Source organism: Catenulispora rubra (assembly GCF_015356825.1).
Classification (GTDB): domain Bacteria; phylum Actinomycetota; class Actinomycetes; order Streptomycetales; family Catenulisporaceae; genus Catenulispora; species Catenulispora rubra.
This window is the reverse complement of record NZ_JAACYW010000041.1, coordinates 1-57,671: the sequence shown is the minus strand read 5'-3', so window position 1 is coordinate 57,671 and position 57,671 is coordinate 1. Positions and strand designations below refer to the sequence as shown.

Below are 57,671 nucleotides of genomic sequence, written 5' to 3'. Positions count from 1 at the left end.
TCAGGCCCGCCACCGGCCAGCACCACCGCCAGCGTCGCCTTGGTGATCGCCACGTGCTCCAACGCCAGCTCGGCCTCGCCGAGCTCCGCCCCCACCCGCGCCGCCTGCTCCCGCAGTTCCTCGACCCGAGCCCGCACCGCGACCTCGTGAGCATCCAGCAAGCTGTCCGTCGAAGCCACCGGCGACCTCCTGGGAATCGAGCAATCCGACACCGGAAGCTATGCCACCATCACCGACCCCTTACACACTCAAGCTGACGCTGATTTCCCAGCTCAACGGCCCTGTTCGATTGAGCAACAGCCTCTGAGGCGAAGCTCGCGCACGTCCTCCGGTCGTGTCAGGTCGTATCCGACGGCGTCCCAGACAGTGGATGCGGCGGACGGCACGGGCAGCACGGTGAGTCTCACGACCTCGAACCAGGCGGCGCGAAGCGCGTCGGTCTGGGATCGCAGCCAGGCGTCCTGGAACCGCCGCTGGCGCCGTTCGGCCACGCTGAGGACGACCGCTCTGGCGGCCAACACCGCCAGCGCCATGACGGCCGCGGCGAGCAGCCACGGCCGCAGGCCCTCGACAAAGGCGAATCGACCGACGACCACCGCCGACACGGCGATCGCGGCCGCGCGGACCGTGACGCCGCGCGCCTCGGCGAAGGCGGGGACGACCAGCCACGTCAAAGCCGCACGCAGTGCGGCGGCGGCGCCGCGTGCCGGTGCGAGCGGTATGCGGAGTTCCGGGCGCAGCTGATCGGGCCCGAGTCTGGGAACTTCCATATCGGCGCTCATTGGCGACCGTCTCCCCCCTCTGGCATGAGAATCCGTCCCATAGCTGCATACCCGGCCTGAGGCCGGGAGAACGGGGGCACGTGTGCGACCGCAGCGACGCGATGCAGTGCACTGCCTTCCCTCGCCACTCGGGCTGGCCGCACTGCTCCGGTACGCGGCCCGAGACATCCCCCAGCTGGTCCGCGCGTTCGAGCGGACAGTCGATCCGCTCCTGGACCAGGGAATCGGCGATCCCGTGTTCCGTCAAGAGGCGCGCCAACGCCTGCTGGGCACGGGGTTCAAGGTGGGTCTGGCGATGTGGAGCTACGCCGGCGCGGCGCATGTCCGGTTCGATCCGGAGATGGCGGTGCTGGGCGGAGCCTTCACGCGCCTGTACGACGACTTGATGGAGGACCGGGAGCACATCCGTTTCGACGTCTTGTTCCACGGTCGCGGGTTCAACCCGGGGTCGGAACTGGAGGCGCTGCTGGCATCGCTGTACCGAACGATCGACGAGAAGCTGGGCCGGAGTCGGGATGACCCGCTGTTCGAGATCGCCCGGCGTGTCCACGCCTGGCAGATTGCATCCACACGACAGCGAAGTCCGGAGATCAGCAACGCGGACGTCCGCGAGATCACGCTTGGAAAGGGCGGCTGGGGAGTCGCCGCCCTGTGCGCGCTCCTTCGGCCCGCAATGAGCTCGGCCGACCAAGACGCCGCCGTCCGCCTCGGGGGTCTCCTGCAGGTCTTCGACGACCACTACGACCGCGAGCTCGATGCTGCCGACGGCATCGCGACGACCGCCACGCGGCGGTTGTACACCATCCGCGATCTTACCTCGGAGGCCGGCGCGGTACGACGGGAGCTGCGCGCACACTTCGGTCCAGGAAGGGAGCGGCGGTCTTCGGCGATGATCTTCGCGATGTTGGTGATCGTACCGATTCTCCGAATGCGGGAAGCCGTCGGAGGCGGATCACGGCGCCATCAGATGCTAAACAGCAGCAACTCGCGGCGGCATTTTCTCCGTCGCACATCGCCGCTCGACGTACGTGATCGCTGAGCGACAAGACGTCTGCACGGCGAGTACATTGCGAAACCGTACGCGAGGACGGGCGCCTCAAGCTGCGACACGCCCGAACGCACACACAATTTGCCGCAACTCGCGGGTGCCCTCGACCGCCCAGCGAGTCTGTCGCAGCACGACTAGTTCAGGAAAGACGTGAAGCTCTCCGGGCTGGTTGGCGACTACCTGGGGTTCCTGGGGTGGAGCGCACTGCTACGCGGTATGACGATCGCGTTCGTCTCTGCCGCCGCCTACGTCCTGGTCCGCCGGCTCGTTCGTACACCAGACTGGCAGAACGCGAACCGAGCCCTTCTCGGGGCCGGCTATCAGCGTTGTTGGGCCAGAAGGGAGCGCAGATCGGCCTCCGCAGAAGCGACGCACTCCATCATCTGACTCGCTTGTTCTTGCGGCATCACCCCCCGCCCGAACCCAGAGGCGTCAACGATAGAAGTCAATGCTTTGATGTCTTGAGCTGTCATTGAATCGCGGCTCGCTTTGTGGTCAAGAACCTCTCGTGCTGCATAGGCGTCGGTGCAGGCGGCGACGATGACAGCGGCTTGGAGGCGCGACGCCAGCGACGTTCGGCCCTGTGCGATGTCGAGTGCGGTAAGCCCGACGCGTATGCGGAACACCACCGTCGTGGGCTCGGCGATCTCTACGAGTGTCAGTGCCTCGCCCACAGCGACCTCGACGTGCCGATCGCCTTCAGGCATCCAGGTAGCGCAGTAGGCCCGCAGGACCGCCGCGGCCGTCTTCTCCCAGGACTCGGTGATGGCGCTGGCGTCGACCATCGCCGCAGCCTGATCGGCGAGACCTCTTTCCAACAGCGATATGACGGCGATCTGGCGGCCGTCCAGCAGCCTGTTGCCGACCAACTTGTGAGCGGCCAGGGCGGACGCCGCCTCGCCCCAGCGCCCGGCCTGTGCCAGAGCCCGGCTTCCATCTGCCCCGAGCGCAGCCCACAGCTGCGTGCAGACCGCGTGGTGGCCCGCCTGGTAGCGGGTGACGTCGGCCATGTCGATCCGGTACCCGGCGACGTCGGCCTGCCGACGCTCCTGTGCGGCGCGAAGCAGTTCTTGGAGGACGTCGTACGCGCCGACTCCGTTGCCGTCGCGGATCATCTGCCGGGGGATGTTCAGCACCGGCTGAAGCGCGAGCTTGGCCAGTTGCGGGCTCAGCGGCCGGGCGGCGTTGAACACTGCGTACTGACGCCAGCACAGGTCGCGGGCCTGATGGGGCATGCCGCAGTCCGAGGCGATGAGAGCGGCGACGTTGAACACCTCTGAGGCGAGCGCGACCTGCTGGTAGTGGTCGTCCGGCGCCGATTCCCGCCGGGTGCGCCCCAGGGCCGCGACGCGGGCGGCCAGAGGCCGGCCCGGCGGCTTGACCCGGCTCACCAGCGGGAATCGGTGTGCTATCGCGTCGACCGGCATGTCAGGCCCAGTCCAGGGCGATCCGGCTTCCGGGCTTGTCGACCGTGAACCGGCCGCGGAGCGTTTCCCGGCTGGGGCCGGTGGCGACGCGGAATGTGGGAACGGTGTCGCGATGTCCCTCGCTCCAGGCCCGGATCTGCTCGCCCGTGGCCTCGGCCAGCGCGGCGGCGTTCGCGCCGTGGCCGATGACCGCAGCCTCCCAGAAGCGCCCGGACTCGTCCTGGCCTTCACGCATAGACAGGTAGGCGATGGTGTCGGCCTCGACGGCGGCCATCGAGCCCCACGGGAACTGCGGACGGATCTTCCCGGACTCGACCAGCGGTCCGGATGTCGGCATGCGGGAGATGCCGCTGGGGAGGGCACACGTCAGCCACAGGTTCAGCCACTCCCACGTCGTCCCCTTGCGGAACTTCACGCCAGTGAACACCTCGTACCCCAAGTAGTCCAGCGCCTTGGTGATCGCGGTGGTGTCCACGTTCTGCTCGGCGTAGGTGTGCAGGGTCACGCCACCGTCTTCGCTCAAGGCCGTGATGACGCGTTCGTCGTCGGCGATGCCCTTGCGCAGCGGCATGAATGTGGCCATCTCCGAGGACACCGACACCCACTGGTCGCCGTCGCGCTGAAGCGCGATCGCGCGGGACACCCCGCCCCGGATACGCACGGGGATGACCAGGCGTCCGCCGGGCGCGAGCTGGTCCAGGATCGCGGCCGGTACGTTGCCCGCGCCGACCGTGAAAATGATCCGGTCGTACGGACCGTACGCGGGGAGTCCCGCGCCACCGTCACCCAGGACCGCGGTCACGTTGCCGACCCCGGCTGCGGCCAGATGGGCATTCGCACCGTCGATGAGGTCCTGATCGACGTCGATCGTCCATACGTGCCCATTGGGGCCGACCAGGTTTCCGATCAACGCGGCGTTGTAGCCGGTGGCCGCGCCTGCCTCCAGGATGCGCTCTCCGGGCTGCGCGTCGAGCTGCTGGAGCATCGTCGCCACGATGGTGGGCTGGGAGATCGCGGAGATGGCGATGCCGGTATCAGCGGTCTTGACGGTGACAGCGTCGTCGGCGTACGCGGTGGCGAGATCGACGCCGGGGAGGAACTTGTGGCGCTCAACGGCCAGGAACGCCTCGGCGGTGCGCGGGTCGTACAGAACGTCCGCGTCCTTGAGATTCTGGACCAGGGTGGCGCGCAGTTCGGAGGCTTGGTCGGCGGCGGTGGGGGTGATGGTGGACTCCATCTGGACGAGGCTAGCCGTGGGGGCGTCGGCGTCAGGGGCCGACACGTTAGACGCCGGTGAGAACACGACTGTCTTGGCCAGGAGCGCCAGCGCGGCCTGATGTACGCCGCTCAAGCCAGCCCGGTTGAGAGCGAAGATCGCGTGGTGGGCCAGGACCGCGCGCAACCCGACCTGTCGCGTTTGGCCTCGGCTTAGGTCTCCGTCATCGGCCAGAGCGCGTACGCGGGCTCCGGCCTTGGCGAATGCCTGTACCCGCGCGTCCCAACCGGGACCGGCTTTCACCTGTGTTGCGTCGGCGTGCATCAAGGACTGCACTGCGGCGCAGGACCGCGCCAGTCGCGCGCCTTCCGGCGCGGTGACAGGCGGTCGCTCGGCGGCGATTCTGGACCACACGTCGCCGATCTCGTACCAGTCCAAGCGTGCACCGCGCAGCAGCGTGGACAGCAGTAGCACGGCGGCCTCCCGTGCTCGGGGCCCGCTGGCGTGCTCGGCTGCGAGACCGATCAGGATGGTGCGGCTGTCGGCGCAGAATAGGTCGTGAGCGGCGTCCATGCCTGCGGAGCCGCCGAACGCCTCGACCTCCGGCTCGTAGACCCCGGGCCTCCACGCCGCGATCAGATCCTGGTTCGCCAGGGTGTCCAGGATGGACGGCAGGCGGTCGGCTGCCTTGGGGCCGGCTGCGCGCAGCCGCATACCGCTGTCTTTGCGCAGGAAGTGGAAGCGGGTGAGGTCGCCGTCCTCGATTGCCGATTCCAGTGCCGCGGACACCGCGTTGGCGCTGGTCGGGGTCAGGCCGTGCGGGCCAAGCGTCAGGGTCGTGTGTATCCAGGTGGTTGTTTCCATCGGTTCTCCCTAAGCGGTAAGTCAGTCGATCATCAGCGTGTGTCTAGCCGTTGGCCGAGGAGTTATTCACGGGATGCGGGGCCGGAGCCGATCCGACTCCGCTTCCATGAATCCCCGTCGGGGCGTCGTCGGCCAGGGGATTCCTGCCGCCCCTTAATAGGAATCGATGATCAGAGGGATGAAGCTCGCGGACGTTGCGCAACTTCAGGAAGCCACCACCGCCTACGCGAAACAGTTCAACGACCGGAGCGTCGCCGTGCGCACCAGCTCCTTGGGCCGCAGAGCAATCGAGCACTCTAACTTTTGAGCCCAAACGATCTGTGTAATCGATGATGGAGGTGTAAGAGTTAGCTCCCAAAGTGAAATTGCGGATCCGCTAACACCAACGATGCGACCAAAAGGCTTCTGATTCAGCTCCAACATCTGGCGACGACGTTTCAACGGCCCCGCGAGCTGCCACAGCGCGACGGAATCTCGGGTTTTTCCTGGCGGCGACGGCGGCCGTTCAGGCAGCAGTATCTCGCCATCCGGGCCGATAAGTACTAGGCATCTATCGAGCGCATGGGACCACCGTGTCAGCCATACCAGCGTGGGATCAGATCGCCTTCTCTCCCAGCTGCAAATCCTGTTGCAACTGACTGATAGGCGGAGCGCCAGAGTCAGCTGAGTAATCCCGATATCGCGACGGGTGGTCCGTAGCTCGCCAACGATCTGCGCTAAAACTTGCTTCGCCATCGCTGCGTCAACTTTAAGCATCGCAAAAAGTCTCATCGTTGATGCCGGATTCCATCTGGGCCCTCCACGCGCAGCACACTGAGTCCACCTGTGGAGAACATGATAGAGCACGTAGAAGGCCTATCCGGTCTTAGTTCGCATTAAGAGCCCTCACGTGGGATATCACCTCCGCTGCGGAACGCGAAGGTCGCGACGAATGACAGTGCGCCTCGGTGATCTCGGCGAAGCGGAACCCCGTGCGCCGAAGGCGCGGAATCTCATCGTCGATAGGCCGAATTTCCACAGAATAGCCGAGCTGCTGTGCCCACACGATGTGTGCGATCGGCTGCGGCGCTTCACGCACCAGCTCCCAGCGTCGGATCGAGTGCTTGCTGACCCCGACGAGTTCACCGAGTTCGCCCTGCGCCATGCCCAGCAACAGGCGGCGGTTCCGTAACGGGAGGGCTAGGCGCCGCCGCTGGAAGATTTCCCATGACTCGCCGGGGTTCCACCAGCTCACCGGGCCGCTGCGCAGCTCGCTGTCGTGACCCGTGATGACCAACCATTGGTTGAGTTCACGCGACCATTGGATCAGGTGCTCCAGCGTCGGCTCTGCCATGTGAGTCTCCCACTCTGAGACCGCTCTGCCGCGCACCGGCAGACCGGTGGCCAGTGAGTTCTGGGACAGTCCGGCGTCCAGGCGGGCGGCCTTCAGGCCGCGGACGATCCGCATCAGGGCCCGCTTCGCGGCGTAGTCAACATGTATTGCCATCAACGCGCCCAGTCGCCAGTGGTCGTCCCGACCGTTTTTTCACCCTCGCTTGCGGGGGCAGGCTCATGGCCGGACCGTTGGACCCGGGTATCGCCTGAGCCTGTTCGAATCCTTCCGCTTCCAAGGCGGCTTCGGCCCAGACCCAGCGTGTGCTCGTCGCCATCCACGCCCCACGTGGAGGACAGGGTGTCCGCGATGGTTAGGCCGCGCCCGGCGTCGTCAAGGTCTTCGGCGGGGTACACCGCGGGCGCCGTGGGCGCTCCCTGGTCATCGACCCGCACCTGGCACCGGTTCCCGAACCGCGCCAGCCATAGGACAAGCTCCCCACCGGTCTCGCCGCTAACCGTGTGTTTTATAGCGTTGCCAGCCGCCTTGTCGGCGACCAGCGCCACGGTGCGCGCCCCGTCGCCGTCGCCGTCGCCGAGCACCGCGACGGCGAACCGCCATGCCTCCACCAGGCATTCGAGTCGCCCTGCGAACTGCTTCGACCAGACATCCATGGCTCACCCACCCCCTCTGGAGGGCCGCTCGGTGATCCGTCGGCATCGGATCAGCGTCTCGGTGTGCTCGGCGACCTGCATCGCGGCCTGCCGCGGGTTGCTGCCGGTCTCGTGCATGATCAGACAGGCCAGCGCGGTCTGAAGACCCCGGTGATAGCCGTGCCACTCACTCTGGTCACGGCGCGCCTCCGTCTCTGCACCGCCGGCGAAGTAATCCCCGGCGTCGAAAGTCAGCATCGCGGCCAGCCCCAGCAGTGCCACGTAGCCGCTCGAATGGCCAGAGGACAGAAGCCGTCGTTGGAACTCCTCCTCAACTGCGGTCGCGGTGATGCTGAATATCGCCGGCACCCGACCGATCACCGGCCCGTCGCTGTGCTGGGCCAGAAAGGCTCGCAGGTCCTCCGGGCGACTCATACCGCACCCGGCGACAACATCGGCTCCGTCGCGGTCGCGCGTCTGCAAAAGCTTGTTTCCATAGGTTTTCTCCTGGTGCGGTAGTCAGTCGATCAGCAGTGCGCGACCCCAGCCGGTGGCTGGGGCGTTGTTCACGCGATGAAGGGCCAGTGCTGTGCCGGCGCTGCCCTCCAGGAATCCCTTCGCCGGCGCGTTGGCTGCGGACAGTTCGTCGGTGAGTGCAGCGATGGGCTCTGCCAGGAACGTAGGCTCGGGGCAGTCCTCAGCGATCGCCGCGGCGGTGGCGATCAGTCCAGCCCATCCGTGACACAGCGAGTCGTCGACGGTCAGGCCGCGAACGTGCGGGTCCATCAGGGCCGCGTAGGCTGCGTTCTCGGCCGCCGCAGCGGCGGTGCGGTCGCCCAAGGCCAGAGCCGCGAGCTGTTCAGCACGTGCCAGGCCCAGCGCGCCATAGCACCAGGAGGGCCGTGCCGACGCGGTGCTGACTTGCCGGGTACGGATCTTCTCGCGGGTGACCCAGTACGGGCGCTGCCAGACGGCCAGCCAGGCGGTGACCCGCTCGATGGCCTCGCGGTGCCCGGCAACTTCAACCCCGGCGCGCATCGCGAGCGCGAGCAGCGCCAGCGGCCCGGCCACCCCGTGGGCCATCCCGTTGTTGCCGTGCCCTCCGGGGAACTCCTTTGTGGGCTTGCCGTTCGGGCCGGTCGGGACCCACCAGCCCGGCAACTCCTCGCCGCCGTCGCGGATCGGACGGGTGAGGTCGACCAGGTAAGAAAGGACGTCCGCAAGCTGCGGGGTCTCCGGTCCGCGGGCCAGAAGGAGCCCTCCGAGCCCGGCTAGGCCTCTGATGAGGTCGAACTCTGAGAGGTTCGGCAGCTCCCCACGTGACCGACGATCCGCCGCCGCCTCCAGACGCGCGGTGACGATGCGGTCGGTGGCTGCTTGGACCGTGCTCAAGGCGGGGACGGCCAAGCCCTGCGCGGCGGCTGCCGACAGGACGAACTCCAGGGCTGGCGCGCCGTAGAACAGGCTGGCGTTGGCGGCGACGCTGACGCCGCCGGATACCGCGCGGTCGATGAGGGCCCTGGCGCGGTCGAAGTCGCCACGTTCCAGGTGCAGCAGTGCGATTCCGGCCGCGCCTTCGGCCAGCGACTGTCCCGGCCACTGCCGGGCCTCGCCGCCGCTCATGGTCTGTCCTCCGTCGCAATCATGGGAACCAGCAGGGCGTTGGCCAGGCCGCCGATCCATCCGTTGCCGTTTGATGGCGGAGAGTCGAGGAGCGTGGCGCGGCCAGCACGATGGACGGCTTGGCGAAGCAGCGCCGCGTGGACACCGGTTTCCAGATCGAGCAGGAGGTGCTGGTCGGCTTCGGCGAGGGTCAGGCGCAGCGGTGCGCGGCGGCGGTGAAGCAGGGCGTGCAGCACCCGCGTCCACTCCGTCAGGCTTGCCTGGCGTCCGGGAAGCTCGGCGGCCTCGACCCGCCACCGAGCCGGGATCAGGGTCGTGCGTCCAGCGTGAAGCTCGGGAGTGAACGGCAACGCGAGTGCCGCTCCCCAGTCGAACCCCGTGACCTGAGCGCACCCGGACCGTGTGATCTCGGCGAGGAACCTGGCCAGCGGCGTGGTATGGACGGGCATACGGAGATTCACCGCCGTTGTCGCCAGCGGCTCTACGGTTTGTCCAGTCGCGTGGCAAGCCAGAAACAGCCTGCCGTCGCGTAGTCCTACCGCGAGGTCTTCGGGCCGCAATACCCCGCGGGTGGGGCGGTGTTCGCCGACACTGATGACCGTCGGAAGGATCGGCATGGTGCGGGTCATCAGGTCGGCGGCGATGCGGGCAGGAGGGAATGACAGCTGCGCGACAGCCGCACCTTCCTGCACCGTCGGCAGACCCGCGTACAGTCGCGTGAACCGCAGGCGGTCGTCGGGGTCAAGCAGGGGAAGGAATCGGCCGGCCATGGCCCCGGCCGCGCGGGATGCGGTCAGAACCCGGATGCGGAACTGGCCGCGGTCGATCGCCTTAGCCGATGCGGCGAGGACCTGGACACACATCTCCAGGTGCGGACCGATCTGGCCCGCCGGTCCGCCCGCCGCGGCTTCCAAGAAGGTGACGAGGTCTGGGGTGAGTCTGATCCGACGGGTCCCCTCCAGCGCGGCCGTCCCGGCCAAGGTGAGTAGAGCGCGGTCGCGGTCGGAGGTCGCTGGGGCCGTCTCGACCGGGAATCCCAGGCCGGTGTCAGGTTCGGTCAGATTCAGGACACTGATCAGGACGTTCTCGCCGTACCGGTCGGCGAACGCCGCCGTGTACTTCGCCCACGCCGGTGTCCCGGCGGGGTAGGTAGCCAGGCGAGTCAGCAGGGTCGCGGCGGCCTCGATCTCGGAGGCGACCTCCGCGGGAAGCGTCACGTCGATGTCCATGCGCAGGTCGACGTCCAGGTGCCCTCCGGCCTCGGGAATCGCGCGGTTCATGGCGTACAGCGCGGCCTGGCGGCGCTGGCTGCGTTCGTCAGCGCCTTGGGCGTCGGCGATCCCAGCGATGGCCTGGCGAACGTCTTCCAGCTCGTGCAGCAGTGCGGCGGCGGACGCCGAACGATCAGCCTCGGCTGCGGTGAGGACCGTCAGCAGGTGACCGAGCGGGTCCGGGTCGGTGGCCGGTGCGTGGAACCCGGAGACCAGGACTCGGTGACGCAGAAGGTCTTCCAGGAGCTCAGCGGTATGCCCGGCGGTGGCTGTTGGGAATTGTGCGGCCAACTTGTCCGCAAGCTCCCCGCAGGTGATTGGGGCGACCGCAGCTTTCAGGACAAGTTTGAGGGCCTCGGTGAGCCGCATAGAGAACTCTGAGGTCCCTGACGCCGGGGCGATCAGGCGGTCGTCGTGGATGCGGCACAACGTGTTGGCGCAGACCTTTACCTCGGCCATCAGGACATGGTCCGACTCCAGTCTCGTGATGGCGGCCTGGAGGAAGACCGGGTCCATTCGGCCTTCGGCACGGTGTTGTAGGCCGACTCGAACGCCGCTGGCGGGGCCGAACGCCGCGGTAGTCACGCCGGCGAACGTGCCGAACGGGGTTGCGCGCGAGCTGGCGCGCACGGCGTACCCGGCCAGTGAGAGAGCCACCCTACGCGCACGCTTGGCGGACAGCGCGGCTCCGTCGGCTGCGGCCTGAACGCGCTCGGCCAGCACAGGGCTGGCGTACTGCACGGCTTCGGCCGTCGCCGGGTCGGACCACACCTCGGCCAGCCAGGCGCGCCACTGCTCGACGGTGACCTCGCGCTGCCCGTCCCACGCGACCGGCCACGGTGGGATTGGTACGGCAGCACGCGCGGCGGCCCGGAGCATCACAGCGTCGGCACTGCGGTACAAGCGGGGTGACATCGTCAGTGGTCTCCTTCCATCGCGCGGCGGTGGGGCGGGCCGCACCGGTCGGTGCGGCCCGCGACGGTTGTCAGCTGGACGAGGTGGTGCAGGCGTTCGGGCACGAGCTGCCGCAGTTGTCGTCGGTCGAGGCGACCAGCATGGCCGCGGATGGCCCGGTCTCCAGGAACGTGATGTCCAGGTCGGCGAACGGGCTCTCGGTGTCGGTGGCGGAGGCGGCGATGGCGGGCCGCTCGATGGTTTCGGTGCTGGTGGTCATGCGGTTTGCTCCTGTTCTGGTTGTTGGTTGTGCGCCCGTGGCCTGCGGTTTGCGAACCACGTGGTCTTGATGCACCGCGCCTGCCCGACCACAGATGACTGCGGGAGATCGGGTCACGAGCAGGCACGGTGGTCTGGTCGGCCGCGCTATCGCGCGTCCCTAACGAGGTCCGAAGAGGTGGACGGCCTCCACTTGCCCATGTCGTAGTCCGCGGTGAAGACGCGTTCGCGTCTCAGCCAGTCCTTGTCGCCGGGGCGTGAGCCGAGTCCGATCTCCTGGATCTGTTCTGATGCCGGAGCCGGTAGCAGCCGTCTGGGTCCGAGGATGATCACGCCTGGTCGTTGGCGGGCGTGCCGTCCTCGACTCGAGACCACGACTAGTGTCTTCATCGCTAGAACCTGCCGTGCTGCGGCCCGACGAGCTGCACGCTTGCGATCCGGCTTACGATGTCGTGCCCGGCGCGGATGGCGGTGCGGACCTCGACGGCGGCGGCCACGGCGGTCGCGATCGTCTGGTCCGTGGTCTCCTCGGCTGCGTGTGCCCGGCCCGCAGCGAAGGCATCGAATTGAGCGACGGCGCCCTTCCACGGTTCTCGGTCCTGCTCTTTAGGCAGCTCGGGGATTGCGGCGATACCCGCGACCATGCGGTGCCCGAATGCGGAGACGTTGGCGTTGAGGATGCCGGCCGGATTGTGGATGGGCGCTCTGGAGCGTCCGCCGTGCTCCTCCCGCTCGGCAGTGATGTCCTGGGTGGCGTCCGAAGCCTCGGCGCGGCTGGCAAGTGGCTTGGCCTCGGGCGGCACGTTCTCCTCCTTAGAATCGCGGTCTGGTGCGGGCGGCCCACGCCCCTTCACCTCGGCGCTCCGGCGTCGGGGGATCGTCGGTGCACCGCGCGGGCCGCCCGGTGGATCGGTGTGCTCGTCCGTCTCAGGGACTAGCGAGCACACCGGCTTGTGCGGTGCTGTTGCCTCCCAGCACACGGATTCCTTCGAGCTCATCGGGAAGCGGATCGGTGGTGGACCGGTCTCGCTTGGTCGCCGCGAGCATGGCGATCGTGGACGGCGACAGCTGCGAGCAGGTCTTGGCCATCTCGTCCACGCGGTAGAGCGTGGTGCGGTCCGGGCTGTAGATGTAGGCGGCTCTCGCCCCGCGACCGGTTTCCTCGGTGCCCCACAGGCAGCAGACCGCGAGGTAGGTCTCATACGGGTCGTTGAAGAACCCGGTGAAAGTCCGGACCTGGCGGTAGCCGTCCTCACCCGGGTCCCACCACAGCTCCATGACCACCGGCATTGAGAAAGGAGTCGCCGGCCAGGTCGGCGCAGCCAGAGGGAGTATCGACTCCGCCCGGCGTGGGACAGCACCAGCAACCTGCCAGCCGTATCCGTGCTGCAGATCGCCGCGCACCGGCAGCGCGAGCGCTGTCATCTGCTTCAGCAGCGCCTCGGCACGGTCGAATCGCAGCAGCTCGGCGCCGGAGCCGTTGACGATCCGCAGGAAGACCGCGGGCCGCTGTGACCGGCATGCGCGCGCGGACATTGGCTTGGCTGCCAGATTCGTGTCCATCGCAGGCTCCTGTCGTAAACGGTGAGTAGCGCTCCATGAAGGTGCCGCTGATCGCATGTCCGTCTCGACTCCCACCGGTGTACCTTCTTGCGCCTCGCAAGAGGTCGCGGAGTGCCTTCTGTATGCCGTCTTGGCTCACCACCAGTAAACGAAGAGGTGCTGGCCGCAACTACAGTGGAGAGCAAGCCAGAGCGTTTACACGGTTTAACCCCCCGGACGGACCCCCACCGCCATGGTCACGAAGTCACGCCAGCCCAATGAGCGCCTGCGCGAGGTCATCGCCGAGACCGGCATCGGATACGAGGCCGTAGCGCGTGCGGTGCGCCGGATCGCTGCAGAGAACGGTGAAGTCCTGTCCACGAACAAGTCCGCGGTCGCACACTGGGTCGCCGGCACCGAGCCCGCCGACCGCACCGCCGCCTATCTGGCCGAGGCGTTGTCCAGACGATGCGGCCGGCAGATGACTCGCACGCAGCTCGGCCTACGCGAGGCGGACAGTCCGACGCTGGCAGGCGCAGAGCCCATCGGCACCGCCATCGTTCTTGGCCGTGCAGACCTCGAACACCGCCACCACCTCGCAGCCGCGACTTACACCTCCGTCGACATCGCCCTTCCAATCGGGTATGACCACGAACCGGTGGCTCGGATGCTTGCCGCCAGAACCGGCAGCAACCGCGTCGGTGACGCGGAGATCTCGATCGTCCACTCCATCACGTCCGTGTTCTGCGCGGCGGACGAACAGCTGGGCGGCGGACACGGCCTGTCGACAGTCGCGGCATACCTCGCCGAGACCGCAGCCCCGATGCTCACCGGCCGATTCGCCAACGAGGGTAGCCGCCAGCGCGCCTTCGGATCTGTGTCAGAACTCGCCTGGCTGCTGGGGTGGAAGCACCACGACCTCGGACACGAAGGAGCCGCCCAGAAGTACTACGTGCTCGGCTTCCAACTCGCTGTCGAAGCAGATCCGCACGCACACACGGCCTGGATGATGCGCGCCATCGCACAGCAGGCGCTCAGCATGAAGCAGCCGAAGCACTGCGCGGATTTGATCGACGCGGCGCTACGACGAGGACGGATGTACCTCGACGGCGCGACCGAAGCACTGCTCCACATCACGCAGGCCAGAGCCCACGCCGCAACCGGGAACGGCCCGCACGTGGCCAGAGCGCTCCTCGACGCCGAGGACGCACTCGCTCGCGACGGAGGCGAGGCCCAGCCATCCTTCTCAGCCCTGGCCGGCCCCGCGGGCGGGACCGTCGATTCCCACACCGCCCGCACCTTGACCGCGATCGGGGACCACGCAGGAACCGAGGCCCGCCACCGCGCCGCCTTCAGCTCCTGGGACCCGGTTCAGTTCCCGCGCGTACACATGCTCACCCACGCCGACCTCGGCGACTGCCTGGCAGCCCAGGCAAGGGCCGACGAGGCCGTGGCTTCGTGGAACACCGCGCTCGACCTCGCCGAGGGGATGTCGTCGGGCCGCGGAGCAGCCGCCATGACCTCGATCCTGCCTACCCTGGCCTACTACCGGCGACGCGGCGTCCCCGGCGCGTCCGCGCTGGATCGCCGCATCCGCGAGGCCGATGTCTGAAAGGATCCCCGCGTGAGCCAGCCACCTCTGCCACCGGCTACCGAATCCATGACCTTGCTCGTCGCGGCAGTAATCGTCCACGACGTTACCAACGGGCGCATCGTCCTGATCCAGCGCGGCCCGAAGGCCAAGTTCGCCCGCGGCTGCTGGGACCTGCCAATCGGCAAGAACGCGCCGGGAGAGCCGGTGACGATGACGGCGGTCCGGGAGCTGAAGGAAGAGACCGGGCTGATCGTCACCCCTGACGATCTCGAAGTCGCGCACGTCATCCACGGATCACAGGGGGTTGAGTCCCCGTCGGGGTTCCTGACCGTCGTATTCGCGGCCAAGCGGTGGTCGGGCGAGCCAATGAACATGGAGCCTGACAAGCACTCCGCCGTCGAGTGGGTCGACGTCGCCGAGGTTCCTTCCAGGACGTTCGTACCCGACCGTCTCGACGCGATCACCGCCTACCTCACCGGCGCCGCGAGTATCACTTGCTCCGGCTGGTAATCACGCAATTCGCTAGCGGGACTGTGCCGTCTAGGTGCCGTCGAGCACTGTGAAGTGCCGTCTGTGTGCCCTCTTCGATTTTTGCGGTACAGCCTCCGCCATCTACGGGTAGGACTGGAACTGTCATCAGCACGCAGGACCGATAGCTCTTGCCCTGGAGAAGCCTCATGCCCGAAGCCGAACCGACTGCACTTCGCGTGCTCGTCGTTGAGCGTCGTTGGCGAACATACGAGACGTTCCGCCGCCACTTCGAGGAGGCCGCACGCACGCTTGCGGCTGAGACGAACGATCCCCGCTTGGCGGCACTCTCGGTGTCGCGGACGCAGTTTGAGCGGTGGCTCCGCGGCGGGTTGACGACACGTCCATACCCGAACGCGTCGGCCGTTCTGCAGCGGATGTTCTCCGTGGAGGTCGATGTGCTGCTGGGTCCGGCCAGCGAAGCCAATCTCCAGGAGCAAGCACAAGCGTTCAACCTGAAAAGCGAGATCACCATGGCAGCACACGAATCGTCCGAGCACGCCGCCTACGCCGCCGCCCGAGCCATCGACAACATGACGATCGAGCAGCTCCAGGAGGATGTCACCAAGGTCGCCAGGGAGTATCCGGAGAAGGCACCGATCGAGTCGTTCGCTGAGGCGAAACGGATCCGCGACCTGGCACTGTCTCTGCTGGACCGCACGGGCAGGCCCGCGCAGGAATCCGACCTGTACGTCGCCGCCGGGCAGGCCTGCGGCATCCTGGCCACCGTCTCCTTCGACCTCGGATACACCGACGCCGCATCCGAACAGGCCAGGACCGTGTTCATCTACGGCCGGATGGTCGGGCACGAAGGTCTGTGCGCGTGGGCGATGGGCATGCGGGCCCTGATCGCGAACTGGTCGGAGTTCCCGCTGGCGGCCTTGGAACTGGTCGCCAAAGGCCTGGCGACAGCGCCGGCAGGCACGCCGACCGCTCGCCTTCACGCGATCGGCGCACGGGCCTACTCGCAGCTCGGCAACGCCATCTCCGCTACCGAGTCCGCGGGGCTCGCGCTGTCTGCGGCCGACAGCGACGCACCGGCGGATGAGCTGCATGACGACATCGGCGGGGAGTTCAGCTTCGACGGCGCTCGTCTGCGCCGCTGCCTGGGCTCGGCGTATGTCAATCTGAAGCTGGCGGAACCGGCCGCGCGGCACGCACGGCAGGTCATCGAGCTGTACGACACGGGCGCGCCGATCGTGCGCATGCCGAAAGTCGCCATCGAGGCCCGGATCGAGCTGGCCCACGCCTTGATTCTCAGCGGAGACCTCGACGGCGCCGCGGACACGTTGGGCACTGTATTCGACCTCCCTCAACCCCAGCGCGTCCACGGGGTGACAGAGCGATTGGTGAAGGCGCGGCAGGCCCTGGCGCTGCCCAGCTATCAGGGCTCGTCCGAAGCACTCGACCTCGGAGCGCGTATCGAGGTCTTTGCAGCCGAGTCCGCCGGGGCTATAGCCCCGGCGCTGCCACCGCGCAGGTCCTAGCCTCTGGCCCCGGCCAGGATTTCGGCCTCCCTCTCGGGATCGATGCCCAGCTCTGACACCCGTTCGCTGGCGACGGCCTGTCCGCCGGCAGTGAGCCACTGCCAGGTGTCTGCCGCCGTGGTCCTAATGGGGCGGGCGGTGAGGCCGGCCGTCGCCGCCTTTGCTGAGGACACCTTCCACGTCCCGGGGAACGCGTCGGCCGATCGCCACAGCGGAATCTCCGTCCACTGCCGGATCCCGGCGGCGGCCAGCTGGTCGTCGCCTATCCACACGAACTCCGCGTCCGATCCCGTTGCCTGGCGGCAGGCTTCGAGGAACCCGGCGAACGTGGTGTGGTTCGCGGGAGCGGTGACGTTGAACGCGCCGCCGAGACCGTGCTTAGCGGCGCGGATCGCGAAGTCCGCTACGTCGCGGACATCGACGGGCTGGATCAGCTGGTCCGGATCGCCGGGGGCCAGGACACGGCCTCCCTCGGCGATGCGGCGGAGCCACCAGGGCAGGCGGCCAACGTACTCCCACGGGCCGAGGATGACGCCTGGCCGCAGGATGGTGGCACGGTCCGGGCCGAACACGTCCAGGACGGCCTGCTCGCACCCGGCCTTGGCGAATCCGTACTGGGTGGGGTAGCCCCGGGGGTCGGTGTATCCGAACTCGGGACCGGCGTCCGCGCGCGACTCCAGCAGTGCCGAGGTCTCGGTCAAGGGATCGATGGGCCAGCCGGTATATGCCGATACCGACGACACGAAGATGTACCGGCCGCTGCCGGCCAGAGCACGCGCCGAGGCGAGAACCACGCGCGGAACCTGTCCCGAGGGGTCCACCACCACATCCCACGACCCGGCATTGGTCAGGCGCTTCAGGTCGTCATCGGACTCCCGATCGCCGCGGATCGCCGCGGCCCCGTCAGGGTCAACACCGGAGCGGCCCCGATTGAACACAGTCACCTGATGGCCGTGCTCGATCGCCGATGCGGCGAGCGCCCTGCCAAGAAACCACGTTCCGCCGAGAATCAGGATCCGCATGGCGACCATCCTGCCAGGGCGACTTGCCGCGCCGTACGGGCCGGGGCTTGTCGTTGTGGAGGCCGACGTGGCCGACCGTCACGATGACGGTCGATTTGCGACAGGTGAGAGGGTTGCGGCGGCACCAACGACACTCCTGATCAGCGCAGACGGCAAGGAGTTGAAGCGATGGAGCGCTCTGGCTGAAAGCCAGGACGTGGCGTTCGCCCTCCAAGGCATCGGCCTCGTCCCGAAGACTTCCTCAGCCCTGTCCGCGCAGCTGGCCCCGTCCACGACGGCCCGCCGCCGCTCACGCCAGACCCCTGACCTCGAACGACGCCATTCTCTGAAACTCACTCCGACGACGGCAGCGGCCAGCACTCTCAACGAAGGCTGCTCCCGGTCTGCGCCTGCTGATCCCATACCGCGTCGCGGACCGTGTCCCAGAGCAGGACAGTGGCGGGGCGGACGTGTTGATTGCGGCGGATCGTAGCCTGCTGGCGCGGTAGCAGTCCAGAACTGGGTTGCCCGGTGTTTCGGCTGATTCGGCGGACATCTGCGCCAGGAAGCACTCGAGGACGCGAGGAAAGAGCTTCGACTCACCACGGTCTGCCCGGCGCCACGGATCTTCGGTGGGTGCGCGCTGATGGGCTCGGGTGCGACAGTCTGGCGGACGAATTCCTCGAGCCTCGGCACGACATGGTGGATGGTGTCTGCGGTGAAGGTGATGATGGCAAGGCTCGACCGCGCAACGCACGTCTGCTCTGACTCTGGTCCGGCGTGTTCACGCGGTCAGGATTGCGATACGCGCGATCTGACGATCTTCCTCCGAACACCCTGCCATCAGGGCCATGAGCGTGTCGGCCGCGGTCGAAGGGCCTGACAGTGCTTCCTGGGCTCTGAGGATGCGTCGTGCGACGTTCGGGAGCGGGTCGGGGAAGGAGATCGGTGCTTGCCGGAGTGCTCCGCGTGCCGCAGCGATGGCGCCCGGGACGTGACCGAGTGGTCCCAGGTGGTTGATGGTGCTGCTCAAGATGGCAGCAGCCTGGTCGGCTGCCGCCTCCGGATGCTGGTTGATCCCCAGGGCGCCCAGCGTGGCGCAGCTGACGAGCGTGGGTACCCATTCCGCTTGTGTGCGCTGGAATTCATCGAGAAGGCGGAGGTAGATCTTGCTGGCCGGTTCGAAGTTCATCCAGAAGGAGGGCTTGGAAACGGCTGCGGCGACGGCGGTCCGGCCGGGGTCGCCCTCGCGGCTGATGTCTCGCAGTCGTTCCCATTTCGGCGTGAAGTCTCCGATGTGGCCCCGGATGAGGTTCTGTACAGCTTGCTCGCATTGTTCCTCGGTCATCGCGCCGAGTCGGCGGAACGCGTGGAGAAGAGCCGCCGTCGAGAAGCAGCGGACGCCGGCCGTGCGTGCCACCGCCCGTACTGCGACGTCGTCGGCCCACAGGAACGCTCCCCGAGCCGCGGCCAGGCGGACGCTCCCCAGCCAAGGCACCTGCTGGTCTGGGGCAATCTGATCCAGGGCTGACGTGGACGCCGCCGGTGCGGGCTCTCGGCGCGCTGCGGCGGCCAGACGGTAAATGGCGTCGAGGCGTTCGCGTTGTTGCTGACGGGTCTCGGCAGACACCACCCGCAGGATGCCCTGTCCGGTGTCGGGATCGGTGGAGAAATACAGGCCTTGATCCTTGCTTGCGGCGTCTCGCGAGATGACGATGTCCATGAAGGCGTCGTCGGCGACAAGCACGTCCCGGAGCCTGCTGGCGAGCTGCGCATCGAGTTCGGGCAGCAAGGTGCGGGCATACAAGGCGGTGGTGTCGATGACGACCACCGCAGTTGGCGTTCCGCGCGCGATCAGAAGACCCCTGCGTGCGTCAGCCGCGCCCGGGTTCGGCTGGACGCCGAGCGCACCGAGGGCCTCCGCGATGCTCGCCTCGTCCTCGACCTCCTCGAATCCGGCGGTGATAGTCGCGAAGGCAAGACTCGTGATGATCTGCGCGTATCGGCGTCCATAAAATGAGCCGAGGGCTCCGAGCGGGAGAGCACCCCGAGCGACTGTCCATTCTGCGACTTTCCGGTTCTGTCCCCGCTCGGCAGTGGTGCTGTCGGCGGAGGCCATGGCTGCGAGGATCTCCTCCCCGGACATTTCTGGAGTGACGGGGACCGCACGGAACGCGGGGTGGCCGGGATGGTCCGTCAAGAACGTGGTCACTGCTGCCTGCAGACGCTCCAACAGGTCCGGATCCAGCGCCCCAGCCTGAGCCGGAGCGTCCGGGTCGCTCATGGTCACATCGAACATGATCAGAAGCGCTGCGGCGTGAAAGTCGGGCTCGTCGAACACATTCATCAGAGCGAGCCCGCGCTCGACGACGGCTGCAGGCTCCTGGTTCCGCGCCGTCAGCAAGAGGAGAACCTGCGCGAATGAAGCGTGGGGTGGGTGCGGCGGCTCGCGCCGACGGCCGGGGCTTATCGGGTCGGCGGTGAGGATTGTCCAGGCCAGATCGACGTCACCCCGGTGGGCATGGCACTGGGCCAAGGACCACAGGACTTCCGTGTTGAAGGGATCCTGCTCCAGAGCGGCCTCCCAGAACGACATCGCCCCAGGCCAGTCACCCCTGCTGGCCCGTAGATGTCCGAGCAGGCCCAGTGCCGCCGGGCGGCCGTGCCAGGCGGACGAAGCCGTGCCTAGGACGTGCTGGAGGAGCGATTCGGCACGCTCGCGCTGTCCGGCGACGGCCGCCACCCGTGCTGCCTGGATGACGAAGTCGTCGTAGTCGAACCGTCGGGCAGCCTGCACGAGCTCATCGACCGCGGCGTCGATTTCGCTCAAGGCGGCGTAGGCTTCCCCGAGCATGAGGGCCGCTGAGGGCACCTCCTCTCTGAAAGGGCGCAGCTCGGTGATTGCGGCAGCTGGGTCTCCGATGACTAGGGCAGCTCTTGCGCGGCTCTCCGCAGCGATCCAGCTATGAGGATCCGTTGTCAGGCTTCGATCGGCGGGCACCAGAATGCCGGCCTCCGCCAGCCCACGCTCGGCGAGGAAGCGCTCCTCGTCGGTGACGGCTGAAGCCAGGACGGTCTGCCAGAGCGCAGCCTGCTCTTCGTTCGTCAATTGCTCTGGACGATTGGACCGGGTGAGCAGCTGCGCGCGGCACCAGTCCTGGACGAATCCTTCCGGGAGGTTCGGGAGTTGCCTCTCCAGTGCCTCAGCGATGCCGGCATCGCACTCGGTGGCGGCCGTCGCGACATAGCGGATCATCGCCGGTTGACGAGCCTCGTTATTGGTTGCTGTGCCGAACTCGGAGCTGCCGATCTCGATGACACGTCGATGGTGCCGGGCCAGCCCCGCGGCCCGGGCCGCCATCGCTGCCGCGGGGGCGGAGTTGGCATTCATCCCTCGTCGCGCGTCGCGAACCTTCGACGCAAGTTCGCACGCTGCGTCAAGGTCACGCGCTCGGTCCAAGCTGCCGCCGGCGTAAGCCCGCTCGCACAGCAGGTCCGCCAAGGCCATTGCGGTCTGATCCATCCACCCGCGATTCAGCGCCGCCTGCAGGCGGTGGATCGCGGCGTCGTACCTTCGCGCCTGCGACAGCGACAGGTCTACGAGATCGGTGTTGGCGCCGATCCGCGCGTGCAGATCACGCTCCATCTCGTCCGTCGGGTCCCACCCGGCGAGCTCGACCTGTACCAACCGAACAGTGTCCGCGAACGGATCGTCCGTCCCGTCTGACGGACTCGCCTGCGTTGCACTCTCCAACGGACTCGAGCCGTTCGGGTTCGGAAGAGGTGTTGTAGCCATGCGAAGCCACGCAGCCACGAGCCGAAGGATGGGAATCGAGTCCGGGCTCACCTCAGAGGCCTCAATCAAAGACTCGGCACGGGCATTATCCTCGGCGTTGATCGCCGCCCATGCTGCCCACGCCATCAGATGATCACGAGCTGCCCCGCCGGCGGCAGCGGACCGCTCGAAGGCCATGCTCGCGGACGCACACTCGCGATACGCGAACGCGACGTAACCCAGGACCCGCCACGCAGTCGGCCGCACCGGGGTTTGCGCCGTGCCCAGGATTGCCGGAGGCGACTGAACCCACTGGGCGGCTATCGCTGCGGCGGACGCTTCTGGCGTCGACACCGCGCTGAGGACCTCGCGGACGCCTTCAGGCTCCTCCTCGAGCGCGCTCTCGATGAGTCGATGCAACTCCTGTGGCATCTTGGCAAGCGACTGGCGCAGCCGCGCCCGGGCCTCACCGCCACGATCGGCGCGAAACTCGTCCAACAACTGCTGCTGCACCACACCGTGCCGGTCGATTTTGGATTCGATCTGATCACTGCGGAACCTTGCGGCGTCATGCGCCACCGCAGTCGCCTTCGCTGGGTCCTGCGACGCGATGAAGTTCTGCATGAGCATCGAGGACACAACGGCAGTGCGGCTTGACTGCTCATCTACGGGCAGCCTCCGCCATCTGCGGGAGCGGCGCAGGCAGCGATCCACCGCTTCAGCAAGCTCCGTCGTGGGGGCCGGATTGCCGTCCACGACCACCGCCATCAACGGCGCGAGGATTTCGCCCTTCTTACCGTTCAGCTCACGTACCAACGCGATCCGCGGGCGGGGGCGCGGCAAGCCCTTCAAGGCGGTGTTGCTGAGCTGCACCGCCCAGTTCTTGGGCGCGACCATCTTGTACGCCTTGGCCGCGGCGTGCGGGCCGTCCTTCTTCAACAAAGCAACAAGCTTCGCCATGGAAAACGGATCGACCACTGCGGCTCCCTCAACACTTCCGGACTTCCGGTCAGTAGCATGCCATGTGGCACCGACAGATTGAGGCCATGCGTGCTTGGGCTTAAGCGTCTCCGAAAATCCGCTGGTCACGGCGTCGCAGGTGGCTAATGGTGCGCCCTTCGAAGACTTAACCGAGAGCTCGGCGATCCGCTATTAGTCAACTCTTGGACAGAGTCTCGACAGTTCCTGGGCTGATTCTGTCATATGGCTCAGTCAGGTCTTCGGGTCCGGGGTGAATGTGGGGGTAGAGAGCAGGTGATCGTGATGGTGAGGACGGATTCGGCGGAGGTCCGGCGGCCCGCGCCGGTGCTCGTGAGCCTGGCGTCCCCGCAGGGCGGTGGGCTGCCTGCGGTGTTGGACATACCGTCGGCGGGGCGGTTGTTGGGGATCGGGCGGTTCAGGGCGTATCGGTTGGCTGCGGCAGGGGAGTTCCCGTGCCGGGTGCTGCGGGTGGGGTGTGGGTGGAAGGTGCCGACGGCCGATTTGCTGGCCGTGCTGGGGCTAGCCGTCGCGTCGCCACTGGCCGCCGGCGGCGGGCGTGCGGGGCGTGGGAGCACGGACCAGGTCGTCACGTGGTGATCGCTCACTGATACAGCGGCGGTAGGGAGTCGGCCGAGGATAGGAGTGATCGTCGTGACTCCGGGTTCGGTGTTCAAGAAGTGCGGCTGCCGGGTGCCGGTGCTGGCGGCGGACGGCTCGCCAGTGCTGGACGCGGCGGGCAAGTCGAAGCTGTCCCGGATCGGTTCGACGTGTCCGAAACTGCGGCGCGGATCGGAGTGGAATCCCTCGCACCGGTCGTGGCACTTCCAGACCGGGTTCCAGGCCCCAGGCGTCGGCTGGCAGGTCATAGCCCGGGGCGGGATCGACAACCGGCCCGAAGCTGAGGCGCAGCTGACGGCGGTGCGGAACTTGCTGGGGATCGCCGACCGGGTGGCGGTCAACGTCGAGGCGGCGGGGAGGTTGAAGCTGGACATTGCCGCGCGGATCCGGCGGGACATAGCCGACACGCGGCGTCTGCCGGACTACGACACGGTGCGCCGGGCGATTGCCGCCCGGCAGCCGCTGGCGGACCGCACCACGGTCGAGCAGTGGCTGACGTCCTGGCTGGCGGACAAGGCCGATCTGGCGCCGGGGACCCGCCGGGTGTACGCCTGCCACCTGCGGCAATACCTGATCCCGCATTTGGGGTCGATCCCGTTGGAGGGGCTGCGGGTCGAGCACCTGCAGCGCATGTTCGCGGCCATCGCCGCCGAGGCGAAGCAGGCACGGGCCGACTACACCGCCCGGCACCGTACCGAGAAGAGGACGAAGGAGGAGTGGCGTGCCAACGACAAGGCCACTTGGCGGGAGGCGAAGGCGGAGCTGGCGGCAATGCCGCCGTACCGTCGCCCGTGTGGGGACGCGACCCGGGCGCGGATCCGGGCCACGTTGCGCTCGGCGTTGTCGGCGGCGTGTGCGCAGCAGCTGATTGTGGTGAACGTCGCTGCGTTGGTGCACCTGCCGTCGGGGCGTCCGCCGCGGGCCCGGGTGTGGACGGCGGAGCGGGTGGCCTGTTGGCGCGCGACCGGGGAGCTGCCTTCGTTGGTGATAGTCCGGACCCCGGCGCAGACCGCGGTGTTCCTGGAGCGGGCCGCGAAGCACCCGCAGTTCGCGCTGTTTCATCTGCTGGCGTTTACCGGGATGCGCTGGGGTGAGGCTGTTGGGCTGCGGTGGGTGGATGTGAACCTGCCCTGCCGGCTGGTTACCGTGGCGCAGCAGGTGATCCAGCTGGGCTGGGAGACCATGGTCACCGCGCCGAAGTCCGAGTCCTCGCAGCGGACCGTCCGGCTCAGCGACCCGGTGGCGGCCGAGCTGACTGCACGCCGTCGGCAGCAGAAGGCCGACAAGCTCGCCGCCGGGGCCGGCTGGACTGACACCGGGCTGGTGTTCACCGGCTCCGAGGGGACCGGGCTGCACCCGGCCTGGGTGACCGACCAGTTCCACCTGCTAGCCCGGGAGGCGGGCTTGCCGCCGATCCGCCTTCACGACCTGTGGCATGGGGCGGCGTCGATCGCGCTGGCCGCCGGGGTGGACGTCAAGGTGGTCTCCGAGATGCTCGGGCATTCCGGTACCGCGATCACTCAGGACATCTACACCTCGGTCTACCCCGAGCTCAAGCGCTCGGCCACAGCAGCTATCGCAGCAGCCATCATGCAGGCCCGAGCGAAGCTCCCTGGTCCACATGGCGCCCAGGAGACTGCGGCATGACGCAGAGCCCGTAGACGAAGGGCCGTCGACGTTGCGGCAACCTCGTGGCGTTGACCTGCGACGAATCGACCAGCGGACCGGAATCCGCTGGAAGCGAGCCAGGGCTTCCGCGAAACCGCAGGTCCACGCGGATCGAAATCCGCTGGAACCCGGACCAGCGGACGCCTACGACACGTTCCCACGCTCGCGCACGCGATCGTCCAGAGTATCGGGGTTCTGCGGAGACGACTTCGGGACCGCCCTGGTCCAATCCTGGTCCACGGCCCTGACGGGCCGTCAACAAGTTCAGCTGCCACGTATTCGAAAACGCAAAGCCCCAGCTCAAATGTCTGAGCTGGGGCTCCGCTACGGGTGCGCCGACAGGGACTTGAACCCCGAACCCGTGATTGAGAGTTTCCGGTAGATATTTGTCTGGTCAGAGTGCCGCGGCGGGCACCTGAGTAGGATGAGAACCCTGTGGTCGTGGGGTAGCTGTTTTGCGTGCAGGAAGGGTTCATGTATTATTCGGCGATTCTGCAGCAGGGTGCTCAGTCGTTGATGACGTCGATGGCCAGCGATGCTTGGTCGGCAGTGCGGGATTTCCTGGCCCGGCGGTTCGGTCACGGCGACCACGCTGAGACTGAGCGCATGAGTCGGCAGCTCGAGGTCTCCCGCGGCAAGGCACTGACGTTGGCTGGGGACGGCGCGGATGGCCAGATCCTGCTGATGGCGTACTGGGCTGGCTACCTCGACGGGATGCTTACTTTGCGGCCCGATATGGCTGACGCGTGGGGGAACTTTCGGACAGTACGGGCGCGAACGCGTTTAGCAATGTCAGCGGTATCGCCGAAAAGGTAGTTCAGGCCCGAGACGTCGAAGGTGGGATCACGATGAATTTGAGCCTGCCCGCCCTAGACACGCCGGCGGGCCGCCGAAACCGGTATGTCACGCGGTTTCGGCGGCCCGTGGGAGAGGTGTAAACGAGCGGGTGTGTTTACGCGGGCATCGAGAATTCGCCGTTGAAGACGCCGAGTTCGAATGCGTCCCATTCGCCCCGGTTGAACACGAGCACCGGGCTGTCTGCCATGGTGCTGTTGCGGACGTGTGCGAAGTCGTTGATGAACCGGACCTCGACGCAGTTCGAGTCGTTGCCGCCGCTGAAGCTGCTCTTGAACCATTGCTGATTGAGTCGCGCCATGTGTGTCCCCCTGTTTGCTACCGCGCGCCGCGAGAAGCATGCCCGGCGGCGCCTGTGCGAGGCGAGGTATCCGTCGCTTCGCTACGGTGTCCCCCGTGGCCTCGTATTGGGGGTATTCCGCAGGTGGTTGCAGCAGGCTTGCAGCGGTCTTAGCGCACGGCTTGTGTGGCTGGGGGAGGGGGCGAGTGCCACGTCGTTCGTGGTGACTGCGCGCTGTGTCGCTTAGAAGGGTGACCGTCATGTCTGCCTATGCGGGCGTGATGCGTGTCGGAGCCCTCGATCTGACCGTTCGTGAGGTGGCACCAGGAATCGTTTGTAGATCCGCGGCACGCCGATGGCGTTGGCGGTTGTGGAGTGAGGGCCGGCTGACGTGCTTATGGAGCAGTTTCGGAGTCGGGGATGGCTGCGGGATGGTGGAGGTGCTGATAGATGGTGTTGGCCCGTTGAGCGAAGGCATTTGCTTCCGGGTCCTTGCGTAGGCGGAGCACGTCTGCGATGGCGCGAAGTGCGTGGGCCTGGTCCAGAGGGGCTTTTGCGGCGCCAGCCTCGTCGAGGGCTGAGTGGTAGAAATCTAGGGCATCGGTGAGTCGTTGTTGGCTTCGGTGGGCGTGTCCTGTGGCCAGTTGGATTCGGGCCTGACGGAGCGGGTCGTGGGTCGATGCCGCCAGTTGTGAGGCCTGTTGGAGGTGCTGGAACGCGGTGTGGTGGTTGCCGTGATGGGTGTGGGCGTCGGCGAGGCTGATGAGGGTGTCGATTTCGTTTCGGCGGTCGCCGAGGGCCTGGAACAGCTCCAGAGCAGTGTGGAATGAGGACTGGGCGGCCTCGTGCTCGCCTCGTTCGCTGTGGACGGCGCCGATGTTGCTGGCCAGAACGGCGACGTTCTGGGGGTCGCCGAGGTTGTCCACGATGGCCTTGGCTTGGCGGAAGTGGTCGAGTGCCTGGTTGATGTGGCCGGCTTCCCGATACATCTCACCGAGGTTGGTGAGGATGTCGCATTGCAGGGCCGGGTCCGTGGATTGGCGCGCGGTGTCCAGTGCCTGCTGGCTCAGGGCGAAAGCCTCGTCGTGCCGGCCGAGCTCGAACATCTGGATGCTGAGATGATCCTCGGCGACCGCACGTCTGCCGATTTCGCCGAGCTCGTCGTAGAGGGCTGCGGCGTGTTCGAAGGCGGGAATCGCCTTGGAGGACTGACGGGCGTGCCAATGTGCTCGGCCGACCTGTACCCAGGCGTCGGCCTGGCCGTATCTGTCGTCGCACTCGATCCAGATGTCCAAGGCGCGGCGTGCGTAAGACAAGGCCAAGTCGAGTTCTCCGGTGCGAATTCGTGCGGCCGCGAGATCGGTGAGGAGCCGTGCCGCAGTGGCGTCGTCGGGGTGGGCCGTCGGGTCGGCGCGAGCTCCCATGGCCAGCTCAAGGACGTCGATAGCCTTGGCCGAGTCCCCGCGGCGGTCGAGGTACTCGGCCAGGACCAGCGGGAGCAAGGGGGCCCGGGCGTGCCAGCCGCGCGCGTGCGCCAAGACGTTGATCGCGTGGAGGTTCGGCCATTCGGAGGCTAGCCAGCTGCGGGCCTGGCCTGGGTTCTCGAAAGTTGGGGCTGCCCTGGCGTGGGCGGACGCTTCGGTGCCGCGGCGGCGTTGGGGATGCACGGCTTGGTCTGCAAGCAGTGCGGTCGTCAGATAGAAATCGAGCATGCGGGCCAGGGCACTTTCGGTTTCTTGGGGAGTGTGTCGCTGAGCAAGCTCGGTGAGAGCGTATTCGCGCATCAGGTCGTGCATTCGAAAACGGTGCGGACCTGTCTCCTCGATCAAGTGTTGTTCCAGCAGGGCTTCCAGGGCGGAGTCGGCCGTTGCCGGATCGGTGTCGATCAACGCGGCGACAGAGTTTGTTGTGGTGTCAGGGCCGGGATGGGCCGCCAGCAGGCACAGCGCGGTGCGCAGGTGATCGGTCAGAGCGTGGAAGGAGAGGGCGAACGCGGCGTATATGCGGGAGTTGATTTGGTCGGAGGCGGATCGGGCATGTGCGGCGATCAAGCGGTCGTTCAGGTCTGCTAGCGTCCAGGTTGGGCGGGTGCGGAGATACGCGGCAGCCACGGCCATGGCCAACGGTAGCCCACCGCAGCGGCGTGCGAACTGCTCCTGGTTTTCGCGCAGGTCTGGTAGATCCCGGCCGACGATGACGGATAGCAGCTCGCCGGCGGCGTCGTCGGATAGCGGCTGCAACGTGTGCTGTCGTAGCCCTGGCAGGCCGGAGAGGCGTCGACGGGAGGTGAGCAGGACGACGCTGCCGGGCGCGGCTGGCAGCAGGGCCTCGATCTGCTCGCTGTCGGCGACGTCGTCCAGGAGCAGTAGGAGCCGTCTGTCGCTGGTGCGTCGCCGCCACAGCGCGGCCAGTGCGTTCGTACTATTTGCGCGCTCCATCTGCCGGGAGGGAGTTGCTATGTCGTCGAGGAGTTGGACCAGTGCGTCGCGAGCGGTGATGGGTGGCTGGGAGGGGTGATGGGTCCGCAGGTTGATTTGCAGGAATCCATCGGGGCAGCGGGAACGCAGCATATGAGCGGCGCGAACGGCAAAAGCAGTTTTGCCGATGCCCGGCATGCCATCCAAGGCATATAGCGCCGGGCCCGATCTGGTGCGCAGGTCGTCGCTGATAAGGGCCTGCAGTTTTGCCAATTCTGCGTTACGCCCGGCCAGGTGGGGAGGATCAGGGTCTAGCGTGTTGGGTATCCAGGCGGTGCCTGCAGGTCCGGATGGCTTCGAGTGTGGGTTGCCGCGCAGAATCTGCTGGTGCGTTGCGCGAAGTTCTTGACGGGGCTCTATGCCTAGTTTTTGCAGTTGTATTCGGGTGGTGTGGAATGCCGCCAGCGCTTCTTCCGTTCTGCCGGCCGTGTCCAGCGCGGACATCAGCAGCGCTACAGCCTTTTGGTCGGTGTGGGCATCGCTGGTCAGCTCAGTAAGCTCGCCGATGAGGTCTTCGCTCGGATTGTCCGCCTGTAGTTCGAGCTCGATGCGGGTCAAGGCGGCGTTGCGTCGGTGTGCAAGCAGTACGCGACGTGTCTTCTCGGCCCACTGACCTTCGATTCCTGCTAGCGGTTCGCCGCGCCACAGCTCCTCGGCACGTCTCAGGAGTGACCGCGCCAGGAGCGGGTCGGTCGAGCGGATACTGGAGCTGCGGTGGAAGAGCTTTAGAAAATGCTTGGCGTCGATGGCTTCGGCTGGCAGGTCTAGCAGGTATCCGCCTGCCGGGGTGCTGACGATCAGGTCGTCACCGCAGGCTTCGCGAAGACGCCGCCGCAGACGGGAGACGTAGACGTGGAGTCCCTGCCGGGCGGTCCGTGGAAGTTCGTGATCCCACAGCCGCTCGGCCAGGCTCTGCGCCGAGACAGCGTTTCCGGCGTCCATGGCGAGGATCGCAAGCAGATTCTTCTCTTTGATGCTTCCGGTTGGCCACGGTCTTTCCTCGTGCCACACCTGGACAGTACCGAGCAACGTGAGCCGCACCTGGGTTCCCCCTCACCGGCTGCGTGTACGCTCTCTGCCTTCCATGTGTACACCGGAGATCGATCCGATTCCAGGGCCTATTGGCGATATATCAGCGAATCGCACAAGACTGGCCAAATTTGGGAGGAAGATCCGTGAAGGTAGGGAACCTGCCGATCTGTAGGCCAAAAAGTTTGCCTGACGTCGGCCGTATCCGAGTCAGCAGTCACTGATTGACAAGCCCCCACCACTATCCAGCGCGGGACTTGCACATTGTCGCCGCGCGGCGGCGAGCGGGATGGCCTCCGAGAAGGTCTACCCTTCCACTGTGGCGAGAATCCGGCGTCGGGGTCGCATGGGTGCGAGGCGAACTCTGCAGTCTAGGGCCATTGCCCAGCGTATGAGGCCGAGTGTTCGGGGCGGTGTTCGCAGGCTCTCCCAGTGCACCAAGGAGACTCGGCTGAATCCGCCCCGGTTGGCGACCTCAAGTTGGGGCAGCATGGGGTACGCGTTGCGGACATCGCGCAGTACCATCGTCAGCCTTCTGAGCTCATAGGTTTCCCAAGTTTCGCCGTGTTCCCGGGGCACCGAACAAGGAACCTGCACGCCGATCCTGTCGACGATGACGAGTCTCAGCATTAGTATGCGGGCCCAACCGATGAGGTTTCGCACAGTCGGGGAATCTTGCCCAGTCTCCCAGTCGACTACCGAGGTTTTTGCGACGCCCAGCATCGAGGCCAGTTTGCGTTGTGGGAGATCCCCGAGGTCCTTGCGGGCCACTGTCAACGTGCGCGTGAGAAGTTCGAGTTCCTGTTGCACGGCCTCGTTGGTGAGCGGCGTCATGACCACCTCTGGGCTTGCGCCGCGGACGTCTGTTGACGGCCGGCGACGTTTCAGTCGGCGGTACAGGGTTGTATGCATGCATTCGGGCACACATAGTCAGGCGTCCTGCCGCCGCCTTGCGGCTCTGTTCCCACTATCTCCACCTGTAAAACCGAATTGACGGCTCCGGGCCTGCAAGGTCGGCCCGCGGCCGTGACCTGTCCGGCCCAGGCCAGCCCGTGTCGGGGCTCAGGCTCATCGGCTAGGCAGCGAACCTGCTAGCACGATTTTCGATCATGGGGACCAAGTCTCATCACAGCATCGGCGGCATGCCCGATTTTGGAAAAACGTGGTCGCTCTTAGTGAACAGTCGCTACCCTGATGCAGGTAGTACTGGCCCGGTTACCGATCAGTCATGAGTATGGTCATGCGGTCGGACTTGCGTTGTAGAGGAGGATTCGCGTCAATGGCGATAGCGCGTCTGCTACTGGTCGCACCCGTCGCGGTGATAGTGGGGATGGCCCTGCCCGGTCCCGCGCGTGCCACCAGCATCGGACCCGTACACCTCGGGAACCGCCCCGTGGTGTCCGATAATTGGGTGGACAACGCATCGGCCCCGCGCGAGGTGGCAGTTGGCGCCTGTACGCTGCTGGCCGCTGCAGCCGGTACCCCGCACGCCGGTCACAGCATCGGTAACGGCGTAGCGCAGCAGGGCGTCTCACACAGCCCGTCCGAGCTGCTGAATGCGGCCGTTGCGGAGACCATCGACGCCCTGCGTGTCATAGCTGATTTGTCAGGTCCGCGCGCAGATTTTCGGAGCGTAGATCGCTGAATCCACCAAGCAGCTGCACGCCGTCGTGACGTGCAGCGCGTGCATCCTGAGTCTGGCCGACGCGGTCTAACGCGTCGGCCAAATATGACAAGGTCCGTGCACAGAGCCATGAATGGTTTAGATGGCGGTACGCGGCCGCGGCCAGTTGAAAAGCCTCCACCGCTTCGGCAGCACGGTTTTTGGCCAGCATGGCCTGGCCCAGCCCGGTGCGGGCCTGCGCTTCCCGAGAAGGTTCTCGAAGTGCGCGTCCCAGAGCTAAGGCATGCCCAAACGTCTCGAGGGCCTGGTCGTACAGCTGACCTGCGTACTCCAGAGCCCCTTGTTCCAGGAGCACTGCTTGGTGAAGTAACGGCAGATCAACATCGTCAGCGATCTGCCGAGCTGCCGCGAGCTCAATCGCGGACTGCGATAGTCGGCCGCTTTCACGGAGAACACGGGCTCGGAGAAGCGGGGGAGTGGCCAGCAGGCGGCGATCGGCCCCTGCGCGACGGTACGCCGTCTCGACCTGATCAGCAAGATTCATGGCGAGGCTCAGACGTCCACCTTCGAAGGCAGCGTGGGCCAGACCGCTCAACGCGGCGGTCGCGCCGAGTTCGTCGCCAACAGCCCGGCCGGCGTCGAGCGCCTGGCCGAACGCGGCGTCGGCCCGAGCGAGGTCGTGGCGGGCCAACGAAATCAAGCCCAGGCTCGTAGCCGAGCGAACCGTCCCGGCGCGGTCGCCGATCCTCTCCCAGACTTCCAGCGCTGCCGTGTGATGGGCAATCGCTTCATCAGCACGGCCCGCCGCGGCGCAGGCATCAGCCAAGGTAGCCGACACAGCAGCGCGTGCCCTCTCGTGATCCAGCGCCTCAGCTGCTTTTGCGCCGAGCCTGGCCATCTCGAACCAGTCGTCCAGCGGCAGATGCACCGCGTGCATGCCGTGCAGGACCTCCGCGAAGCGCCAAGCCAGGTCCCACATGCCCGCTGCCGATACTGCCTGCGCAACAGCCATCAGGTTCTGCTGCTCGGCTCGATACCACCTAGTCGCCTCGTCAGAGTCGGTGAATTCGAAAGAGCCGGCGGACAGGAACTGTGGGGGTAGGGGCGGCGCTGCCAGACTGGGCAGCGCAGTGCGCACCGCGGCTTGAGCGGTTGCCAGGTACCACCAGGCACATCGCTGAAGCGCGGCGGCCCATTCCTCCGGCTCTTCATCCTGACGAACCTGCCCAGCGGCATAGGCCCGCAACAGGTCGTGGAACTGATACCGGCCAGGACCGGTCTGCTCCAGCAGATGCGCCCCAGCCAACAAGTCGAGAAACCCACGCACCCGATCAGGCTCGACACCCGACAGAGCTGCAGCCGCCCCAATCCCGAACTCCGCAGAGGGATGAATCCCTATCATCCGGAACACCCGCGCCGCCGGTGGAGGTAGCGCCCGGTATGACCAAGCGAACACCGCGCTGACTGTATCGGACTTGCTGGCATCCTCCGTCGACAAGGCAGCCCATAGCGACGACTCACCCCGAAGATCTCCGAGGAGTTCGCGCAAAGGCATCAGCGGCCGGGCCGCAGCTCGCTCAGCCGCGATCCGCAACGCCAACGGAAGGCGCGCACACAGCCTCACCAACTCGCTGACATCCGCAGCCGAATCCGCTTCCCGGTTCCCAGACACCGCATGCTCCACCAACGCCACAGCATCCGGCACTGGCAGCAACCCCAGCGTCAGCCGACGAGCCCCGTCCCGGGCCGACAGCCCCGACAACCGCCCCCTGCTGGTCACCAGCACTACGCACCCGGCATCACCAGGAAGCAGCGGGCGCACCTGGCCCACCGTCGCCGCGTTGTCAGCCAGCACCAGCACATGCCGCCCAGCCAACAGCGATCGATAGAGTTCGGCCCGTTCCTCCAGGCCCTGGGGCATCTCGCCAGGCGGCACGCCCAGCGCGCGCAGGAAGCGTTCCAGGGCCACCTGAGGCGCCACCGCTGGCCCAGAGTCATAGCCCCGTAGGTTGACAAATAGTTGCCCATCAGGAAACTGTTCGACCGTGCGGTGCGCGAAACGCAAGGCTAATGCGCTCTTACCCACACCCGCTGTACCGGCGATCACCATCAAGCGGACGCCATGGCAGGCGTCGCCAGCCGACACGAGTTCCTCGAGCTTCCTCAACTCGTCTACGCGCCCGACGAACCCGTGCACGTCGGCAGGGAGCTGACGAGGCGGAGCAGGCTTCGTCGGTTCCGGGACGTGGAAGTGAACACCCCCGTGAACGTCCCGAGCCTGCACGACATCCCGCGCCGAACCGGAAAGGGATGACGACACCGCTCCCGGCGGCGAGAGATCCTGCTTGCGTGGTTCCGCGACCACGGTGCCCCCAGCCCAGGTGAAGCCATTACCATCCTTTACAGCACTCTAGTCATAATCGGGACGAACGACAGCAGGCGCCAGCCCGTTCTGGGACAGCGGTTGGTGGGCGCGCGGATGCGTGGCGTAGTGCCACGCTAGCGGCTGGCTGTGAGCGCGTCGGTCTGCCGAGCAGTGGAGCGCGATCGTGGATGACACTTGGATAGCGGTCAACCCCTGACGGGATCCAAAGCGCGTGGGCAATAGCCGCGATTGCTAACACACTGCCAGCTGCGGCGTGTGACTGAGGCTTAGCCCAGCTGCGAACAGCCGAAGGGGGACGTCAGGTGCGGCGGTGGCGTGGGACGCTGAGAACGGACGTCGTTGTGCCGGGCGTCTTGGTCATCATGACGAGCCTGGAGCCGAAGGTGTTCGGCGTCGAGATCAGTGAGCGGCATTCTTGGGTTCGTTGCCTTCCTTGGGGTCGACGCACTGATCGAGCGGACCGGCAGGCTGCAGCGCATCGAGAGGACGCTCAATGAACTGTCGCCGTACATCGCCGGATCCATACCAGCGGAACGGGTGTTGCGCACACGTGCCGCGTTTGAGTGGATGGATCTGCTCGTCGCACACGCCCGGCGGAGCGTTTTGACCGCGTTCTTCGCCCTCGGCGCTGTGGCGCAGGCCGGGCCGGACTCGTGGGCACGGCTCGGCATCACGGGGATCACGCAGCGCAAGCACATCGAGGAGACAGTCCTGCTCCTCGACGCTGCCGCCGACTGGTGCTGGCGGCGCGCGGCACCGCACGACGCCTGAGCGATGCGGACAGCCCCGGGCGCGAGCTGTCCGCGCTGGAGATCAGACGAGGATGTCGCAGGCCCCGACGCCGCTTAAGCGAGGCGACGAACTGCTCAGGGGTCAGGCCGACGGTGTCGCCGTGCGGCGTGAAGCCGGTGATGAGCACCGGGCCGTGGTACGGCTGGAAGACGAACCCGAAAGATCGGGCCAGCGCGGTCGCGACGGGGTTGACGCCGCTGTTGTCGAGGCATTCCTCGTCGATCCACATGTCCGGACGACTGTGAGACTGACGACGTCCACCAGCGCACAACTCAAGTGCTTCCGGGTCCTGGCCACTGTGTCGGCGAGGTTGAGCTGAACTTCGGTGACGTCGTCGGACGTGATCAGAGGGCGGACGTCGGAGTGGTGGTCCCTTGTCCCTCCAACGGCGTCGGGTCCGTATCACGACGGCTGTGGTCAGGGCTGGTCAGCGCAGAGTGTCTCCGCGCGTCGACATCTTCGGGTACGGATATTTCACTTGCACCACCAGATTTGCCTTGCCCTGCTCATGCGCGTAGAGCAGCAGTGTGTCGAAGAAGTCGCGCCCGTCGAGTGTCCTCCCAATCTCGATGCACCCATGGCTGAAACCCTTGTGCGAGTTGTGCAGGAAGAATCCGTCGCGCCCATAGGTCGGGCCGAGAGGTTCCAGCCGCACCCGCATCGTCCCCCAGTTCGTATCGACAGGACCGTTACCCCCGATCCGTAAGAACTGGATCCCCCGTTCATGGTTGTCGATGGCCTGCTGTCCGCGCTTGTTGGCTGCCTCGACGCTGTTCTGAGCCGCATCGAGGCGGGCCACGAACACGTACTTGGTCTCCGGCAGCGGTCCGGCGGGCCCGTCCTCCTTCTGCCCCTCCTTCTGCCGGTCTGCGACCTGCAATCCTTGTGTACCGGATGTCGCGGCGAACATCAGTGGGCCTGCGGCAGCCAGCGACTTCGGCAGCGAGCGATGCCAGACCAGGAACGTTCCCCGATAGACCATGTCCACGTCGGTCTCCTGTGGCGGGCGCACTCGGATGCTCAGGGCGCCGAATTGCCGGCTGGAGTCCTTTCGTCCGAACTCCACCGCGCGCAGTTCGGTGGCCCCGGCCTTCCGTCCGGTGACCAAGAAGCGCCGCTGCTTGACGCTCGGGGACACGAACGCATCCAGTTCCTCCACCAGGGCGATCGCCGGATCCCACAGCATCAGCGGCGCAAGGACGCCCTCCTCGTCAGGGGCCCCCTTCCACAACACCGTGCAGGACCGTTCGCCGATCATGAGCGGGATCTCGGTCAGTGGCTGGGACTGGGCGTCCTCGAAGCAGAACGCAGGCATGGCGGTCAGCTGATCTGCGTGAGGTTGGAGGTCATCTTGATGTCGGTGCCGGACGTCGGCGTGTACTCGTGCCACTCGGCGATCAGGGTGCCCTTCTCGCCGGGCTGGATGACCGGGATCGGGGTTGTCGTTCCGTCGTGGTCGTGAAGGAGACCCGCCAGGGTCAGGTGAGTGGCGTCCGGGACCGCGATTAACCGCTGGGCTTCCTGGTGGTTGGGGTCGCCAGCGAGGTCGATGACGACGTCGCGGCCGACCACGAAGCCGCGGGTGTCGGCGACCTCGATGGTCACCGGCTGTGTGCTGGGCGACAGGGCCGTGGCACAGGTGGTGACAGTGGCGTCCTCGGTACGTGGCGAGTTCTGGGCGAGGTTGGCCGGGGGGATGCCCGGGTAGTTCCGGTCGTCGTAGGCGGCGATCTCCTGGGCGATCGTCAGGTAGGGGTGGTTGTCGTTGACGACGGCGCCGTCGAAGCCGCCCTCGACGTAGCGCACCCAGGCCTCCTCCCAGCCTTTGCGTACCGTGAGCACCACGCGGGCGCTGCCGGCACGCAGGAACGCCTGCCGGTTGGGGTCCGGGTGGCGGATCTGGCGGATGAACTCCCACGATTCCGGGACATCCCAGAAGTAGGAATATAGGTAGGTGACGACGTTCTCCCATTCGATGGCTTGGTTGATGAACTTCACCACGTCCTCGTGCTGCATGACAGTCGACCATTGGGCATGATCCATGCCCAGCGCGTTGCCGTCGGACTCGATTCCGTGTTTCAGGTCGGCGCCGACTTGCGCGAAGGCGGCAGCCACGTCGCCAGGCATGAAGGCGAAGTCGGTGCCCAGCAGGAAGCGCAGCACCGTCTTCATCACCTCGTCGCTCTCCTCCCGCCGCAGTGTCAGGGTGTCGACCGCGGTGAGCATGGCCTCCAGTTCGGCGACCCGGGCGGCGATGTCCTGCTGTTGGGCGTAGTACTGGGTCTGGGCCGCGTCGTAGATGGCGTTCCAGGTCTGGGTCCGCCAGGTCTCGATCGCCTCCGGCGACGGCTTGGTGGCGACAAGGACCTGGAGTTGAGCGGAGTTGGCCTGCTGGAAGTAGAAGCCGATCTGCTGCTGCCCAACAGCCCCTTGCAAGAACGGCGCGTTGGTGCCTGCGTCGATCAGAACGGCCGGCCGGAAGTAGGTGTTCTGCTGGTTGCCGACGCTGAGGGTCGTCCCGACGATGGTCATGTCGAAGCTCAGGGTTGCCGGGCCGGTGACCATCCCGGAGAAGGCAAGCGTGTCGACGGCCTGACCGGTCGGCACGTTGACAGTGAGTTGGAAATCGTGGACATGGTCCCGGCCCTCGTCGAGCCCGGTCACGGTCTGGCTGACCGCGAACGGCAGTTGCTGCCGTGGCGGGTCGTCGACCTTCGCCCCGTAGCGTTCGGCCAGGATCTTGTAGTGAGGTTCCGGGGCGAACGGGGCGCCCGGCTGAGGGTCGGCGGCCACGACCTCATCGACGATCTCGCTGTGTGGGACCTTGAACTCGAACGGCCCCAGCTGCCTCTTGAGGTCGTCGAGCTCTTGGTATGCCCGGCGCAGCGCTGCGCCGGGTTCGGGGACGACGATGTCGTAGGTCAGGCGGAGCCCGTACCGGTACAGCCGTACCTGCCACTTGCGCAGCAGGCTGAAGTAGTCAATCCGGATCGGATCCGCTCCGGGATTGCTCAGTGTCCTGGTGGTGGTCTCCGACGTGCCGGCCACAGTAGTTGTGGAGATGGTCACTTTGTGCTCGGTCCGGGACCGCGACGACGCCTTCTGCGTCATGGCCTGGGCATGCTTGCGGCTGTCGGTGGCCGACGCCGACTGCGAGCTCTGGTCGCTGAAGCCTGCGGTGACCGAACCTGACACCACCGCGATGCCGCCGCTGACCGTCCCGGTGATATTGAACTGATTCGCGTGCTGGCTCTGGGAGGTGACGGCCTGCGCCAACTCGGTGTTGTCAGTCACTCCGGTCTCGCTAACGTTCTCCAGCGAGTCGGTGACGATCGAGGTGAATTCCTTGGTCCGCACCGACCATTCCTTCTCGGTGACGGACGTCTGCTCGCCGGGGGCCAGTGGGATGGTCGCGATCAGTTCGCCGTGTTCGATCCCAGCCGGGGCCATCTCCAGGCGTTCCAGGTTGAGCATGCCGATCGGGTTCGCGTGCGCAGCCAGCCACACCCCGGCGTTGACCGCCCGGTTGAGCAGCGCCGCAGCATTGCCGGCCGCCGGTGAGGACACAGGCATCGGCGAGGTGAGGGCCTCGGTACGGACCCGGACGAGCGCCCGGCCGACGGCCGTCAGCGCCGCCATCGGCATACCGGCGAAGGCTGCGGGCCGGGGCGCCAGGCCCGGGACGGGTAGCTGCTCGAACTGTCGAAGCAGGCCCATGACCGGATGGTCTGCCAGTTCTGGGCCGCGTGCTGTGCTGTCGGCTGACGCGGCCACCTTGGCCCGGAACCGCTCCTGGATCCGGTCGATGTCTCCGGGCTGCAACCCGAGCTGGCGCACGTAGGCGAGTTTCACCACTGCGGATTCGGTGGACACTCCGTCCTGCGTGCCGGTGACGGCTGGAGTCAGCGGCACGTGCGTTGCTTTCAGCACGTGCCGGGCGGCGTGCTCAAGGACTGGTGCCTGCCCCGCCTCGCCCGAGCTCGGTGTCGTCGTTCGCTTCGATACGGCGTTCTCGGTCACGGTGTCTACCTGCCCGATTACAGCACGAGGTCTTGATGGCGTGACCCTAGCGAACGTCGTCCGGCGCGCGGTAGCCCGAGTTGGTACCGAGATGTGAGTGTGACACCGAGGTGGCTCTTCTAGGAACTGGCGGCGTCGCGTGAACGAGTGTCGCGAATCCTCGGGTTGAGCGGGTCTGATCGTCACTTGCTGTGGTCGCCGGGGGCGTAGGTCTTCCAGGTTCCTCCGGCTTCGGTGTGCTCGGAGGTGTAGCTGAGCATGCGGGCGACGACCGGTGCCGGGGTCTGCAGTACGAGTTGCCGCAGGGCGGCTGTCCGGCCGGTGCGGATGGGGATGTCGGTGGCAGCGAGCCTCTGGCGGATCGCTTCGCTGCTCAGGGGCTGTCCGGCGCGTCGACCGGGGAACAGCAGTCTGCTGTTCGGGTTGGTGGCGGTCATCAGGTTCGGCCGCTCGTCCAGGAAGCGTCGGATTACCTCGGCGAGCGGTTCGGGAACCGGGGATACGGGGTCGCCAAGCCGGATTGTCATCTCGGGTTCGTCGTTGACGATGTCGTCGAGCGCCAGCCAGCGGATGCGGCTGGTCGGCTGGGCATAAGAGCAGGACGAGAGGGCCCAGGACCCGGTCCAGCAGCGCTATGTCGTCGTTCAGGAGGTATCGGATTAGGGCGAGCCGACGATGCTTGCTGATCGGTGTCGGGTTGCCCGTGACCATGTTCGGGATCTTCAAGCGAGGCATGCGTCTCTGCTCGATGCACCAGTGCAGGAACGCCTGTGTGAGGCGGCGGCCGACGGGTCCGTCGGCGAACCAGGCGTCGATGTCGGACTGGCGGCAGTGGTCGAGGTCCCGTCCGCGGGCGTCGAGGAAGGCCAGGAAGGTCGCGCACTGGGTGAGACGGTAGCGGGCCTGGGTGCATCGGCCTTGGCCGACCGGTCCGTTCTCGGCTCGCTCACGCAGGCGGCGCAGGACATACCAGGTGGCGAAGCGTTCCAAGAGCCGACGGTGTTCGAGATCGTCGATCGCGGCGAGCCACTAAGCCAGCGCTGCAGGAGCATCAGGTGCCGGTCGACCGGCGGGAGGACGTCGGCCTCTATGAGCAGGTCGCGAAGGAAGGCGACGGAGCGCCACGGGGTGAGCTGGTTGAGGCCGTCGTGGGTGAGCGGGACCTCGCCGCGGGCCCAGGGCCTGCAGCATGGCGACAACGTGCGGCTTCGTTGCCCAATAGATCCCGACGCGGGGTCTGTTCATCTGCCGGATGGCCTCGAACAGCGGGACGAGCTCGGCGCGGACGGTGCCGGTGCCGTCGTCCAGCAGCGGGGTCAGCGTGTCGGCCAGGACGCAGTTCCCGCAGATCCCGGCCAGGTAGCGCTTCCCTTCGCGGCCGCAGCGCCGGCAGATGTAGTCGCCAACGTCCTCGGCGCAGTCGCAGCACAACCGCCCGCCATCGTCGGCCGGGCCGGGCGTGAGCCGGTCGACGCCGCAGCCGGCGCAGGCCCCGTAGGTCTCCAGCGCCCGCGAGTAGCAGCCCTCGCAGGTATAGAGGTGCTGCATCCGCTTGGCGCCGACGCGGATCGGTCTGTCGCAACGGGTGCAGACCAGCTCGTTCGGCATGATGCGCCGGTTCACTGCTCGGGGGTGATCCTGGCTCGGACCGGCCGGAGTTCGGCGAGGTTGATTGGGGCGGGCGAGTGCGCGGGCCGTGTGAACCGTGGTCGGTGAACAGTTCGGAGGTCCGCTCACGACAGGGACAGAGCCCGCAAGGTCGGCGGTCCGATTGGCATAGCAGAATGCAGAGCCGGAGGGGTTCGCGGCCCGACTAGCTCCTTGGGTAGGTCAAGCCAGGTGTTTGTGGTCACTCCCTGGACCACACCCTGGACCATCAATCAGGGTGGGCAGCAGGACCCCGATTCTGTGGGTCGAAAATCCGCTGGACTCGAGCTACAAGCCTTGATCCACGGCTGAGCTAATACGTGAAATTCCTCATCGCAGTCGGATGGAACTTGCAGCCGGCTTAAGGCCGCGGAGCTGATGGGTCCAGTCGCGTTATTCGGCGATCTAGGTATGTTGATGCAGGTCAGGGCGATGCTTCGGGGGACGAGTCCCGAGCAAGGGCCTGGACCTCCTGGACCATCTCCTTGGACCACCTGGACCATCGAGATCACACGGATTTCTGCCGCCGGATTCGTAGCGATTTTGGTCCAGGGGCGGTCCAGGGGGAGTTCCTGGCAGTCGCCGTCAGCGGGTGGTACAGGTTGGCATCAGGTCCGAGCCGGTGGTCCGCAAGCTGCGCGAGGTCAACGAGATCCACAAGGAATCGGTGCGCCAGGCCATCGCGGTCGGCGTGAAGATCGCCATGGGCGCCGATGTCGGCCCGGCTCCGCAGGGTTCCAACCTGACGGAACTCGCCCTCATGGTCGACGCCGGCCTGACCCCGGCCCGGTCACTCGTGACCGCGACCGCCAGCGCCGCTGAACTGCTTGGTCTCGGTGGGGAAGTCGGCCGGATCGACGATGGCGACCGCACGGACCTCGTTCTGGTGGATGGCGATGTCACCGACATCGACGACCTGGCCAGGCTCGTCAGCGAGGTCTGGAAGGACGGACGGAAAGTCGACCTCGCCTGACGTGGGGCTCGGCGACTTCGCTTCAGCTCGGCGGCTTGGCGCCGAGCCCGGACGCTGACCGCCATGCTGTCTCACCTGGGTAACAATTTTGGAAACCGTCGGTTCCTCTATTGACCGGCAGCCGATTGATGGCAAGCATCGGATGTCGTCGGTTCCATCCTCCTGGTCCAGGAAAACTGATCGCTTCGAGTAGGGCAGTAGGCATATGAGGTATGCACTCGACCCGGAAATCGTCACTGCGCCCCGGCGGTGCCGCGCGAGCGGCTACCGGGATCTGGCCACAGCGCGCGCCGGCTTCAAGCAGCTGGTCGCCGCGACGGCGGCGGGTCTGGACACATTCGGGGTGACAACCTGCGACGAACTGGTGCCGTGCCGCGGGGAGCGCCCGGCGTCCGAGTACGGGCGTTTACCCGGATCGGGTGAAGGCGCGGGTACCGCTTTTCGACGTCGACGATGGCGGGTTCACGCTCGGCGATCTCGACACCAGCTATGCCGCGAGTGCCGCGCTGGCCCGCGAACTCGGCGTCGTCATCGTGTCGGTCGGCTACCGCCTCGCGCCCGAGGTGCCGTGCCTGGCCGCCCCGGCATGCGCGACGGTACTGCCCCGCCTGCCGCCGGCCTACATCACCGCATGAAATTCGATCCGATGCGCGACAAGGAGATCGCCAACGCCAAGGCCCTGCTCGCGGCCGGGTTTAAGTGGAGCTGGATGTCCTCCCGGGGACGTCCTACGGCTCCGGGACGTTCCGCCACGTCAAGGTCGTCCAGCGCGCCACGAAAACGCGCAATCCCTCAGACAAGAACCAATCAACCGCCCGACCAGAAAGTCTAATTATGAGCACCAACGCCGAGGCACTGCCCGAGCTAGACAAAATCGTGACCGAAGAGCGTCTGCTCGGGACAGAACGGAGATGGCGGCGATTCGGCGAACCTATCCCCGCCGGGAAGTCGATGAAGGACGACGGGACTCCCGACTACGGGATCTTCGCTCCGGGCAGCATCATCTGGGAAGTACTGCTTCATCCCGCGACCATCGTCTTCGAGACCGTCGCGCAGGCGACCCTGCAGATGCTGTACAAGCCGATCGCTGCGGGCATCCGCGACGAGGACCCGATCTCTCGCAAGGCCCGCGCGGGCACCTACACCATCTTCGACGCCTTCGACCGCGCTCAGCGCAACTCCGGGATGCACGCGCCCATGTGGCTTGGTGACACGGCCACGGCGACGCGGATGGCCGGCCACCTTCACAACATCCATCAGCACGTCAAAGGCGACATCATCGATGTCGGCAGCCCGGAGCTCGGTGGCTATGCCGCGAGTGAGCCGCGCGACGCGATGTGGGCGGCCATCACGGAGCTGCACGCGATCCTGTGGATGTACGAGCGTTTCGCCTATCACGGCGACGACGGCCCCCGACCGCTGACCGACGCGCAGCGCGACCAGTACGTTCGCGAGATGGCCCCGTACCTTCGCCTGGTGGGCGCCCGTGAAGATGAGATCCCGAAGTCGATGGCTGAACTTGATGCGCTCTACGACACGTACTGGGACCTCTTCGGCCGCAGCGACACGATCAATGTCTTTCCAAAGACCGGAGAGGACATGCACGAGACCACAGCCAAGTGCATCGAGCGAAACTGGCACCCAACACAGCACCTCGCTGCCGACGTGCTGATGGAGGTGTTCCAGCAATTCTCGACCCAGATCCTCGCGACCTTCCCGAAGTGCCTCCAGATCAAGGCAGGCCTCGACGAGTCGCAGCGCGCGGCCGCAGCCCAGGCGCTCGAGGACTCCCGGGACCTGATCCGCGAGTCGCAGCAGCCCGAGAACGATCGCCGCATGATGCGGATGATGTGGGGGCCGGACGGCGTAACCCTCATCGACAGTGCGCGGGAACTTCACCGGCAGGTTCTCCGGGAGCGGGGTTCAGATGAAGCGAGTTGAATTCGCGTAAGGCCGCAAGTCGTACTGTTTCTGGTGGTGGTCATGTGGTTGCCACGGTGGTCATGTTCGAGGCTTTGGCGCCAGTAGACCCGAGGTCGCCGTTCGCGACCGGGACTGGTTGCTGATCGGGTGTGAGTCGTGGCGGCCGTCGTCCACCGCCACGGACGTGATGTTGTCTTCATGAACCGGATCCATCGTCGAGCGACGCGGCAAAAGCTGCGGCGGCGGCCGGGGCGGGTTATCGGGGTCGATTCGCCTGGCAGCCCTGAGACCGCCGCTTCCAGCGAGGTATGACCCCGACGCTCATAACTCGCGTTCATGAGAACGGCCGAACCGGCTGCAGGAGTTTCGGCCGCCTGCGGCGGGTGGGCTGGATGACGCCGAGCGGGCCGAGTTGGCGGCGTTGCGCCGCCGGGTGCGGGTGCTGGAGGAGGAGAAGGAGATCCTGCGCAAGGCCACCCGGTTTTTTGCACGCGAGACGAATCGCTGAGCGGCCGCTACCGATTCGTCTCTACCTACTCTTCGCCGGAGTCATCGCCAGCTTGTGCCGGGTTGCGGGCGTCGAGCGCGGCGGCTTCTACGCCTGGCGGGCCGCCGAGCCCGCCCGGGCGGCGAAGGCGTCCGCCGACGCGACGCTGACCGGCCGGATCGGTGAGGATCCACCTGGACTCCAGGTGCACCTACGGCGCCGAGGGGTCGCGCCGGACCTGGCTGAGGGCGCCGACGGCGCCGAGCCGGAGCGGACCAACCACAAGAAGGTCGCCCGGCTCATGTGCGATGCGGGCATGCATAGGCGGCGCGAGCGCCGCCGCAGGTCCAAAACCAGGCAGGACATGACCGCGGCGGCAGCTCCCGGCCTGCTCGGACGTGACTTCGGTGCCGAGGCCCCGGGGCGTCAAGGGGTGTGGCGACATCACCTGCGTACCCGCGGTCGAGACAGGGCTCATCTACATGGTTATGGTGATCGACCTGTTCAGCGGCTGCCTGATCGGATGGTCGATCGCCGACCACCACCGCGCCGACTCGTGAAGGACGCGCTTTCCGCCGCCGTCGCGGCCCGCGGCGGGCCCGGTGCCGTCCGCGGCGTCATCTTCCACCGCGACTGGGGCAGCGAATACATCTCGACGCCGGTCGCCGGCTGGTGTCGCGAGCAGGGAATACGCAGGAGCATGGGCCGAGTGGGTTCGTGCTTTGACAACGCTGCCGCGGAAAGCTTCTTCGCCAGTGTTCGGCGCCGGGGAGATGCGTTCGGTGCGGGACTTCGTGGAGCGCGCCTTCGACCACTGTGGTCTGGACTGGCGTGATCATGTGGTGCAGGAGCCGGTGTTCGAGCGGCCGGCGGAGGTCGACCTGTCGTGCTCCGATCCGAAGCGGGCGCTGGAAGATCTGCGATGGCGACCCGGCGTCGTCTTCGAGCAGCTGGTGGAGGTCATGGTCGAGGCGGACCTCGCCTTCAGCGCCGAGCTATCGGGCGATCCGACGGCTAACGGTTGGTGACTCAGAGCCCTGAACCTGGAGTAGCGCCCCACGACGTCGATGCCACCGTGCCCCGAGCAGGCGGCCTCGGCGTGCTCGGAGTGTCGGAACCTGGCGCTTCACCATTGCCTGGTCGCCCTAGGAGTCGCCCGTCGTTGCTGACCGATTGGTGTGTTCAGGGCTGCCGGACCGGGGTTCGTTCGTTGTGTGGCGCCGATGCCGTGGGTTGGAGGAGGTAGGGGTGCAGGATCGGTCCGAGGCTGGCGACGATGAGGAGCATGGCGATGCCGATGATGAGCTCGGCATGTGGTGTCGTTCGAGCGAGCAGCCAGGTTCCGAGGATTGCCGCGCCGAGTAGGGCGATTTTCGCCGCGGCGAGGCGGAGGATCGATAGCTGTTCTGCGGGTTTCTTTGCGCCGTTGGTGGTGTGACGTTTGCGCGCGAGATGGATCAGAGGCGGCGCGATCAGTACGACGATGGCCAGTCGTAGGGCGTGGGTCCAGAGCGATCCGGTGTGTAGAGACCAGATGGCGCCGATGGCGGTCCCGGCAGTCAGGTAGCGGAGGCGGATCCGTGTGGTGACGGCGGTGGTGTGCGTTGTCCCCTCGGGCTGTGATTCTGGTGACATGGTGGTTCTCCGTTGTTGGACCGGGTAGTCGGTAGGTTGGTTAGTCCGTGTGGAGGGCGAGTTTGATCTGGTCGGATTCGGGTGGTGTTTGATTTCCGGCGGCGATGCGGACTTGATGGAGGGTTCCGGTCCAGGGGAATGGCGAGTCGTAGTCCTCGCTGACCGGGAGCCCGCGGGCGTAGCCGAGGGAGAGCGCGGTTCCGCCGTGCTGCCAGGTGAACGGCAGTGAGTGCGCTCCGCGGTCGGTTGCGACCACGATGTCGTCGATGACGGCGTCGATCTGCACTCCGTCGTTGCGGGGCCGCAGCACGCAGCCGACGGTGTGCTGGCCCGGGTTGAGAGGTTCTTGGGCGCTCACGCGGATGGCGCCGCCGGGTGTGGCAAGCGCGATGACGAGCGTGCCGTCGAGGACGTATGCGGCGAGCCCGCTGGTCCAGTCGCCGACTTCGAACAGTACGCCGCGGGCCGTAGCGTCGGGAACGTCGATCTTGGCGAGGATTTTTCCGCCACCGAACAAGCTGGGCAATGCTTCATCGGGTACCGGGCCGCCTGCCGGGTAGTAGACGGTGTCAGCTTTGGGTGCGTAGGCGGGCGGCACGATCACGCTCACGCGTTGGATCAGCGAGTCGGCCAGGGGTAGTACGTCGTATCGGCCGGCTTCGGCGAACCATTGCTGCTCGAGGTGGCGGACCACATCGGGGTGTTGGTCGGCGACGTCGTGGGCCTCGGAGAAGTCGTCGTCGAGCTGGAACAGCGACCAGCGGTCGGTGGCGAAGTCGCGGCTGCCCTTCATCAGCAGTTCCTCGTCGGCTATGCCGGCGGAGACGTGGTCGGTGGTCGCCTTCCAGCCGTCAGCGATGATCGAGCGCGAGCCGAGCATCTCGAAGTATTGGCTGGAGCGGGGGTCAGGGGCCTGAGGGTCGGTGAAGGTGGGCAGCATGGTGGCGCCATGTACCGTGTCGTGTTCACCAGTGGGTTCGGGCAGCGGAATGCCGCAGGCGTCGAGGATGGTGGGCAGCACGTCGATCGCGTGGGTGAGTTGGCTGCGTACGCCACCGGTCTCGCCGACGCCCTGCGGCCAGTGCACGATCATCGGGACGCGGGTGCCGCCGAGCCACGTGTAGCGCTTCCAGAGCCGGAAAGGCGTGTTGCCCGCCCAGGCCCAGCCCCAGGCGTAGTGCGGATAGCCGGACACCCCGCCCCAGTCCTCGAGACGCTCGAGGTTCTCGGAGATCTCGTCGCGGATACGGTGGGTGAACCGGTGCTCGTTGCTGGTGCCGGAGACCCCACCCTCGGCGCTGGCTCCGTTGTCAGACATCACGAAGATCAGCGTGTTCTCGAGCACGCCCAGGGTGTCGAGTGCGGAGGCAACGCGGCCGATCTGTGCATCGGTATGACTCAAGAAGCCTGCATACACCTCGTGCATTCGCGCGTAGACGCGTCGTTCGTCCCTGCTGAGCTCGTCCCACGCCGGAACCCAGGACGGGCGCTCGGTCAGCGTGGCTCCACTAGGTACGACGCCGTCAGCCACTTGGCGGGCGAACGCCTGCTCGCGCCAGCGATCCCAGCCTTTGTCGAACTTGCCCTGGTAGGAGTCCGCCCAGGAGCGCTCGACGTGGTGCGGGGCATGCATCGCGCCGGTGGCGAAGTAGAGGAAGAACGGCTTACCCGGTGCTGACTCCTGCTGGTTGGTCACCATACGGATGGCCTGGTCGGCGAGGTCTTCGGTGAGGTGGTAGCCCTGCTCGGGGCTGGCGGGCTGGTCGATGTAGGCGTTGTCCTGGACGAGGTGCGGTGCCCAGTGGTTCGTCTCGCCCTGCAGGAAGCCGTAGTACCGCTCGAAGCCCATACCCAACGGCCAGCGGTCGAAGGGCCCGGCACTGGTGCGTTCGCCGCGCGGAACCAGGTGCCACTTGCCAACCGCCATCGTGTTCCATCCGGCCTCGCGCAGCAGGCGCGGCAGGGAGGGGGCGGAACTAGGGATCCGCGCCGTATAGCCGGGGATCGAGGTCGGCAGGTCGGCGAGGAAGCCCATGCCGACCGCGTGGTGGTTGCGTCCGGTCAGCAGGGCCGCGCGCGTCGGCGAGCACAGCGCAGTGACGTGGTGGCGTGTGTAGCGAAGGCCGCCAGCGGCGAGGCGGTCGACGGCGGGAGTGGCGATATCGGATCCGTAGCTGCCGAACTGGGCGAACCCCAGATCGTCGAGCAGGATCACGACGACATTGGGCGCGTTCTGCGGCGCGCGGCGGTCGGTGTTCATAAAGCAAAATTAATGGAACCTCATTATTTTGGCAAACGGGCAGGTGGAGTACGCTGTTGGGCATGTCTACGGAGCGGGACAGTCGCGTCACGGCGGGCCGGGCCGGGCCCCGACGCGCGACGAACGGGTACGCGGCCGGGCAGGCCACGCGGGTTCGATTGATCGAGTCGGCCGAGGCGCTGTTCGCCGAGCGGGGAGTCGCCGGGGTGAGCCTCAACGAGGTGCGCACCGCAGCCGGGCAGAGCAACGCGGCAGCCGTCAACTACCACTTCGGTTCCAAGGAGAACCTCATCAAGGCGATCCTGGAGCACCGGCTCACCCGCATCGAGTCGGACCGGGCCGAGATGCTGCGCGCCCTAGACTCCGAGGGCCGCACCGGCGACGTACGCGGTCTGCTCGAGGCGCTGATTGAGCCCCAGGCCCACAGCATCGAGCGGAACGAGCGCTACGTCGGTTTCATCTCCCAACTCGTCATCGGCGAATCAGGGTGGTTCAGCGAGTACACGCTCCTGATGACCGACCCCGGCCTGATACCCGGAGGCCTGCGAATCGACCGCCTGCTGCACGCCCGGCTCGGCCACCTCCCCGAACCGGTCGCCGACCGCAGGCTGATGTTCGTATACGCGGGCGCGCTCCAAGCCCTCGCCCGCCACCAGCTGCACCGCGATTCCGGCGAGGCCCCACCCACACCCTTGTTCGTCTCAGAACTGATCGACATGCTCAGTGCGACGCTCACCGCCCCCGTCTCAGAGCAGACGCGAGACCAGCTAGCCGCTCAGTCTTCGTCCGTCTCGGCCCCGACGTCGTAGCGATCCGGGGCGCCGAGGCGAGAGTCGCGTCATTTGTCGCGCACCACCGCTGACGAACGACCGATTCTGTCAGGGCCCGTGCAACGTAGCGTCGAGGGGAAGCAGTGACGCGACTCGAAGGAGAAAACGATGCGCACACCCCCACGGCGGATCCGTGACAAAATCGAGGCCGGTGAGGCCGTCTACGGCGCGACGATTCAGCTGCCCAGCCCGGAGTCGGTGGAGATCGCCGGATACGCGGGCCTCGACTTCGCCTGGATCGACGCCGAGCACGGCACGATGGACCTCGCCGACATCAACCACCTCATCCGTGCCGCGGACGCGGTCGGCATCGACTCGGTGGTCCGCGTTCCCGATCACACGCCCTCCTTCATCCAGCGGGTGCTAGACGCCGGTGCGACCGGGATCATGGTGCCGCACATCCGCACCGTCGAGCAGGCGCGCGCGGTCTTCGCCGCTGCGCACTACGCACCGCACGGCACTCGTGGCGCCTGCCCCTCCACCCGCTCCGTCGGCGGTATCACGGAGGACTGGATCGCCGACGCTCGCCGCGCCGACGCCGACGTTCTGGTATTCGGGCTCATCGAGGACGAGGAGGGCGTGCGCAACGTCGAGGCGATCGCAGCCGACGCCGGCCTGTTCGGCCTACTCGCTGGCCCCTTCGATCTCTCGATGGAGCTGGGCTTGATGGGCGCGGTGGATGATGACCGTGTCGCCGGCATGCAGCAGCGCATCGCTGCTGCGGCCAAGGCCGCGGGCATTGAATACGTGGCGATCCCCGCCTGGGAGCCCTGCGACCTGCCGACGATGCTGGCCGACGGGGTCCGCTTGTTCAATATCACCGGGGACCGGGGCGTCCTCTACACCGAGTTCGTAAAGGCGCGTCTGGGGTTCGCCGAGGCCGTGCTCTCCGCCCGCAGCGAGGTGTCCGCATGACCATCGCCGAGCGCCCGGACACTGACCCGCAGACCGTCATCGGCTACTTCGACACGCTGAGCAACTGGGGCCGCTGGGGCGCGGACGACCGCCTCGGCACGCTCAACCTGATCACCGAGGACAAGCGCCGCGAGGCCGGCGCCGAGATCCGCGAGGGCAAGGTCGTCTCGCTTTCCCGCGACATCGACCCGGAGAAGGCAGACCCTCTGTACACCGGGATCGCCGTCGTCCAGCGGTTCATGTCGATCGGCGAGGTCTCCCATCACCTCGGCGAGGGCACCTCGCGTTTCGACGCGGTCACCGAGTACGTCGGCATCGCCGCGCACGGCTCCAACACCCACCTCGACGGCCTCGCGCACTACGTCTGGGACGGCATGATCTACAACGGCCACGAGGCGGCGAAGACCGTCACCTCGATCGGCGGCTCGCAAGCGCTTTCCGTACGAGACGCCGAGCACGGTCTGATCAGCCGCGGCGTCCTGCTGGACATCCCCGCGCTCCGCGACGTGCCCTGGCTCGAGCCCGGCCATGCGATCACGGCCGAAGAACTGGAGGAGGCCGAGCGGCGGCAGAGTGTCACGGTGGGCCCCGGAGACATCCTCCTGGTACACACCGGCCACGTGGCCCGCACGCTCGCGCACGGGGTGATTCGGGGCTCGTCCGGGCCCGCCATGCAGGCGGGACTGCACGCCTCCTGCCTGCCCTGGCTGCGGGAACGCGACATCGCCGCGCTCGGCAGCGACGCCATCCAGGACGTCCAGCCGTCCGGGTTCGACGACCTCTCACTGCTACGTCCGATCCACGCAGTGGGGCTCGTCGCACTCGGCCTCTGGCTCATCGACAATGTCGAGCTGCGCGAACTGGTGACCGAGTGCAGGGCTCGGGATCGCTGGGACTTCTTCTTCGCGATGCTGCCCTGGCGTCTCGTGGGTGTGACCTCGAGCGCGACCAACCCGGTCGCAATCTTCTAAAGGAGCCTGCGGCAGGGGATTTTTCGGTACGGTCGGCACCGTCCCGGGTGTGAGAACCCCTGCCGCCCCTCACTCTCGCCCGGTGATCCCAGACTCCACCGCCCACAGCGCGAGCTGCACGCGGGACTGCAGATCCAGCTTGGCGAGCACGTGGCTCACATGCGTCCGGGCAGTGCGCTCGCTGATGAAGAGCGACGAGGCGATGTCCATGTTCGACTTCCCCTGAGCCACCAGCCGCACCACGTCTCGTTCGCGCGGTGTCAGCGACGGCGAGACGCGTGCCGCTGTATTGCCGGTTACCTGCGCCGCGATGGACGGGTCGATATACAGCTCCCGATGGTGGGCGGCCCGGACCGCATCAAGGATGCGGGCTGGATTCGAGGCTTTCACGACGTATCCGTCGACCCCGAGGCTGAGCGCCTGGTGCACCAGGGCTGTATCGCCGTGCGCGCTCAGCACGACGACGCGGAGCGTGGGCGAGGCCTGCTTCAGTCGGTCTACCAACTCCAGGCCGTGCATGCCGGGCATCACGAGGTCCAACAGGAGCACGTCGGCCACCAACCCCTCGCTCAGCGCGCCGAGGGCCTCGCGGCCGGTGGCGGCCTCGCCGGCGATCTCGACATCAGCTGCGGTCTCCAGGAAACCGCGCAGGCCGCTGCGTACGATGCCGTGGTCGTCGACGAGGAACACCCTGATAGCTCGCTCCATCGATCTTCCTCCACGGTGTGTCGGTGCTGCCGCAGAATAGCCACTATGACCTCTTCGCCGGAAATCCCCGACGGCGCCGCCAGCGGCGTGTCGGCGCATCGGGTCGCTCCGGACGGACGCGACTGGACGGCCGAGGCGTACCGGGTGCGGCCCCAGCTCACGGAGGCCGCGGAACTCGCCGACTTCGCCAGGCGCGTCGAGGCGGCCGTGGCGCGCGCGGACGGAATCGAGGAGACCGTCGAGCTGCTCAACCGCGCTCTGGAACAGGCGGGCGGCCTCGAGATCTCGACGATTGTGCTGATGGGACCTGGCGGTGTCCCGATCTTCGCGGGCGGCCACAGCACCGACCACACACAGCTGCTGGCCATGGAACGGACCCGTAGGAACGGCGCCCCCATGGTCATCTGGCAGGCGTACGAGGAGAACCAGGTCGTCGTGGACGCGACCTGGTTCCGGCGGATCCACACCGACGACCGCTACGCGCCGCTGCGTTCGTTGGTGGGCTCGCGCGCCACGGGCGCCTATCTCGCGCTGCCGCTGCGCGACTCCGAGGGTATGCCGTTCGGCGCGGTCGGCGCGCTGGTGACCGAGCCGACCGATGTCACTCCGGACGCCGTACGCCGCTGGATGCTGCTCGCCGACCAGGTGGCCCTCGGGCTGCTGTACTCGGAACTGATCCGGCGGGCCCGTGCTCGGGGCGGCGAGTCCGAGCGGCTTCGAACCGGCGAGGCGCTCCACCGCACGCTCGCCCAGACCTCGTTCGCGCTGGCCCTCGAGCTCGCCAAGGCCGAAGCGCGGTTGCCCGCCGGCGATGGTGATGTTCTTTGCCCGCTCGGCGCACTCGTTCGGCAGCTCGACGTGGAGATCCGCGCCTTTCTCAGCGACAGTGCTCATGCCGCACCGCGCCCGGGTTTCGCCGAACAGCTCGCCGCCTTGCAAGCCGCCGCCGCGCGCAGGTCCGGAGCCGAGATCGCGCTCACCCAGTCGGTGGAATGGGACGAGCTTGCCCCGGACGTTCTCGACGACGTGGAACGGATCCTCTCCGAGGCGCTGCGCAATGTCGTGAAGCATTCGGGGGCAACGAAAGCTGAGGTCACAGCCATGATCGAGCCGGAATCCGGAGATCTGTTGCTGACCGTGACCGACAACGGCGCCGGACCCGGCCCTGAGGGCAAGACGGACGGGAAAGGACACGGACTCGACCTTGTTCGCCGTGTCGTCGCCGAGCGCGACGGGCAGCTGCGGCTCAGCGAACGTCCCGGAGGCGGAACCGAGGTCCTGGTCCGCCTGCGTCCCGCGTACACCTCGGAGTGGACGGTCGCCCGACGCTCACTCGACAACCCCCACGACACTAATGACCGATCGGGCTGAATCCGCCGAGGCGCTCGCCGATGCGGACACCGCGCCCTCGCCGCTCGCGGAGAAAGTTTTAGGAAACCAGCGGTTCCCCTATTGACGAGTGTTCACCGGGGTGGGAAGAATGGGGCGTATCCGATGTAGCTCCCGACCGGGGAGCAACTCCCCTCGCAGGTCACGGCCGCATGTGTGGCCTGTTCGGCATGCCCGGGAACGCGTCGGCCATCCCTGGAGGAACGGAGATGCGTATGCCGCGCGCGTTGGAGCTGTTCGATGATGCTCTCGCCGACGAACTCGCCGAGTTCTACAAGGATCTGCATCGGGATCCGGAGTTGTCTTTTCAGGAGAACCGCACTGCCTCGCGAGTCGTTACCGCAGTGGAAGCGCTCGGGTGCGAAGTGACGGCAGGCGTCGGAAAAACCGGGGTCGTGGCGGTTCTGCGCAACGGTAAGGGGCCGGTCATCATGCTGCGCGCCGACATGGATGCCCTGCCAGTGCGCGAGGAGACGGGTCTGCCTTACGCCAGCAACGCATTCGGCGTGGATCCGGCCGCAGGCGAGGTCCCGGTGGCGCACGCCTGCGGCCATGACATGCACGTCACCTGCCTGCTCGGCGCCCTGACCCTGTTGTCGCGGACCCGCGAATCGTGGGCGGGCACCGTTCTGGCCGTCTTCCAGCCCGCCGAGGAGCTAGCCGGCGGCGCCGCGGCCATGGTCGCGGACGGACTGTTCGAGCGCTTCCCGGTGCCTTTGGTGGTGCTGGCTCAGCACGTCTCTCCGCTTCCGGCGCGGGTCATCGGTCACCGGAGCGGCGCGTTCATGGCTGCCTCCGACTCGGTGGCGGTGACCCTGCACGGCCGTGGCGGCCACGCCTCCGCGCCCGAGTTGACTATCGACCCAGTGTTGATGGCCGCGGCCGCGGTCGTGCGGTTGCAGAGCATCGTGGCACGCGAGGTCTCCATGCAGGACGAAGCTGTGGTCACTGTCGGACGGATGCAGGCGGGGCTGAAGGACAACGTCATCCCCGACACCGCAGAGTTGGGAATCAACATTCGCACATATGACCCACGGATCCGCGAGCGGGTACGTGCGGCCGTGGAGCGCGTGATCCGCGCCGAGGCGGCGGCTGCCGGCGCGGAGAAGGAGCCTGACTTCGAATGGGCGCACGCTGCGCCGGTGCTGGTCAACGATCCGGAGGCGATGGCGGTCACGATCGGGGCTCTCACCGCGAACTTCGGCGCAGAGCGCATCATGCAGTTGCCTCCCGTTCCGGCGAGCGAAGACGCCGGCGTGTTCGGTCAGGCTCTCGGTGTGCCGACCGCGTACTGGATGTGGGGAGGCGGCGATCCGGACGAGTTCGCACGAGTGCTGGCGGAGGGGCGCATGCCCGTCGCCAACCACCACCCCGGCTACGCACCGGTGCTCGAGCCCGCCCTGCGCGCCGGCGTCGAGGCCATGACGGTCGTCGCCTTGGCATGGCTCGACGAGGCGTGAGCATATGCTGACCGATGCGGCTGCTGCCGAAAACTGTCCCAAGCCGATCGATATGAGGATCCGCGCGCATGACCGACGAGCCGCCCCGTGCCCGCCGCGGCCGCCGCCCCGATCTCGAAGCACGTCGCCGCTGTCTTCAGATCGCGGCTGAAATGCTGCAGGAGAGCGGCTACGCGGGTCTGACGATGAGCGAGCTCGCGCGTCGGGCCGGGGTGTCGAAGAAGTCGTTGTACGCATGGTGGGCTGACAAGGCGGCCGTGGTCACCGAGGCGCTGGCGGCCTCGGCGGAGACGCCACCACTTCCGGATCTGGGCGATACCGAAGCAGAGTTGCGGGCCCTGTTTGCGACTCTCCTGCGCCTGGCGAATTCCGCCGAAATCCCGCTGAGCCTGTCCGCTCAGCAGGCCGGCCCGGACCGCACGGCGCTGACTCGCGGCTACATCGAGCGCCTACTCACCCGGCGCCGTGAGTACTCACGGTCGCTCATCCACCGCGGCATCGACCGGGGCGATCTACCCGAAGACACCGACATCGACGCACTTCTCGACCTGTGGAACGGCCTGGCCGTCTATCGCCACCTCCGCTCGGTGGCGGTGCCCGATCAACTGATCGATCAGCTCGTCGCCTTGGCGCTGAACGGCAGTGTCCCCCGCCTGACCTGACAGCAGGCGTGACACGGCTGCGGACCGTTGAGCTTCGCGATGCCAGACGGGCACGCTCAAAACCCCGGCTGCTTTCCCCTCCTCCAGTTCCGGCCTGGTTCCCTCGTGTCTCAACTCGAGAGGATTACCCTGCAATGCCCATGCCTACGCGAGAGCAGATCGCCCGTCAGATCCGCCGCTACTATTCACTGACTGATCAGGGCGAAATCCCCACGGTCATCGCGCTGTTCGCTCCCGGCGCCACGTACTGCCGACCCGGCTACCCACCTCTAGTGGGTCGTGACAGACTCGCAGTCTTCTACCACAGCCAACGAGTCATCGACTACGGAATTCATACTGTCAGTCAACTCGTTATAGACGGCCACACCGCCGCGGTGGAGGGCGAGTTCGAAGGCACACTCAGAGATGGCATGGCCGTGGCTTTACGTTTCGCCGACTTCTTTGAGGTCAACGAAGATCTTCTCTTTGAAGTACGTAATACCTACTTCTTCACACCACTCGTCTGACATGAGCGCCCGGGGTGGAAGCAAGGCTTGTTGAACTTGTCTTGGTTCGTTGAGCCGGCGCAGTGAGGGTCACCGGGCGGCGATAGGTGTCAGGCCGATCCACTGGCGGCGTGTCACGCCGTCGCGCTGGCTGTCGGCTCCGTGGCGGGCGAAAGCGTCGTTGACGTGGACTTCTCCGGCCGTTATCCGGCCTGCGGCGATCAGACCGCGGATCTGGTCTGTGCTGAACACGGAGGACATCATCATGGGATGGGCGTTGGCCATAGCGATGGCTTCGTCGTCGTCGGCCGCGGCGGTGATCGTGATCACCGGCCCGAAGACCTCCTCGGTGTAGACCGGCATGTCCGGCGTGACCCCGGTCAGGACGGTCGGCTGGTAGAACAGCCCGTCGAAGCCGCCGCCGATGACCACATGTGCACCGCGCTGGATCGCGTCTTGGACCAGGGCGTGGATCCGGTCGCGCTGTGTGGTGCTGACGATCGGGCCGAGGTCGACGTCGCCGCCCATCGGATCGCCGACGCGCAACGTGGCTACGACGGTTGTCAGTGCGTGCAGGTAGTCCTCGACGGCGTCGGCTACGACTATGTGGCGGCTGGCGCTAATGCAGGTTTGGCCTTGGAAGGCCAACGATCCGTGCAGTGCGCACCGCGCGGCAATGAGGGGATCGGCGTCGCGGAGGAGCACGAAGGCGTTGTTACCGCCCAGTTCTAGGCGCACTTCCCGGCCACCGCGGGCTGCCGATGCCGCGATCGCACGGCCGACCGTATGGCCGCCGGTGAAGTCCAGCAGATCCAGGCCGGAGTGCTCGGCCAGCGCGTGCCCGGCGTCAGCGCCGGTACCGGTGACGACGTTCAGCACGCCGTTGGGTGCGTGTGCGGCGGCCGCCGCCTCGGCCAGCACGTGTCCGCCGATCAGCGGGGTAAGTTCCGAGGGCTTGAGCACGATCGAGTTCCCGAATGCCAGGGCCGGGGCGATGATGCGCAGTGCCAGGTTCATCGGGTAGTTCCACGGGGTGATTACTCCGATGACCCCGATCGGCACGGCCCGGGATAGTGACAGCTTGTTGTGCTTGTAGGGGGCCAGGACGTCGCCGTGTGCTTCGCATGCCTGGACTGCGGATATCCGCAGTTGCCGTATCCCGGTCGTGACCTCGTCCTCGGCCTTGCTCCGCACCCCGCCGGTCTCTCGCATGCTCTGTTCGACGAGTGCTTCGAAGCGTGATTCCAGGTGGCCGGCCATCGCGTGCAGCACGTCGCTGCGGTGCGGGGCGGCCAGTGCCGCCCACGGGATCTGGGCGGCGCGGGCGGCGACGACTGCGCGGTCGACGTCCCGTGCCCCGCCGAGGCCGTATCGTCCGATGATGGCGCCGGTTGCCTTTTCGGTCACCGTAGCCGTCTGGCCGCAGGCGGCGCGTTCGAAGACGCCGTCGATGTAGATCGTGTTCACGTGTGGTCCTCGATGACAGTGAAATTCGGTGGGGTAAGGCTTCCGATTGGGCGGGACACCGGCCGGGGCCGCCTCGAGGGCGGCCCCGGCGCGTTCCTGCGGCGTTGCGTGCCTCAGGTGGGGAGGTGCCAGGTTTGGTTGGTGTTGCTGTGGCAGTCCCAGATTTGGAGTTGGGTGCCATCGGTGGTGTTGCCGGCGGGGTCGTCGAGGCAGCGTCCGGAGGAGCTGGAGATGAGTTCGGTGCCGTTGGCGGTCCACTGCTGGTTGGTTTGGCCGTTGCAGTCCCAGAGTTGGATGAGGGTGCCGTTGGCGGTGGCGTTGGGGCCGCCGGTGATGTCCAGGCATTTGCCGAGGGCTCTGATGGTGCCGTCGGTCTGGACGGTCCAGGACTGGGCGTTGGTGCCGTTGCAGGTGTACAGCTGCACCGGGGTGCCGTTGGCCGAGTTTGCCGCGCGCACGTCCACGCACTTGCCTGCAGGACCGGTGATCGCACCCGTCGGTGAACCACCACCGCCACCACCGGAGCCCGGGGTGATGGTGAACTGGCCCTGGTTGAGCACCCGGGAGGAGTTGAACGTCGCCTGCAGTCGCGCAGGCGAGTTGGCGGAGGTGAGGTAGTCCGACCAGATCATGAACCAGGTCCACAGCGGTTGCGAGGCCAGCTGGTCCGGTGAGGGCACCGTCCCGACCTCGGCCAGCGAGATCGGCTTGCCGGCCGCGATGTTCACGATCGCCTGGTACCAGTCCGAGGTCGGGTACCCGTTGACCCAAGGGTCCAGGCTGACGACGTCGACGTAGTTGCTGCCGGGGTAGTAGCTGGCCGCTGAGCCGGATCCGCCGGACACGTCCTTGATGTTCCAGACCCAGATGATGTTGGTCAGGCCTTTGGACAGCAGGTAATCGTGGGTGATCTGGTAGAGCCGGGCGCTGCCGGTGGGGCCGGGTCGCCCGCCCCACCAGGCCCAGCCCTCGTTCATCTCGTGCAGCGGCCGGAACAGCACCGGGATCCCGGCGTCCTTGAGCTGCTGCACGTAGGGAACGGCGGTGTCGAGTTTGGCCTTGTAGTCGTTGTTCAAGGTGGTGCCGTTGGTGATGAGCTGGCTCCACTCCGAGTCCGACAGTGATGCCCCGTTGATGCCGCCGTTGAAGTCGCAGGTGGCGACATCCGGGCGGCACATGTGCCAGGTGAGGTTCACGAGGGAGCCGTTGGCCCACTCGGTCTTCGCCTGGTCGATCATGGTCTGGCGGTTGGCGATGTCGGTGGCGGTGAACCCGAGTTCGCCACCCCACAAGCCGGGCCATGCACCGGTGATGGAGTGTGCCTGGGCGGTGTACTGCGAGGGCTGAGCCAGCGGTTCCTTGTTGTGGACGCCGCTGACGGTGTGGTTCCCGCTGATTTGGTGCAGGAAGCTGAGAACGTCGGCAGGGGTCGCGGCGCCGGTGGCCGAGGCCTGCGACGTGATGGCGCCGACCATGCTGATGGCCGCGATCGGTGCCAGGAGCCTGATGACTGCCCGGCGGAGCGGTTTTGGTCTCACGGGTGCTTCTCCTTGGGTGGGGTGGATGGGACGTCCGCTCGCCGGCCGAACGGCCCGGGCGGCTTCGCGGTCGGCGAAGACGCCTGCGTGCACGGTGCGGGCGGGGTGCGGGCGCTGTGCTCGGGCTCGGGTTCAGGGCCCGAAGACCATGGCTAACCGCTGTGGCGCGGGCCGCGCGCTTGGCGCGGACGAGGCCGGTCGCGAGGCGGCCGCATGGATGGCGTGCCTGGAAGCCGCCGGCGGCGTCATCCGGACTCCCCGGGCAGGTCTGGGCGGCCGGAGGGTTGGGTATGGG

General features: G+C 66.8%; 48 protein-coding genes (1 of these 48 running past the window's edge). 21 read left to right on the top strand and 27 right to left on the bottom strand.

What is annotated here, in order from left to right; all coding sequences use genetic code 11:
- Together GWK61_RS14610 and GWK61_RS14605 are read right to left on the bottom strand one after the other, a co-directional pair.
- On the bottom strand, positions 1-179 hold part of the coding region annotated (locus GWK61_RS14610; RefSeq protein ID WP_194908894.1) for a hypothetical protein (this coding region is incomplete at its 3' end). The annotated region extends 158 nt beyond the left edge of the window; 179 of 337 annotated nt are visible.
- 93 nt (positions 180-272) lie between these two features.
- Positions 273-770, bottom strand: coding sequence for a hypothetical protein (locus GWK61_RS14605; protein ID WP_194908893.1), 498 nt, complete (start codon positions 768-770; stop codon positions 273-275).
- 307 nt (positions 771-1,077) lie between these two features.
- On the opposite strand from GWK61_RS14605, the gene GWK61_RS14600 reads away from it, so the two are divergent.
- Entirely contained in the window at positions 1,078-1,821 is a 744-nt protein-coding gene (locus tag GWK61_RS14600; protein WP_194908892.1) for a hypothetical protein, read from the top strand.
- A gap of 329 nt (positions 1,822-2,150) precedes the next feature.
- On the opposite strand, the gene GWK61_RS14595 is transcribed toward GWK61_RS14600, so the two are convergent.
- Together GWK61_RS14595 and fxlM are read right to left on the bottom strand one after the other, a co-directional pair.
- Positions 2,151-3,104: a hypothetical protein gene (locus GWK61_RS14595; protein ID WP_194908891.1), complete on the bottom strand. Its 954-nt coding sequence runs from the start codon at positions 3,102-3,104 to the stop codon at positions 2,151-2,153.
- A 154-nt stretch (positions 3,105-3,258) separates the two neighbouring features.
- On the bottom strand, positions 3,259-5,337 hold the full coding sequence (gene fxlM / locus GWK61_RS14590) for a methyltransferase, FxLD system (protein WP_194908890.1): 2,079 nt from the start codon (positions 5,335-5,337) through the stop codon (positions 3,259-3,261).
- A gap of 178 nt (positions 5,338-5,515) precedes the next feature.
- Here fxlM and GWK61_RS58500 point away from each other — a divergent pair, with 178 nt between their 5' ends.
- Positions 5,516-5,644 (top strand): hypothetical protein, encoded by a 129-nt coding sequence (locus GWK61_RS58500; protein ID WP_267254263.1) that lies wholly within the window; start codon positions 5,516-5,518, stop codon positions 5,642-5,644.
- Between the two features lie 558 nt (positions 5,645-6,202).
- Here the strand turns inward: GWK61_RS58500 and GWK61_RS14585 are convergent.
- The 8 genes from GWK61_RS14585 to GWK61_RS14550 all read right to left on the bottom strand — a co-directional run bounded on the left by GWK61_RS14585 (position 6,203) and on the right by GWK61_RS14550 (position 12,932).
- On the bottom strand, positions 6,203-6,784 hold the full coding sequence (locus GWK61_RS14585) for a helix-turn-helix domain-containing protein (protein ID WP_323747565.1): 582 nt from the start codon (positions 6,782-6,784) through the stop codon (positions 6,203-6,205).
- Positions 6,785-6,822: 38 nt separating this feature from the next.
- On the bottom strand, positions 6,823-7,323 hold the full coding sequence (locus tag GWK61_RS14580; protein WP_194908888.1) for an ATP-binding protein: 501 nt from the start codon (positions 7,321-7,323) through the stop codon (positions 6,823-6,825).
- Between the two features lie 3 nt (positions 7,324-7,326).
- Complete coding sequence (locus tag GWK61_RS14575) at positions 7,327-7,737, bottom strand: hypothetical protein (protein ID WP_194908887.1); 411 nt, start codon at positions 7,735-7,737, stop codon at positions 7,327-7,329.
- 84 nt (positions 7,738-7,821) lie between these two features.
- On the bottom strand, positions 7,822-8,925 hold the full coding sequence (locus GWK61_RS14570; protein ID WP_194908886.1) for a lanthionine synthetase C family protein: 1,104 nt from the start codon (positions 8,923-8,925) through the stop codon (positions 7,822-7,824).
- Positions 8,922-11,111: a lantibiotic dehydratase family protein gene (locus tag GWK61_RS14565; RefSeq protein ID WP_194908885.1), complete on the bottom strand. Its 2,190-nt coding sequence runs from the start codon at positions 11,109-11,111 to the stop codon at positions 8,922-8,924. The genes GWK61_RS14570 and GWK61_RS14565 overlap by 4 nt, the downstream gene beginning before the upstream one ends.
- Positions 11,112-11,181: 70 nt before the next feature.
- Positions 11,182-11,370: an FxLD family lanthipeptide gene (locus tag GWK61_RS14560; RefSeq protein ID WP_194908884.1), complete on the bottom strand. Its 189-nt coding sequence runs from the start codon at positions 11,368-11,370 to the stop codon at positions 11,182-11,184.
- 391 nt (positions 11,371-11,761) lie between these two features.
- Positions 11,762-12,172: a hypothetical protein gene (locus tag GWK61_RS14555; RefSeq protein WP_194908883.1), complete on the bottom strand. Its 411-nt coding sequence runs from the start codon at positions 12,170-12,172 to the stop codon at positions 11,762-11,764.
- Positions 12,173-12,296: 124 nt separating this feature from the next.
- Complete coding sequence (locus tag GWK61_RS14550) at positions 12,297-12,932, bottom strand: hypothetical protein (RefSeq protein ID WP_194908882.1); 636 nt, start codon at positions 12,930-12,932, stop codon at positions 12,297-12,299.
- A 232-nt stretch (positions 12,933-13,164) separates the two neighbouring features.
- Between GWK61_RS14550 and GWK61_RS14545 the strand changes: the two genes are divergently transcribed.
- From GWK61_RS14545 to GWK61_RS14535, 3 genes are all read left to right on the top strand, one after another.
- Complete coding sequence (locus tag GWK61_RS14545) at positions 13,165-14,523, top strand: NsdA family TPR-like regulatory protein (RefSeq protein WP_194908881.1); 1,359 nt, start codon at positions 13,165-13,167, stop codon at positions 14,521-14,523.
- Between the two features lie 48 nt (positions 14,524-14,571).
- Entirely contained in the window at positions 14,572-15,015 is a 444-nt protein-coding gene (locus tag GWK61_RS14540) for an NUDIX domain-containing protein (protein WP_194908900.1), read from the top strand.
- A gap of 167 nt (positions 15,016-15,182) precedes the next feature.
- Positions 15,183-16,520: an NsdA family TPR-like regulatory protein gene (locus GWK61_RS14535; RefSeq protein ID WP_194908880.1), complete on the top strand. Its 1,338-nt coding sequence runs from the start codon at positions 15,183-15,185 to the stop codon at positions 16,518-16,520.
- Here GWK61_RS14535 and GWK61_RS14530 read toward each other — a convergent pair.
- Together GWK61_RS14530 and GWK61_RS14525 are read right to left on the bottom strand one after the other, a co-directional pair.
- Positions 16,517-17,542, bottom strand: coding sequence for an NAD-dependent epimerase/dehydratase family protein (locus tag GWK61_RS14530; protein ID WP_194908879.1), 1,026 nt, complete (start codon positions 17,540-17,542; stop codon positions 16,517-16,519). The two genes, GWK61_RS14535 and GWK61_RS14530, sit on opposite strands and share 4 nt — an antisense overlap.
- A gap of 763 nt (positions 17,543-18,305) precedes the next feature.
- Complete coding sequence (locus GWK61_RS14525) at positions 18,306-22,274, bottom strand: PIN domain-containing protein (RefSeq protein ID WP_194908878.1); 3,969 nt, start codon at positions 22,272-22,274, stop codon at positions 18,306-18,308.
- Positions 22,275-22,559: 285 nt separating this feature from the next.
- Between GWK61_RS14525 and GWK61_RS14520 the strand changes: the two genes are divergently transcribed.
- The 3 genes from GWK61_RS14520 to GWK61_RS14510 all read left to right on the top strand — a co-directional run bounded on the left by GWK61_RS14520 (position 22,560) and on the right by GWK61_RS14510 (position 25,379).
- On the top strand, positions 22,560-22,874 hold the full coding sequence (locus GWK61_RS14520; protein ID WP_228562321.1) for a helix-turn-helix domain-containing protein: 315 nt from the start codon (positions 22,560-22,562) through the stop codon (positions 22,872-22,874).
- A 45-nt stretch (positions 22,875-22,919) separates the two neighbouring features.
- Positions 22,920-24,542, top strand: coding sequence for a tyrosine-type recombinase/integrase (locus GWK61_RS14515; protein ID WP_194908877.1), 1,623 nt, complete (start codon positions 22,920-22,922; stop codon positions 24,540-24,542).
- Between the two features lie 495 nt (positions 24,543-25,037).
- Positions 25,038-25,379, top strand: a complete 342-nt coding sequence (locus GWK61_RS14510; protein ID WP_194908876.1) for a hypothetical protein — start codon at positions 25,038-25,040, stop codon at positions 25,377-25,379.
- Positions 25,380-25,515: 136 nt separating this feature from the next.
- Here the strand turns inward: GWK61_RS14510 and GWK61_RS14505 are convergent, their stop codons facing one another.
- The 4 genes from GWK61_RS14505 to GWK61_RS59500 all read right to left on the bottom strand — a co-directional run bounded on the left by GWK61_RS14505 (position 25,516) and on the right by GWK61_RS59500 (position 33,025).
- Complete coding sequence (locus tag GWK61_RS14505) at positions 25,516-25,719, bottom strand: DUF397 domain-containing protein (RefSeq protein ID WP_194908875.1); 204 nt, start codon at positions 25,717-25,719, stop codon at positions 25,516-25,518.
- 374 nt (positions 25,720-26,093) lie between these two features.
- A complete protein-coding gene (locus GWK61_RS14500) occupies positions 26,094-29,216 on the bottom strand; it encodes an AfsR/SARP family transcriptional regulator (RefSeq protein WP_194908874.1) in 3,123 nt (1,040 codons plus the stop codon).
- 294 nt (positions 29,217-29,510) lie between these two features.
- Entirely contained in the window at positions 29,511-30,038 is a 528-nt protein-coding gene (locus GWK61_RS60725) for a helix-turn-helix domain-containing protein (RefSeq protein ID WP_194908873.1), read from the bottom strand.
- Between the two features lie 758 nt (positions 30,039-30,796).
- A complete protein-coding gene (locus GWK61_RS59500; RefSeq protein WP_194908872.1) occupies positions 30,797-33,025 on the bottom strand; it encodes an ATP-binding protein in 2,229 nt (742 codons plus the stop codon).
- A gap of 591 nt (positions 33,026-33,616) precedes the next feature.
- Here GWK61_RS59500 and GWK61_RS14485 point away from each other — a divergent pair.
- On the top strand, positions 33,617-33,985 hold the full coding sequence (locus GWK61_RS14485) for a hypothetical protein (RefSeq protein WP_194908901.1): 369 nt from the start codon (positions 33,617-33,619) through the stop codon (positions 33,983-33,985).
- Positions 33,986-34,433: 448 nt separating this feature from the next.
- Here the strand turns inward: GWK61_RS14485 and GWK61_RS14475 are convergent, their stop codons facing one another.
- From GWK61_RS14475 to GWK61_RS56395, 4 genes are all read right to left on the bottom strand, one after another.
- Positions 34,434-35,321: a hypothetical protein gene (locus GWK61_RS14475; protein ID WP_194908870.1), complete on the bottom strand. Its 888-nt coding sequence runs from the start codon at positions 35,319-35,321 to the stop codon at positions 34,434-34,436.
- Positions 35,322-35,326: 5 nt separating this feature from the next.
- Complete coding sequence (locus GWK61_RS14470; RefSeq protein WP_228562320.1) at positions 35,327-38,026, bottom strand: hypothetical protein; 2,700 nt, start codon at positions 38,024-38,026, stop codon at positions 35,327-35,329.
- A gap of 182 nt (positions 38,027-38,208) precedes the next feature.
- Positions 38,209-38,553, bottom strand: coding sequence for a hypothetical protein (locus GWK61_RS56400; RefSeq protein WP_228562319.1), 345 nt, complete (start codon positions 38,551-38,553; stop codon positions 38,209-38,211).
- 502 nt (positions 38,554-39,055) lie between these two features.
- Positions 39,056-39,634 (bottom strand): hypothetical protein, encoded by a 579-nt coding sequence (locus tag GWK61_RS56395; protein WP_228562318.1) that lies wholly within the window; start codon positions 39,632-39,634, stop codon positions 39,056-39,058.
- A 661-nt stretch (positions 39,635-40,295) separates the two neighbouring features.
- Here GWK61_RS56395 and GWK61_RS14460 point away from each other — a divergent pair.
- From GWK61_RS14460 to GWK61_RS14435, 5 genes are all read left to right on the top strand, one after another.
- Positions 40,296-40,646, top strand: a complete 351-nt coding sequence (locus GWK61_RS14460; RefSeq protein WP_194908869.1) for an amidohydrolase family protein — start codon at positions 40,296-40,298, stop codon at positions 40,644-40,646.
- Between the two features lie 419 nt (positions 40,647-41,065).
- Positions 41,066-41,281, top strand: a complete 216-nt coding sequence (locus GWK61_RS14455; RefSeq protein WP_194908868.1) for an alpha/beta hydrolase fold domain-containing protein — start codon at positions 41,066-41,068, stop codon at positions 41,279-41,281.
- Between the two features lie 199 nt (positions 41,282-41,480).
- The gene (locus GWK61_RS14450) at positions 41,481-42,587 is read left to right on the top strand and encodes an oxygenase MpaB family protein (RefSeq protein WP_228562317.1); all 1,107 of its coding nucleotides are present in this window, start codon (positions 41,481-41,483) and stop codon (positions 42,585-42,587) included.
- Between the two features lie 876 nt (positions 42,588-43,463).
- On the top strand, positions 43,464-43,616 hold the full coding sequence (locus tag GWK61_RS14445) for a hypothetical protein (protein WP_194908867.1): 153 nt from the start codon (positions 43,464-43,466) through the stop codon (positions 43,614-43,616).
- Between the two features lie 42 nt (positions 43,617-43,658).
- Positions 43,659-44,084 carry a GDP-mannose 4,6-dehydratase gene (locus GWK61_RS14435; RefSeq protein WP_323747563.1) on the top strand — a complete coding sequence of 142 codons (426 nt, stop codon included), beginning with the start codon at positions 43,659-43,661 and terminating at the stop codon, positions 44,082-44,084.
- A 154-nt stretch (positions 44,085-44,238) separates the two neighbouring features.
- Here the strand turns inward: GWK61_RS14435 and GWK61_RS14430 are convergent, their stop codons facing one another.
- On the bottom strand, positions 44,239-44,691 hold the full coding sequence (locus GWK61_RS14430) for a hypothetical protein (RefSeq protein WP_194908864.1): 453 nt from the start codon (positions 44,689-44,691) through the stop codon (positions 44,239-44,241).
- Between the two features lie 40 nt (positions 44,692-44,731).
- Positions 44,732-46,951, bottom strand: a complete 2,220-nt coding sequence (locus GWK61_RS14425; protein ID WP_194908863.1) for an arylsulfatase — start codon at positions 46,949-46,951, stop codon at positions 44,732-44,734.
- Positions 46,952-47,013: 62 nt separating this feature from the next.
- Between GWK61_RS14425 and GWK61_RS14420 the strand changes: the two genes are divergently transcribed.
- The 3 genes from GWK61_RS14420 to GWK61_RS14410 all read left to right on the top strand — a co-directional run bounded on the left by GWK61_RS14420 (position 47,014) and on the right by GWK61_RS14410 (position 49,667).
- Positions 47,014-47,760, top strand: a complete 747-nt coding sequence (locus tag GWK61_RS14420; protein ID WP_194908862.1) for a TetR/AcrR family transcriptional regulator — start codon at positions 47,014-47,016, stop codon at positions 47,758-47,760.
- Positions 47,761-47,889: 129 nt separating this feature from the next.
- Complete coding sequence (locus tag GWK61_RS14415; RefSeq protein WP_194908861.1) at positions 47,890-48,696, top strand: HpcH/HpaI aldolase family protein; 807 nt, start codon at positions 47,890-47,892, stop codon at positions 48,694-48,696.
- A complete protein-coding gene (locus GWK61_RS14410) occupies positions 48,693-49,667 on the top strand; it encodes a cyclase family protein (protein ID WP_194908860.1) in 975 nt (324 codons plus the stop codon). The genes GWK61_RS14415 and GWK61_RS14410 overlap by 4 nt, the downstream gene beginning before the upstream one ends.
- A gap of 69 nt (positions 49,668-49,736) precedes the next feature.
- Here GWK61_RS14410 and GWK61_RS14405 read toward each other — a convergent pair whose 3' ends face one another.
- Positions 49,737-50,375: a response regulator gene (locus tag GWK61_RS14405; RefSeq protein ID WP_194908859.1), complete on the bottom strand. Its 639-nt coding sequence runs from the start codon at positions 50,373-50,375 to the stop codon at positions 49,737-49,739.
- Between GWK61_RS14405 and GWK61_RS59495 the strand changes: the two genes are divergently transcribed.
- The 4 genes from GWK61_RS59495 (at position 50,337) to GWK61_RS14385 (ending at position 54,392) form a co-directional block, all read left to right on the top strand.
- Positions 50,337-51,746: a sensor histidine kinase gene (locus GWK61_RS59495; protein ID WP_194908858.1), complete on the top strand. Its 1,410-nt coding sequence runs from the start codon at positions 50,337-50,339 to the stop codon at positions 51,744-51,746. The genes GWK61_RS14405 and GWK61_RS59495 overlap by 39 nt on opposite strands.
- 233 nt (positions 51,747-51,979) lie before the next feature.
- Complete coding sequence (locus GWK61_RS14395) at positions 51,980-53,224, top strand: amidohydrolase (RefSeq protein WP_194908857.1); 1,245 nt, start codon at positions 51,980-51,982, stop codon at positions 53,222-53,224.
- A gap of 68 nt (positions 53,225-53,292) precedes the next feature.
- Positions 53,293-53,886: a TetR/AcrR family transcriptional regulator gene (locus GWK61_RS14390; protein WP_194908856.1), complete on the top strand. Its 594-nt coding sequence runs from the start codon at positions 53,293-53,295 to the stop codon at positions 53,884-53,886.
- Positions 53,887-54,020: 134 nt separating this feature from the next.
- Complete coding sequence (locus GWK61_RS14385) at positions 54,021-54,392, top strand: nuclear transport factor 2 family protein (RefSeq protein WP_228562315.1); 372 nt, start codon at positions 54,021-54,023, stop codon at positions 54,390-54,392.
- A 69-nt stretch (positions 54,393-54,461) separates the two neighbouring features.
- Here GWK61_RS14385 and GWK61_RS14380 read toward each other — a convergent pair whose 3' ends face one another.
- Positions 54,462-55,838, bottom strand: a complete 1,377-nt coding sequence (locus GWK61_RS14380; RefSeq protein WP_194908855.1) for an aldehyde dehydrogenase family protein — start codon at positions 55,836-55,838, stop codon at positions 54,462-54,464.
- A gap of 113 nt (positions 55,839-55,951) precedes the next feature.
- Entirely contained in the window at positions 55,952-57,376 is a 1,425-nt protein-coding gene (locus GWK61_RS14375) for a glycosyl hydrolase (protein ID WP_323747562.1), read from the bottom strand.
- Between the last annotated feature and the right edge of the window lie 295 nt (positions 57,377-57,671).

Bases quoted from the DNA above. Each gene is read 5' to 3' on its own strand.
- GWK61_RS14605 (WP_194908893.1), bottom strand. From the start codon at position 770: ATGGAAGTTCCCAGACTCGGGCCCGATCAGCTGCGCCCGGAACTCCGC.
- GWK61_RS14600 (WP_194908892.1), top strand. From the start codon at position 1,078: ATGTGGAGCTACGCCGGCGCGGCGCATGTCCGGTTCGATCCGGAGATG.
- fxlM (WP_194908890.1), bottom strand. From the start codon at position 5,337: ATGGAAACAACCACCTGGATACACACGACCCTGACGCTTGGCCCGCAC.
- GWK61_RS58500 (WP_267254263.1), top strand. From the start codon at position 5,516: ATGAAGCTCGCGGACGTTGCGCAACTTCAGGAAGCCACCACCGCCTAC.
- GWK61_RS14585 (WP_323747565.1), bottom strand. From the start codon at position 6,784: ATGCGGATCGTCCGCGGCCTGAAGGCCGCCCGCCTGGACGCCGGACTG.
- GWK61_RS14580 (WP_194908888.1), bottom strand. From the start codon at position 7,323: ATGGATGTCTGGTCGAAGCAGTTCGCAGGGCGACTCGAATGCCTGGTG.
- GWK61_RS14575 (WP_194908887.1), bottom strand. From the start codon at position 7,737: ATGAGTCGCCCGGAGGACCTGCGAGCCTTTCTGGCCCAGCACAGCGAC.
- GWK61_RS14570 (WP_194908886.1), bottom strand. From the start codon at position 8,925: ATGAGCGGCGGCGAGGCCCGGCAGTGGCCGGGACAGTCGCTGGCCGAA.
- GWK61_RS14565 (WP_194908885.1), bottom strand. From the start codon at position 11,111: ATGTCACCCCGCTTGTACCGCAGTGCCGACGCTGTGATGCTCCGGGCC.
- GWK61_RS14560 (WP_194908884.1), bottom strand. From the start codon at position 11,370: ATGACCACCAGCACCGAAACCATCGAGCGGCCCGCCATCGCCGCCTCC.
- GWK61_RS14550 (WP_194908882.1), bottom strand. From the start codon at position 12,932: ATGGACACGAATCTGGCAGCCAAGCCAATGTCCGCGCGCGCATGCCGG.
- GWK61_RS14545 (WP_194908881.1), top strand. From the start codon at position 13,165: ATGGTCACGAAGTCACGCCAGCCCAATGAGCGCCTGCGCGAGGTCATC.
- GWK61_RS14540 (WP_194908900.1), top strand. From the start codon at position 14,572: ATGACCTTGCTCGTCGCGGCAGTAATCGTCCACGACGTTACCAACGGG.
- GWK61_RS14535 (WP_194908880.1), top strand. From the start codon at position 15,183: ATGCCCGAAGCCGAACCGACTGCACTTCGCGTGCTCGTCGTTGAGCGT.
- GWK61_RS14530 (WP_194908879.1), bottom strand. From the start codon at position 17,542: ATGCGGATCCTGATTCTCGGCGGAACGTGGTTTCTTGGCAGGGCGCTC.
- GWK61_RS14520 (WP_228562321.1), top strand. From the start codon at position 22,560: ATGGTGAGGACGGATTCGGCGGAGGTCCGGCGGCCCGCGCCGGTGCTC.
- GWK61_RS14510 (WP_194908876.1), top strand. From the start codon at position 25,038: ATGTATTATTCGGCGATTCTGCAGCAGGGTGCTCAGTCGTTGATGACG.
- GWK61_RS14505 (WP_194908875.1), bottom strand. From the start codon at position 25,719: ATGGCGCGACTCAATCAGCAATGGTTCAAGAGCAGCTTCAGCGGCGGC.
- GWK61_RS60725 (WP_194908873.1), bottom strand. From the start codon at position 30,038: ATGACGCCGCTCACCAACGAGGCCGTGCAACAGGAACTCGAACTTCTC.
- GWK61_RS14475 (WP_194908870.1), bottom strand. From the start codon at position 35,321: ATGCCTGCGTTCTGCTTCGAGGACGCCCAGTCCCAGCCACTGACCGAG.
- GWK61_RS56400 (WP_228562319.1), bottom strand. From the start codon at position 38,553: ATGACAATCCGGCTTGGCGACCCCGTATCCCCGGTTCCCGAACCGCTC.
- GWK61_RS56395 (WP_228562318.1), bottom strand. From the start codon at position 39,634: ATGCCGAACGAGCTGGTCTGCACCCGTTGCGACAGACCGATCCGCGTC.
- GWK61_RS14450 (WP_228562317.1), top strand. From the start codon at position 41,481: ATGAGCACCAACGCCGAGGCACTGCCCGAGCTAGACAAAATCGTGACC.
- GWK61_RS14430 (WP_194908864.1), bottom strand. From the start codon at position 44,691: ATGTCACCAGAATCACAGCCCGAGGGGACAACGCACACCACCGCCGTC.
- GWK61_RS14425 (WP_194908863.1), bottom strand. From the start codon at position 46,951: ATGAACACCGACCGCCGCGCGCCGCAGAACGCGCCCAATGTCGTCGTG.
- GWK61_RS14420 (WP_194908862.1), top strand. From the start codon at position 47,014: ATGTCTACGGAGCGGGACAGTCGCGTCACGGCGGGCCGGGCCGGGCCC.
- GWK61_RS14415 (WP_194908861.1), top strand. From the start codon at position 47,890: ATGCGCACACCCCCACGGCGGATCCGTGACAAAATCGAGGCCGGTGAG.
- GWK61_RS14410 (WP_194908860.1), top strand. From the start codon at position 48,693: ATGACCATCGCCGAGCGCCCGGACACTGACCCGCAGACCGTCATCGGC.
- GWK61_RS14405 (WP_194908859.1), bottom strand. From the start codon at position 50,375: ATGGAGCGAGCTATCAGGGTGTTCCTCGTCGACGACCACGGCATCGTA.
- GWK61_RS14395 (WP_194908857.1), top strand. From the start codon at position 51,980: ATGCCGCGCGCGTTGGAGCTGTTCGATGATGCTCTCGCCGACGAACTC.
- GWK61_RS14390 (WP_194908856.1), top strand. From the start codon at position 53,293: ATGACCGACGAGCCGCCCCGTGCCCGCCGCGGCCGCCGCCCCGATCTC.
- GWK61_RS14385 (WP_228562315.1), top strand. From the start codon at position 54,021: ATGCCCATGCCTACGCGAGAGCAGATCGCCCGTCAGATCCGCCGCTAC.